The organism is Asanoa hainanensis (genome assembly GCF_900188485.1).
In the GTDB taxonomy this organism is placed as follows: Bacteria; Actinomycetota; Actinomycetes; order Mycobacteriales; family Micromonosporaceae; genus Asanoa; species Asanoa hainanensis.
The window spans coordinates 261,966-317,991 of sequence record NZ_FZPH01000010.1; the positions used below are offsets into that span (position 1 = coordinate 261,966).

The window sequence follows — 56,026 nt, forward strand, 5'->3', positions numbered from 1 at the left end:
GGCGTTCGGCAGCCCGCTGGGCCTGAGCGGCACGGTCACCTCGGGCATCGTCTCGGCCCTCGACCGCGACGCCCAGGACCTGAACCTGTCGGGCCTGATCCAGACGGACGCGCCGATCAACTCCGGCAACTCGGGCGGGCCGCTGGTCGACGCCGCGGGTCAGGTGATCGCGATCAACGTCGCCAACGCCTCGACCAGCCAGGGCGGCGGCTCGATCGGCATCGGCTTCGCCATCCCGATCAACTCGGCGCGGGCCATCTTGAGCTGACGCCCTTGCTCTGCAGCCATATACGCATCACCCGTCGGTGGGGGTGATGCGTATATGGGTGCAGAGCAAACGCGCGTAGCGCGATGCTCCCGGTGCCTGGACAATCGGGCGTGTGACCCGCGTTCTGGCGCCGCTGGTTCGGGGTTCTACCTTTCTGCGCGGCGTGTACCTGTTGCTCGGTGGCGTGATCGCGCTGCCGTACGTGCTGCTGACCGTGGTCTTCGTCAGCATGCTGACCAGCGACGACGTGCCGAAGTCGGCCACCTGGCTGCTGGTCCTGGTCGCGGCCGTGATCGCCGTGACGCCGGCCTTCCTGCCTGGCACCCGGGCCGTCGAGATCGCCGCCGCGCGCGGGCTGCTCGGGGTGCACCTGCCCGATCCGACCGGCCCCGCCGACCGGGAGACCGCCCTGCGCGGCGCGCTCTGGTTCGGCCTGCACCTCGCGTTCGGAGCTCTGGTCGGCTTGGCCCTGTTCAGCGCCCTGCCGATGGCGCTGGTCTTCGTGTTCCAGTGGTTCGCGGGCGGCAGCATCAGCCGCACGGGCCTGCCGTTCCCCAGCTGGCACCCGGCGGGCCTCACCGCGGCCGGGATCGTGCTGCTCGTGCTGCTCGGCTACGCGGTCGCCGGGCTCGGTGCGCTGGCCGCACAGATCGCACCGACCCTGCTCGGGCCGTCGCCGGCCGAACGGATCGCCGCGCTGGAGGCCCGGGCCGGCCAGCTTGTCGAGCGCACCCGGCTGGCCCGCGAACTGCACGACTCGGTCGGCCATGCGCTCACCGTCACCACGCTGCAGGCCGCCGCCGCTCAGCGGGCGCTGCACGACCCGGAGTTCGTACGCCGGGCGTTGACCGTGATCGAGGAGACCGGGCGGGCCGCGATGGACGACCTGGACCACGTGCTGGGCCTGCTGCGGGCGGCCGAGCGCGTCGACCGACCCGCGCCACAGCGGACCCTGGCCGACGTCGACCGGGTCGTCGCCGACGTGAGCGGCGGCGGTCTGCGGGTGGCGCTGACCCGCGAGGGTCCTCTCTCGACGGTGCCGGCGGCGCTGTCGCGCGAGGGCTACCGGATCGTCCAGGAGGCGTTGACCAACGCGGTGCGCCACGCCGGCCCCGTGCCGGTTACCGTGCACATCGCGGTCGCGGACCGGTCGCTGCGGATCGAGGTGGCCAACCCGGTCACCCGCGACGGGCCCGACGACCCGTCCGGGCGCGGCCTCGCCGGCATGCGCGAGCGGGTCGACGTGCTGGGCGGGCGGATGACGGCCGGCCGGGCCGACGGGCGGTTCACGGTCGCGGTGCGGCTGCCGACGGGAGGGTCATGACGGTCCGCGTGCTGATCGTCGACGACGACGCGCTGGTGCGGGTGGGCCTGCGCGCGATCGTCGACGCCGAACCCGACCTCGATGTGGTCGCCGAGGCCGGCGACGGCGCCGAGGTGCCGCCGCTGGTCGCCCGGCACCGGCCCGACGTCGTGCTGATGGACGTCCGGATGCCCGACGTCGACGGCATCCAGGCGACCCGGCACCTGATGAGCACCGCCGCCACGCCGCCGCGGGTGATCGTCGTGACCACCTTCGAGAACGACGACTACGTGTACGACGCGCTCCGCGCGGGTGCCAGCGGCTTCCTCCTCAAGCGGGCCCGGCCGGCCGAGGTGGTCGACGCGATCCGGCTGGTCGCGCGCGGCGACTCGCTGCTGTTCCCGGCGGCCATCCGCCGGCTCGTCGCGGCCCGGGGTGGCCAGACCGACCGGCGGGTGGGTCGACTGACCACGCGCGAGGCCGAGGTGCTGCGGCTGATGGCGGCGGGACTGTCCAATGCGGAGATCGCGGCCCGGCTGGTGGTCGGCGGCGAGACGGTCAAGACGCACGTCGGCAACGTGCTGACCAAGCTCGGCGCCCGCGACCGCGTCCAGGCGGTCATCACCGCGTACGAGTCCGGCTTCGTCACTCCGACCGGCTGAGCCGTCCCCCTCGCGGGGGAGCGGGTTCACGCCGCGCGGGGAGTTCCCTTGGGCGTCCCGACGGGAGCCTGGGTGGCATGACGAACTCACGATCCCTGGCCGGTTATCTGGCCGCTGCCTGGGCGCTGAGCTATGGGGTGGTCGCGGCGGTCTGGGCGCTGACCGGCGACGGCTACCCGTTCGGCGCCAACAACCCGGACGACCAACTGCACCCGCTGCGCGCGGTGCCGGTCGACATCGGAGCCGCCGTGTACGCCGTGGTGCTGCTCGGCGTCGGCGTGCTCGCCCTGGCCTCGGCGGGCCGCCACCCGATCCGACCCCGGCCCATCCTGCTGGGCGCGGGCTGGGCGGCGGTAGCCGCGCTGGTGGTTCTGGTGCCCAGCGCCCACATCCTGGCCGTAGCCGGCTACACCCCGATGCTGCTGATCGGCGCACCGTTCGGCTGGCCGTCGGACATCGACTACGGCGTGATCTTCAACTGGACCACCGCGAACGAGGTGTGGGCCATCGTCGGTGGGCTGCTGCTGGCCCGGGCCCTGCTGACCTGGCGCGGCCCCGTCCGGTCCGGCCCGGTCCGCTGGGGCACGTGGGTCACCTATGTCGCGGCGGCGATCCCGGCCCTGTACGCGGTGACCCGACTGGGCCTGGCCGTCGGCGTCGCGCTCGGGCTCATCGACGACAGCTTCGACGACCCCGACATGGCGCTCGCGGCCACGGGCCTGGGCGGGTTCGCGCTGGTCGGCACCTGGCTGACCATCGGCCTGGTGCACCCGTGGGGCGAACGCTTCCCGCGCTGGATGATCGGCCTGTCCGGCCGCCGCGTCCCGATCAAGCTGGCCACGATCCCGGCCACCGCGGTAGCCATCGCGGTAGCAGGCGCGAGCGCGAGCTTCCTCAGCGACCCAGACCTGATCGGCGACATGGCCTCGGGCGAGATCGCGATGTGGCCGATGGCTTTCTGGCCACTGTGGAGCGTGACGCTGCTGCTCGCGGCCTACGCCTACCACCGCCGCCGCACCGCACCGACCGGTCAGGCAGTGACCGGGTCGGCGGTTGGGATCGAGGCGCGGACCGCCTCGTCGACGGGGGTGGCCGAGAGTCCGAAGGTTGCCTCGGCCAGCGTGGTGTCGAGCACGAAAGGGCGTTCCCACTGATAGCTCATCTCCACGAACTCCCGGGTGCGGCGGTCGAAGAGCCCAGCGGCTCGGATCGCCGCCTTCGGGTAGCTGCGGAGCCGCGGTAGGGGGTAGCCGCCCACCTGGGCGACCTTCGTGACCACCTCGCGCAGGGTCATCGGGGCGGGTGAGGGCACGTGCCACGCCTGGCCCCAGGCCCGGGGGTCGCGGGCCAGCGCGATCAGCGCGGCGCCCATGTCGCCCGTGTAGGTGAACGTGTGCGGGTTGTCGAGCGGGCCCGGCAGCCAGATCGTCTTGTTGGCGCGCAGGCCCGGCATGGCCATCTCGATGACCGAGTAGCGCGGGCTCAGGTAGTCGGACCCCCGCACCTCGGTGACACCGCTGATGCGGCCCGACCGGTAGGCGGCGACCGCGTCCTCCCACATCTTGACCCGCACCCGGCCCTTGACGGTCGGTGCCGCCAGGGGCAGGTCCTCGGTCATCGGGCGGTCCACCGGGCCGTAGACGTAGAGGTTGCCCGTGATCGCCAGCGGTGCGCCGCTGGCCTCGGCCGCGGCCAGCATCGCCTCGGCCATCGGGGGCCAGTCGGTCGGCCACGTGTGGTACGGCGGGTTCGCGCAGTTGTAGATCGCCACCGCGTCCTTGCTGAGCTTGGTCAGAGCGGTGCCCGCGTCTGCGGCGACCCGCTCGATGTTGGGGTGGACCGGGCCGCTGCCGCTGCGGGTGACCAGGCGTACCTGCTCACCGGCCTCGGCGAGCTGGCGGGCGGTGGTGCTGCCAACTGCTCCGGCGCCGACGATGACATGCATGGTCTTCCTCCATCGAGTGGATTGCGAGAGCACTGCTCTCTCTTGAGAGCAATAGTCCACGGAGCGGTGCCCTCTGTCAAGAGCAGTGCTCTCTTATGAGACACTTGTTCTCGTGAAGGCCACCTCCATGCGGGCCCGGCTGCGGGCCGAGATGATCGACGAGATCAAGGCGATCGCCCGGCGACAGCTGGCCACCGAGGGTGCGAACCTGTCGCTCCGGGCCGTCGCCCGCGACCTGGGCATCGTCTCGTCGGCGATCTACCGCTACTTCCCGAGCCGCGACGACCTGCTGACGGCGCTGATCCTCGACGCGTACACCGCTCTCGGTGACGCGGTCGCGGCCGCCGAGGGCGCGGTCGAGCGGGGCGACTTCGGTGGCCGGTTTCTCGCCATCTGCCACGCCGTGCGGGACTGGGCCCTGGCCAACCCGCACGAGTACGCGCTGATCTACGGCAGCCCGGTCCCCGGCTACGCGGCCCCGGCCGACACGGTGGCGGTGGCGACGCGAGCGGTGACCATCCTCGGCGGGGTGATCGAGGACGCGGCCCGGATCGGCCTGCTGCGCTACGACGACGTGCTGCCACCCGAAGTCGCGGGCGAGGTCGCGCGCATCGGCGAGATCATCGCGCCGAGCGTGCCGATCGGGGCGCTCAGCCGCACCCTCGGCACCTGGTTGCAACTCTTCGGCTTCGTCAGCTTCGAGATCTTCGGCCAGCTCAACAACGCGGTCGAGCTACCCGGCCCGCTCTTCGAGCACCAGATGCGCGCCCAAGCGCGCTACATCGGACTACCGCTGCTCTGAGTCCTTGAGCGTTTCGCGGTGCTGCAGGTAGCGCTGGAGCAAACCGGTGAGTTCGCTCTGGATGAACTCGTAGAAGTCGCCCATCGCTGCGATCCGGTCGCCGGCCGGCGTCGATCGGCCGCCGGCGGCCGTGACGCCGCCCTCGGCCAGCTTGGCTACCTGTTCGAACAGGGTGCCTTTGACGATCGAGCCCATGTACCAGGCGTCGTCCGGAAGCTTGTAGCGGTCGCGGCGGGAGCCGGGTACCGCCGCGCGCTCGAGCAGGCCGAGATGCTGCAGATAGCGCACCGACTGCGAGACCGCCGCCGGGCTGATCTCCAAGCCGTCGCTGAGCTCCTTGGCCGTCAGTGAGCCGGCGTCGGAGGCCATGAGCTGCATGAGTACGCGGGCCGCCATCCGCGGGAAGCCCCAGTCGGCGTAGAGCCGTGCCATGTCCTCGACGTACTGCCGCAGGGCTGCTTCGTCGCGTTCCCCACCCATGTCGCGCACCTCCTCCGTACCCGTGATCTATCTTGACGCGCTCTTGACGCGAATCAAACTTCACAACTTTGTGAAGCAAGTGTAGCTTCCAAATTATGGAGAACGTCATTTCGGTCAACGGGCTCGTCAAGAGCTTCGGCCGGACCCGCGCCCTCGACGGTCTTGACCTGGAGGTGCGCCGCGGAGAGGTGCACGGCTTCCTCGGCCCCAACGGTGCGGGCAAGTCGACCGCGATCCGTGTGCTGCTCGGCCTGCTCAAGGCCGATGGTGGCACCACCACCCTGTTCGGGGGAGACCCCTGGCGCGACGCGGTGTCGCTGCACCGCCGCCTCGCCTACGTGCCCGGCGACGTGACGCTGTGGCCCAACCTGACCGGCGGCGAGGTCATCGACCTGCTCGGTCGCCTCCGCGGCGGGCTCGACACCAAGCGCCGCGACGAGCTCGTCGAGCGGTTCGAGCTGGACCCGCGCAAGAAGGGCCGCACCTATTCCAAGGGCAACCGGCAGAAGGTGGCGCTGATCGCCGCCCTGGCCTCCGACGCGGAGCTGCTCGTGCTCGACGAGCCGACCTCCGGGCTCGATCCGCTGATGGAGTCCGTGTTCCAGAGCTGCATCAACGACGAGCGCGGCGCCGGGCGCACGGTCCTGCTGTCGAGCCACATCCTCGCCGAGGCCGAGGCGCTGTGCGACCGGGTGAGCATCATCCGGGCCGGCCGCACCGTCGAGTCCGGCACCCTGGCCCAGCTCCGCCACCTGACCCGCACCTCGATCCACGCCGAGCTGGCCGGCGAGCCCAACGGGATCGGTGCGCTCCCCGGCGTGCACGACCTGGTCGTCGAGGGCGAGCGCGTCCGCTTCCAGGTCGACAACGCCGAGCTCGACACCGTGCTGCGCGCGCTCTCCACAGTCGGGGTGCGCGGCCTGACCAGCCAGCCGCCGACGCTGGAGGAGCTCTTCCTGCGGCACTACCAGAAGGAGGAGGGCCCGGCGTGACCGGCACCTGGCACCTCTTCCGCCTGGCCCTGCGCCGCGACCGCATCGTTCTCCCACTGTGGACGATCCTGCTCGGGCTGTTCCCTGGTCTGGTAGCCAGCAGCTTCGCCAGCCTCTATCCCGACCCGGCCGAGCTCGCGAAGTTCGCCGCGTCCATGTCCAACCCGTCACTGACCGCCGTGTACGGACCGATCTGGGCACCGAACCTCGGCGGCATGACCGCCTGGCGGTCCAGCATCATCCTGCTGATCGTCGCGCTGGCCACCGCGTTCACCGTCATCCGGCACACCCGAGCCGAAGAGGAACAGGGCCGCCGCGAGCTGCTCGGCTCCACGGTGGTAGGTCGCCAGGCCGGCCTGGCCGCGGCCCTCCTAATCGCGCTGCTGGCGAGCACGATCGTCGGTGGCCTGACCGCGCTCGGCACCGCCGCGGCCGGCGCCGGCGGCACGGGTTCGGTCGCGCTCGGCCTCCAGTACTTCCTGGCCTGCCTGCTCTTCGGCGCGATCGCGGCGGTGGTCGCCCAACTCACCCAGGGTGCGCGCACCGCACGCTGGATCTCGGGCGCGGTGCTGATCGGCTCGTTCCTGCTGCGGATGCTCGGCGACGCCGGCGGCGACCTGAACTCGCCCCTGTCCTGGATCTCGCCGATCGGCTTCCTCCAGCGGATCCGGCCGTTCGCCGCCGAACGCTGGTGGGTGGCCGGGGTCGTGGTGCTGGTCGTGGCGCTGCTGGCCGCTGTCGCGTACCGGCTGAACGCCGTGCGCGACCTCGACGCGGGTCTCATCGCGTCGCGGCCCGGGCCCGCCCGGGCGTCGCGCGCCCTGCTCTCCCCACTCGGCCTCGCCTGGCGGCTGCAGCGTTCGACGTTGTTCGGCTGGCTGATCGGGTACGCGGTGCTCGGCGTGTTCCTGGGCTCGGCGACCGACGCGGCCGTCGACGCCGTCAAGGACAGCCCCGACCTGGGCGACGTGATCGGCCGGCTCGGCGGCGGCGCCTCGATCGCCGACATGGTGATCGCCGCCGGTCTCGCGATCATGGGGATCGGCGCGGCCGGCCAAGGCGTACAGGCGGCCCTGCGGGCTCGGAGCGAGGAGAGCGCGCTGCGCGCCGAACCGGTCCTGGCCGCGGCGGTCGGGCGTACGCGCTGGGTCGGTGGGCATCTGCTGTTCGCGTTCTTCGGCCCGGCGCTCGGCCTGCTCGTGGCCGGGTTGTTCCTCGGGATCGGCTACGGCAGCGCATCGGGGGAGGGCGGCGGCGCGATCGGCCGGGTGACCGGCGCGGCCGCCGTCCAGGTGCCGGCCGTCTGGTTCACCGTGGCGATCGTGGTGCTGTTGTTCGGCCTGCTGCCCCGGCTGACCTCGCTGGGCTGGGCGGTCCTGGCGTTCTTCCTGCTGCTGGGCCAGCTCGGCGCGATCCTCCAGCTCAGCCAGTGGGCGCTGGACCTGTCGCCGTTCAGCCACCTGCCGGCACTGCCGGGCGGCGACCTGACCGTGACGCCGCTGGTCTGGCTGGTCGCCCTGGCGGCGGCGCTGACGGCGGCGGGCCTGGCCGGCTTCCGCCGGCGCGACCTGGCCAGCGGCGGATAGCCGCCAGAGGCGGATGCGAGGCTCGTCGGACGTCCGGCGAGCCCCGCGCCGCCCCGGCTGCCGCCGGACCGACGACGCTGGTGGGCCCGCGCGGACGAGCTGACCGGAGCCCCGGTGCCGGCCTGACGGTCAACCGCCCGGATCGTCGATCGGGACCACCCCGAGCAGGCCGGTCAGGGTGAGCAGGTGGCACAGCCGCTCGTCGGCACCCTCGACGCTGACCTCGCAGCCGTGCCGGCGGGCGGTCAGGCAGATCCGGGCCAGCGCCTCGACCGTCAGCATGTCGGGGTCCGCGACCGCGGCGACGCAGACCACCACCCGCACCGGGCGGCCGAGCGCGGCCAACCGCTCGCACAGCCCGAGGATCTCGCCGCGCCGGATGGTCGGGCCGAGCGTCAGTAGGTAGCGACCTGTCGACGGCTGCATACGCACCTCCGCCCGGGACGGCGCCGTCACCCATCGACATCATCGCGGTTGCGCACGGTGCAGTGTGCGGCGGGTGGCCAGCAGCGCCGCGCCGAGCGCGAGGGCGGCGCACACCGCGACCACGACCCCGATCTCCGGCCACGGCACGATCAGCTGCACGTCGAGGCCGGTCTGGCCCGCCAGCGCGGACCGGATGCCGAGCAGCGCGGGTAAGGCCACGAGCGCGCCGACCGCCGTGCCGAACACCACCACGAGCGCGGTCTCCGTGCCCACCATCCGCAGGATCTGCCGGTCGGTCGCGCCGGACAGCCGCAGCACCCGGAAGTCGCGGCGCCGGTCGCCGGTCGCCATCACCAGCGTGTTGGCCACCGCGATGCTCGTGTAGCCGACCGACATTCCGACCATCACCAGCACGAAGATCCACACGAGGCCGTCCTCGTCGTCGTTCGACGAGTAGGTCAGGGGGTCCTGCGCCAGCACGCCGAGGCCGGCGCTGACGGCGGACGGGGGTGCGCCGCGCACGTACGCCGTCTGGGTCAGCGCCGACGGGTCGTGTTGCCGGACCAGGTCGCGCGGCAGCAGCAGCGGTGTGGGCAGTGCCTCCGGCGGGACCGAGGCGGCGACCCGCAGCGGCACGACCTCGCCGTCCGCGAAGGTGAGCCGCAACGTGTCCCCGGCCCGCCAGCGTGGGTCGGCGACCACCACCGTGCCGGCGGCCAGCGCGGCGGCGTCGCCAGGCACCGGCACGGCGCCCGGCACCACGCCGAGCGCGTCGCGCGGTGCCTTTCCGTCCACGAACACCTGAGTGGACAGTCTGGACAGGACAGTCCCGGGTAGGCCGGCCACTACCGCGTCCGAGAGCCCCGGCGTGCCGTCGGCGGTGACCACCACGTCGACGCCCAACGCCCGCGCGTCCTCGCCGCCGAACGCCGGCGACATCGTCTTGACCATGCCGAGGATCAGCACGGCGAAGCCGACCGTCAACAACACGGGGCCGGCGGTCGCGGCTGTACGGCGCACCGCCGCTCCCGCGCTCTCCCGTACCACCTCGCCGGTGGCCGACCGGCGCAGCGGCAGCGTCAGGGCCCGCAACGCCGGCGGGATGACCACCGGCGCGAGAAGGGTGATCGCCACGATCAACGCCAGCGCCGAGAAGATCGCCGTCGTCAGCGAAGCGCCGTCCTCCACCATCGGCGTGAGCACGGCCAGCCCGAGCCCGACGACGCCGAACAGGCCACCGAACACCCAGCGCGGCATCGTCATCGTGCGGCGGTCGACGGCGGCTTCGCGCAGCGCTTCCAGCGGCCGCACCCGAGCCGCCCGGCGGGCCGCGGCCCACGCGCCCGTCACGGCCACCACGATCCCGGTCACCACCGCGGGGCCGACGGCGAGCAGGGACGGGCTCGGCGCGAAACCGGCCGGCTCCAGCTCGGCCCGCACCAGCAGGTCACCCAACCAGGGCGCCGCCAACGCGCCCAGCGCGGCGCCGACCGCTGACGAGACCACGCCGACCACCAGCGCCTCGCCGAGCAGCAGCCGGCGGGTCTGCCGGGGCGTCGCGCCGATCGCCCGCAACAGGGCGAGCTCGCGGCGCCGTTGATAGGCGTTGAGCGCGGCGGTCGACGCCATCACGAACACGGTCGCGAACGCCGCGAGCACCACCATCACCGTGATCAGTTGCGTGCCCAACCACCGGGTGCGGCTGACCGCCTCCGGCTCCAGGGCCGTGCGCGCGTCGCCGGCCACCACCGTGCCGGCACCCCCGATCCTCGCGCGCGCGGCGGCGGCCACGGTCTCGGCGGACGCGTCGGGTTCCAGGACCAGACCGATCGCGCGTACGCCGGGTGCCAGCGCGACCGCCGACGCGTCCGACACGTAGATCCCGGGGCCGTCGACCGTCCCGGAAACCCGCATCGACGCGGGGCCGGTCGCGGTCAGCACGGTGGCCGAGTCCCCAGGCGCGAGCCCGTAACCCGCGTCCAGCACCACCTCGTCGGGTGCGCTCGGCGCGGCGCCGGACACCAACCGGTACGGCGCCAACGCCGCCGTCGACCAACCGTGCCCGAGCGGGTCACCGGCTGCCGGGTCACCGATAGGTCGGCCCTCGCGGACGATTTGGGCGTAGAACGACCGGTCCGGCACCGCGGCCGCGACGCCGGGCAGGGTGCGCAGCGATCCGGCCAGCTCCTCGGCGCGGGTGGCGGACCACGGCACGTACTCCACGTAGGACTCGGCGTCCTCGCCTCCGGCCGGGGACTGGACCACCACCGCGGCCCCGGCCAGCCGGTCCGGCACGGCCGGCTGGGCGGAGACGAAAACCACCAGCGACGCGGTGAGCACGCCGACTCCGAGAGTCAGCGCGAGGAACGAACCCACGAAACCCGTCCACCGCTCCCGGACGGTCGACCACGAGAGCATCACGCCTCCAGCCGAGCCATGCGAGCCGCGACCTCGGCGGCGAACCCGGCGTCACCAGGCGTGCCGGGCGCGGTCAGCTCGTCGACCAGGTGACCGTCGGCGAGGAACAGCACGCGATCCGCGTACGCGGAGGCCAGCGGGTCGTGGGTGACCATGACGACCGTCTGGCCGTGCCCGTGCACGGCCTCCCGGAGCAGCGCGAGCACCTGCCGCGACGAGCGGAGGTCCAGCGCGCCGGTCGGCTCGTCCGCGAACACCACTGCCGGCCGGGTGACCAGCGCGCGGGCGATCGCCACCCGCTGCTGCTGCCCGCCGGACAGCTCACTCGGCCGGTGCCCGCCCCGGTCGGCCAGCCCGACGTCCGCGAGCGCGGTCGCGATGTCCTCCGGCGCCGGCCGCCGGCCCGCCAGTCGAAGCGGCAACGCGACGTTCTGCGCCGCCGTCAGCGCGGAGACCAGGTTGAACTCCTGGAAGACGAAGCCGATCAGCTCCCGGCGCAGCGCGGTCAGGCGGTGCTCGGAGAGCCCGCCGAGGTCGGTGCCGCCGACCGAGACCGTGCCCTCCGTCGGCCGGTCCAGCCCGGCGGCGCAGTGCAGCAGCGTCGACTTGCCGGAGCCGGACGGGCCCATCACCGCCGTGAAGCTCCCGTCGCGGAAGCCGACCGAAACGCCGTCGAGGGCGGTCACCGCCGCTCCGCCGGTGCCGTACGTGCGCCGTACCGACCGCAGCGTGACCGCCTCGGCCTGCCGTGCACCTGTCGTGATCGTCATGCCTGCCAGCCAACCGGCGACCGGCGTCCGGCACACGGGCGTGAAGGCGACAACCGGGGGTATACCTGGGACTACCGTCGATCAGGGCACCGCCGGGTACGGTCGGCTGGTGACTGCGCGGACCGCTTTCCAGGCCGTGAGCGAACGCCCGCTGGGCTTCCTCGCGTCGTCCTGGCCGTGGCGGTCGGTGGCGTACCTGATCTCGGGGGTGTTGCTCGGCGCCGTGACCGCCGGGGTGCTGATCGGCCTCCTGCTGGCCGGCGCCCTGCTGGCCCTGGCCTTGGTCGGCCTGGTGGCGTTCCTCGCGGTGGCGCTCTCCGGCATCGCCGTCGGCCGGTTCGAGCGCTGGCGGCTGCGCCTGGTCGACCCGGACCCGTTGCCCGACCCGCACCGCAGACCGGATCGCAAGGGCCGGATCGCCTGGGTACGCACGCGGCTGCGCGAGCCGGCGACGTGGCGGGAGCTCGGCTACACGGTGGTCTCGCTGGGCGCGCTGTGGTGGATCGACGCGCTGATGCTGGGCATCGTGCTCGGCATCCCGGTGTCGTTGATCGCCACGCCGTTCTTCCAGGAGTCCAACATCGTCCCTGGGTTTCTCTTCGTGGTGGCCGGGCTCGCCCTCTTGCCGTTCGCGGCTTATCCGGTGACGGTCTGGGCGGCGGCACGAGCGGCGTTGGCCCGGGCCGTCCTCGCGCCGCGCGACGCCGAGCTAGGCGCGCAACTGGTCGAGGTGGCCCGGTCGCGGGCCCGGCTGGTCGACGCGTTCGACGTCGAGCGGCGCCGGATCGAGCGGGACCTGCACGACGGCGCGCAACAGCGGCTGGTCGCGCTGAGCATGGCGATCGGCCTCGCGCGCCTGGACGTGGCCGACGACTCCCCGGCGGCCAAACACCTCACGGCGGCGCAGGACGAGGCCGAGCGAGCCCACCACGAGCTGCGCGAGCTGATCCGCGGCGTACACCCGCAGGTGTTGACCGATCGTGGCCTGCCCGCGTCGGTCACAGACCTGGCCGACCGGTCGCCGGTCCCGGTGGCCGTCGATGTCGAGCTGCCGCGACGGTTGCCGACGCCGGTCGAGGTGACGGCGCACTTCGTGGTCAGCGAGGCCCTGACGAACGTGGCGCGGCACAGCCGGGCTCTGTCGGCATCGGTGCACGCCCGGCTGCACGTCGACACCCTGGTCCTGGAGGTACGCGACGACGGTCGAGGTGGCGCCGACCTGGCGCTGGGGACGGGGTTGGCCGGCCTGGCCGACCGGGTAGCGGTGGCCGGCGGCCGGATGCTGCTGTCGAGCCCGGCGGGTGGGCCGACGCTGATCAGGGTGGAGCTGCCGTGCTCCGGATAGTCGTCGCGGAAGACGCGGTGCTGCTGCGCGAGGGCCTGATCGGCATCGTGGAACGCTTCGGCCACAAGGTGATCGCCGCGGTAGGCGACGCGTCGGCCCTGACTACGGCGGTCGCATACGAACGGCCCGACGTGGTGCTGACCGACGTGCGGATGCCGCCGGGCTTCACGGACGAGGGCCTGCGGGCCGCGGTCGAGCTGCGGGTCGCCTACCCGGGCCTGCCGGTGCTGGTGCTGAGCCAGTACGTGCAACCGACGTACGCGGCAGAGTTGCTGGACAGCGGCGGCGGGCGCGGGGTGGGCTACCTGCTGAAGCACCGGGTGGGCCGGGTAGAGGAGTTCATGGACGCCCTGGTCCGGGTCGCCGCGGGGGGTGCCGCGGTCGACCCGGAGGTGGTCGCGCAGCTGCTGGGCCGGCGCCGAGACCCGTTGACGCGGCTCACCCCTCGGGAGCGCGAGGTGCTCGGGCTGATGGCGGAGGGCCGCTCGAACGCGGCGATCGCACGGGCGCTGGTGGTGTCAGAGGCAGCGGTCGCCAAACACATCGCGAACATCCTGGTCAAACTCGACCTACCCCCAGCCCCCGACGACCACCGCCGAGTCCGCGCGGTCCTGGCCTTCCTCGGCGGCTGAGTATCAGTGCGATCGCGGTTACGGCCGTGACGGCGCCCCGGGGATCGGGTCGATGCCCTTGCGGACCGTCTCCAGCAACGCCATTCCCTGTGCTGCCAGCGATGCGACCACGCTGTTCAGGCCCTCTGCTCCGTTGAGGACCGTCAGGTTGGCTCCCTGCAGGCCCTGGGCCGCCGCTCGGAGCAGGTCCGGTAGCTGTTGGATGACGAGTTGGTCCAGGGCGATCCGGTCCTGGGCCGCGGCCGCTTCGGCGGACAGTTTGGTCGCGTCGGCATGGGCGTGGGCCAGCGTGGTGATCCGCTCGGCCTCCGCCTGCGCCGGTCGCACGACTTCCGCGATCAGTTCGGCCTGGCGCAGTTCCGCGTACTTCTGGGCGACCAGGGCGCGTTCGACCAGCACGCTCTGTTGGGCCTGCGCGGCGGCCAGCGGGCCCGCCTGGGCCGCCGTCTGTTGCGCCTGGTCGATCTCGGCCTGGTAGTGCGCCTGGGCGATCGCGGTCTGGCGGGCGTACTCGGCCTGGTTGCGGACGCTTTCCTGTTGCGCCATCGCGCTTGCCTGGTCCGCGATCGCCTGTGCCACCTTGGCTTCCTGGTTGACGCGGGCCTGGTGCGGGGCGGCGAGTGCCCTGATGTAGCCCGCGCCCTTGTCGTCGATGCTGCTGATCTGCAGGGAGTCGATGTCCAGGCCGATGCGGGCCATCTCGGTCTTGCTCGCGTCGACGATCGCGTCGGCCAGGGTCTGCTGCTCGCGGATGATGGCCTCGACGGTCATGCTGCCGATGATGCTGCGCAGGTGGCCGCTGAAGATCCGGCCGACCAGGATCGGCATCTGCGACTGGTCGCCCTGGAACCGGCGGGCGGCGGCCGCGATCGACTCGTGGTCGTCGCCCACCTTGAAGGCGATGACCGCGCGTACGCCCAGGGTCAGGCCCTGTTGGGTGAAGCAGTCCTCCTCGACCTCGGCCTCCTGCATCGCCAGGCTGAGCCGCGAGGCCTTGGACAGGATCGGCACGACGAAGGCGCCGTGCCCGGTGACGATCTTGAACGGCAGCGCATCCGCTCCGCGCTGCTTGCGTCCGCTGATCAGCAGCGCCTCGTTGGGTGCGGGAACGCGATAACCGAACATCGCTGTGCCTTTCTAACCAGTGGTCCAGGGTTCGACGTCGACCTGCCGCGCACCGCGGTAGTTGATGACGAGCACCTGCGCGCCGATAGGTATCGGCACGGCGGCGTAGGCGAGGTAGTGGTGACGTGCGCCCTAGGCCACGACCCGGATTTCGCCGGCCCGGTCACCCCCACGGACGGCGGAGACCACCACGCCGACCTTGCCGACCAGTGCCTGACCACGCACCGCAGCTCCCTGCCGTCATCCGGGACGCCTGTGATCCACATTGTCCACCCGCTGGTAAGCGCCACCGATTTCTTGACGAAATCCATACGCTCACCGGCGCCGTGCCGTTGACCACAGCGAGGCCCACTGTTCGGCGGTCAGGTCGCGGGGCAGGGCGGTCGGTGGCACCCGGTGGGTGCGCAGCCATTCGCGGGCGACCGGGGTCGGCACCCCGGCCGCACGGGTCAGGATCTCGCGCAACCCATAGCCCCGGCCGGTGAAGACCGTGTGCACGAATCTCTGGTACGCGTCGCGGTCGGTGACCAACGGGGTCGGCCGGCGGTGCACGACGAGCAGCCCGCCGTCGACCGTCGGCACCGGGCGGAAGGCGCGTTTCGACACTCGTGAGTGGACAGTGAAGTCGAACCACGGCCAGACGCGGGCCGTCAGCAGGCTCGCACCGCCGATTCCGGCCCGGCGGCGGGCGACCTCCCACTGCACCAGCAACACGGCGGTACGCCAGCGCGGCGCCGCCAGGAGCCAGCGCAGCGTGGCCGTGGTGATGTGGAACGGCACGTTGCCGACCACCGCGCCGACCTCGCCGCGCAGCCGGTGGAACAGGATGTCCTCGTTGAGGACCGTCACGTGCGACGGGAGATGCTCGGCGAGGCGCTTGGCCCGGCGGGGGTCGATCTCGACCGCGGTGATCGGCCGGCCCAGCGAGCTCAAGGGCTGGGTCAGCGCCCCGTCGCCCGGCCCGATCTCCAAGATCGGGCCATCGGTGGCCGCGACGAGACGGGAGATGCCGGCGATGACCACCGGGTCGACGAGAAAGTTCTGGCCGAACTCATGGCGGCCAGGAAAGCGAGACATGTGCGTGCTCCGCGACTGAGGATTCGGAGCCGGGCAGCACGAGGGGCCGCACCGGCAGCGGACCGGACGCGGCGGAGCTGAAAGAAGGAAGGTCGGATCAGCTCGCCGCTAGGCGAGGCGGATCCGGATCGACAAAGCTCCCGTACGCCGAAACGTACCAGCGCGGGCAAATGGTTTTACAACACGCGGCGGAGCCACTCTTCGACGCCCGCGATGTGCACGGTCGCCCAGGCGCGGGCCAGGTCGGGCTCGCGGCCGGCGATCGCCTCGACGATCGCCTGGTGTTGCTCGCGGGTGCGGGCGGCAGCGCCTTCCTGGGTCAGGCCGCGCCAGATCCGGGCCCGCATCGTCGGCCCGGACAGCCCGTCGACCAGCGAGGCGAGCACCGCGTTGTCGGTGCCGACCGCGATCTGCCGGTGGAACTCGATGTCGTTGGCGACCAGCGCCTCGATCGTGGGCTCGTCGCCGAGGTCCTCGAGGATCAGCCGGAGCTTGTCGATGTCCTCGTCGAGCATCCGCTCGGCGGCCAGCGCCGCGGCGGCCGGCTCCAGGACCCGGCGCACCTCGAGGAACTGGAGCACCGTGTCGTCCTGGTGGAAGTCGACCACGAAGCTGAGCGCGTCGAGCAGCAGGTGCGGCGACAGGCTCGTCACGTACGTGCCGTCACCCTGCCGCACGTCCAACACGCGGATCATGGAGAGCGCCCGGACCGCCTCGCGGAGCGAGTTGCGGGACAGACCCAGCCGCTCGGCGAGGTCGGCCTCCTTGGGCAGCCGGTCACCGGGACCCAGCTCCCCGGACACGATCATGCCCTTGATCTTGTCGATCGCTTCGTCGGTCAGCGCCATTCCGTCACCCTCCGCAATGAAATCTACGCGGGCAGCCGGTAGACGCGCGTCGCCGTGTCGCCCAGGATGGCTGCCCGTTCGGGCGCGGGCAGGTCGCCGAGCGCGTCGAGCAGCGCCGACCGGACGGCGCCGTAGCCGCCGGCCAGCAGGCACACGGGCCAGTCCGAGCCAAGCATCAAACGCGAAGGACCGAAGAGCCGCAAAGCTTCCGACACGTACGGGCGAAGGTCTGCGACCGTCCAGTGTTGCCAGTCGGCCTCGGTGACCAGTCCGGACACCTTGGCGGTGACGTTCGGGCAGGCCGCCAGCGAGGCCAGGTCCGCACTCCACCGGGCGAAGCCGCCCTCCTTGATCGGCGGCTTGCCGAGGTGGTCCAGGACGAACGACACCGACGGCAGGGCGGCAGCCACCCGTGCGGCCGACGGCAGTTGGTCGGCCCGCACGACGAGGTCGAAGACCAGCCCGGCGGCCCCGATCACGGCCAGGCCGGCGCGTACGTCGGGGCGGTCCAGGTAGTCCCGCTCCTCGCCCTGCACCTGGGCGCGGATGCCGACCAGCAGCTCGCCGCCGGGCAGCGCGCGATACACGGCGAGCGTCTCGGCCAGGTCCGGTGCGGCCGGGTCGGCCCAGGCGACCACACCGGCGATCGCCGGCGTCGCCGCGGCGTGGCCGAGCAACAGAACCGCCTCGACCGGGTCGCACCTCCCGCCCTCGACCAGCACCGAGCGCTCCACCCCGGCGGCGGACAGCTCCGTGACGAGGTCGGCGGGCGTGAACGTGCGGTTGATCGGCTCCAACCCGGGCTCGTCGAGCCAGCTGTAACCCGCAGCGGCTGCCCACAGGTGGTGGTGCGCATCGACGATCACGGCAGCACCCGGGGGTCGAGCAGCCCGGCCTCGACCAGCGCGGGCCACAGCTCGGCCGGCGGCGGGGTGTCGAAGAGCGCGGCGTTGCGCCGCACCTGGTCCGGCGAGTCCGCGCCGACGATCACGGAGCGGATTGTCGGGTGGCTGCCGGCAAACGCGAGCGCGGCGGCCGGCAGCGAGGTGCCGTGCGCCGCGCACACGTCGGCGATGGCCGCCGCACGCGCGAGCACGTCAGAAGGTGCCGGGCCGTACTCGTAGGGCAGGCCGGCGTGCGGCCGCTCGACGGCGAGCAGCCCGCTGTTGAAGATGCCGGCGTTGAGCACGGCCGTGCCGGCAGCGGCGCACGCGGGCAGGATCGCGTCGAGTGCCGGCTGTTCCAGCAGTGTGTAGCGGCCCGCCACGATGATCTCGTCGGGTTCGCACTCGGCGACGAACCGGGCGAGGAAAGCGGCGTCCTTCGAACCGGTGCCGATGGCGCCGACGACTCCCTGGTCGCGCAGCTCGGCCAAGGCCGGGAAAGCCGAGCCGATCGCCTGGTCCGCGTGGTCTTCCGGGTCGTGCAGCAGCACGAGGTCGACCCGGTCGAGCCCGAGCCGGTCGAGGCTCTCGTCGAGGCAGCGGCGCACGCCGTCGCGGCTGAAGTCCCAGACCCGGCGGTGGGTGGCCGGCACAGCGAAGCCGCCGTCGTCCATCCGGTCACCGCCGCCGGGCACCGGCTCGAGCATCCGGCCGACCTTGGTGCTGACCGTGTACGACGCGCGCGCCCGGCCCGCCAGAGCAGCTCCGAGCCGGCGCTCGGAGAGCCCGAGACCGTAGTGCGGAGCCGTGTCGTAGTAGCGGATCCCGGCGTCCCAGGCCGCGTCGACCGTCGCGGCGGCGCGCTCGTCGTCGATCGCGTGGTAGAGGTTGCCCAGCGACGCGCAGCCGAGCGCGAGCGTCGGGTTCACGAGACCGGCCGCAGGCGCAGGCCGTGCATCCCACCGTCGACGTCGAGCACCGACCCGGTGGTGGCGCTGGCCAGCGGGCTGGCCAGATAACCGATCGCGGCGGCCACCTCGTCGGCGGAGACCAGCCGGCCGCTGGGCTGGCGGGCCTGCAGCGCCGCGAGCTCGGCGTCCGGGTCGTCGGCCGCCGCGAGCAGCCGGCGCACCCACGGCGTGTCGGCGGTGCCCGGGGCGACGCAGTTGACCCGGATGCCCTCGCGGAGGTGGTCGGCGGCCATCGCCAGGGTCAGCGACAGCACGGCGCCCTTGCTCGCGCTGTAGAGCGCGCGGTTGGGCAGGCCGGCGGTCGCGGCGATCGAGCAGGTGTTGACGATCGCGGCGTGCGCCGAGTTGCGCAGGTGCGGCAGGGCCGCCCGGCTCATCCGGACCATGCCGAGCACGTTGACGTCGAGCACCCGGTGCCACTCGTCGTCGGCGTTGTCGGCGACCGTACCGGCCGCGCCGATGCCCGCGTTGTTGACCAGAATGTCGATGCCACCGAGCTGCTCGGCCGCGGCCGCGACGCCGGCGCGCACGGCGGCGTCGTCGGACACATCGGCGACCACGCCGAGCATCCCCGGATCGATGCCGTCGACCTTCAGGTCGAAGCAGGCCACCTTGGCGCCCCGGCCGGCCAGGTACCGTGCGGTCGCCAGGCCGATCCCCGAGCCACCACCGGTCACCACGGCCGCGAGGCCGTCGAACTCACCCATCACTGCCTCCCGCTCCAGATCGGGCCATCAGGGTACGCGTAGTCCGAGAGCGTCTCGGGACGCATGGTGGCGCTGAAGCCCGGCAGGACCGGTGCCACGTAACGCCCGTCGCGTACGACGGCCGGGTCGACGAAGTGTTCGTGCAGGTGGTCGGCGAACTCGATGACCCGGTTGTCCATCGTCCCCGACACCGCGACGTAGTCGAACATCGAGAAGTGCCGCACCAGCTCGCACAGGCCGACGCCACCGGCGTGCGGGCAGACCGGCACGCCGAACTTGGCCGCCAGCAACAGGATCGCGATGTTCTCGTTGACGCCGGCCACCCGGGTGGCGTCGAGCTGCAGGTACGACAGCGCGTCCAGTTGCAGCAGCTGCTTGAAGACGATCCGGTTCTGCACGTGCTCGCCGGTCGCCACCGGAATCGGCGCGATGCCCTTCGCGATGGCCGCGTGGCCGACGACGTCGTCCGGGCTGGTCGGCTCCTCCACCCACCAGGGGTTGAACTCCGCGAGCGCCGACACCCACTCGATCGCCTCGCTGACGTCCCACCGCTGGTTCGCGTCGACGGCGATCGGGAAGTCGGGGCCGCACACCTCGCGGGCGATCCGCAGCCGGCGGATGTCGTCGGCCAGGTCCGCGCCGACCTTCAGCTTGATCTGCCCGAAGCCGGCGTCGAGCGCCTCCTGGCACAGGCGGCGCAGCTTGGCGTCGTCGTAGCCGAGCCAGCCGGGCGTCGTCGTGTAGGCCGGGTAGCCGGTGGCGAGCAGCGTCTCGATCCGTTCCGCCCGACCCTTCTCGGCGGCGCGCAGGATCTCCAGCGCCTCGTCCCGGGTCAGCGCGTCGGTCAGGTAGCGGAAGTCGACGAGGTCGACCAGCTCCTCAGGGGACAGCTGCGCGAGCAGCTGCCAGAGCGGCAGGCCGGCCCGCTTGGCCTTGAGGTCCCACAGCGCGTTGACCACGGCCGAGATGGCCATGTGCATGACGCCCTTCTCCGGACCCAGCCAGCGCAGCTGCGAGTCGTGCACCAGCTCGCGCCAGAACCCGCCCAGGTCGGCGAGCACCGCGTCGACGTCGCGCCCGACGAGGTACGGGCGCAGCGCCGCGATGGCCGCGGTCTGCACGTCGTTGCCCCGCCCGATGGTGAACGCGAATCCGTGGCCCTCGGGTGCGTCCGAGTTGTCGCTACGCAGCACCACGTACGCGGCCGAGTAGTCCGGGTCGGGGTTCATCGCGTCCGAGCCGTCGAGCTCGAGCGAGGTCGGAAAGCGGACGTCGTAGGTGTCCAGCGAGACAAAGTGGGGCATCGAGCCATCCCATACATCGGAGGTGTGTGGAGGATAACCACCGATGTTGCGATCACGGGAGGGCCTTGAGCTGTGATTCATCCTATGTCAGGGTGGCTGGCAGGTTGTCGAGGCGGCCGAGGCCCGGCAGCGTGACCCGGCGGGAGCCGGCCTCCCAGCCGGGGAAGTCCGCGCGGATCGCGAACAGCCCGCCGAGAATCGCCTCCAGCTCGGCGGCACCCGGGTTCGCGGCACCGGCCAGCAGCGCCAGCGCCCGGTCCGGGCGACCCAGGCGGCACAACGCGTACGCGACGGCGCCGGGTGGTTCGGCCTGTAGGTGCCGATCGGCGAACTCGACGAGCTCGCCGCGCTGGAGCAGGTCGAGGAACTCCGGCATCTCGCCCGCGACGGCCCGGAACGCGGCGGCCGAGTCATCGGGTGTCTCGACCGTTCGCCAGCGCCCGCCGCCGGCGTAGCGGGCCAGCACGCCCCGCGCTTCCTCAGCCGCGGCCACCTCGATCGAGGCCGCCTCGTCGCGCTCACCGAGCCGGCGCAGCAGGGCCGCCAGCGATCGGGCCCGACCGACGCGCGCGGCGTCGAGGGCGACGGTCCCGCCGTCGGGCAGCCCGCGCAGCCGGTCGAGCACGGTCGCACCGCCGGCCTTCTCGGCCAGCAGGTCCAGGTCGCCGGTGAGCACCACGTACGCCTCGACGGCGCGGAAGTCGGCTTGGTCGGTCACCAGTCGTAGGCGGGTGCCGACCGGGTCGAGCAGTGCCGCCGCGCGGGGGCCGGGTGTCGCATCGAGGACCCGCCAGGCGGCCCGGTAGTAGGTCAGCGCGAGCGCCTCCGGGGCGCCGGCGAGCGTCGGCAGGTGACCGGACCACTCGGCGTTGCCGGGCGTGAACGCGGCCGGCCAGCGGTCGTCCCCCTGGTCCGCGACGCGATCGATCGATGGCACGCCCTCCGGCACGTGGCGACCATAGTTATCGATACATCCGATGTCAACGGCCGGTCCGTCCGCTGGGAGCGTCGTTTATCCCCTGCGGCGAAGTGATACATCCGACAACTGCGCCGTCTACGACACCCCGTAGTATTACTACCGGCCGTAGTAAATGGGGGTTCGCAATGGACGCGCTCGACGTCGCCCGGTGGCAGTTCGGAGTCACCACCGTCTACCACTTCCTCTTCGTGCCGCTGACCATCGGGCTCGGTCCGCTGGTCGCCACTCTCCAGACGCTCTGGCATCGCACCGGCAACCCGCGCTACCTGCGACTGACCCACTTCTACGGCAAGCTGTTCCTGATCAACTTCGCGATGGGCGTCGTCACCGGCATCGTCCAGGAGTTCCAGTTCGGCATGAACTGGAGCGACTACTCGCGGTTCGTCGGCGACGTGTTCGGCGCGCCGCTGGCCATGGAGGCCCTGCTCGCGTTCTTCCTCGAGTCGACGTTCCTCGGCCTGTGGATCTTCGGCTGGGAGAAGCTGCCGAAGCGGATCCACCTCGCGACCATCTGGACCGCGGCGCTGGGCAGCGTGCTGTCCATGTTCTTCATCCTGGCGGCCAACTCGTGGATGCAGAACCCGGTCGGCTTCAAGATGAACCCCGAGACCGGTCGACCCGAGCTCACCGACATCTGGGCCGTGCTGACCAACAAGGTCGCGCTGATCACGTTCCCGCACACGCTGTTCGCCGCGTTCGTCGTCGCGGGCTCGCTGCTGGTCGCGGTCTCGCTCTGGCACGTCGTGCGACGTCCCGGTGTCGACTCGTCCGAGCATCGGTTCGCGCTCAAGCTCGGCGCCTGGGTCACCATGGTCGCGAGCGCCGGGTTGGTCTTCACGGGCGACATCCAGGGCAAGATCATGACCGAGGTACAGCCGATGAAGATGGCGGCGGCCGAGGCGCTCTACCAGTCCGAACAGCCGGCGTCGTTCTCGGTGCTGACCATCGGCACCCTGGACGGCAGTCGCGAGGTGTTCACCATCAAGCTGCCGTACCTGCTCTCGTTCCTGGCCACCGGCAACCCCAAGGGCGCCGTCGAGGGCATCAACGACCTGCAGGCGAGGTACGCGGCCGAGTACGGACCCGGCAGCTACTCGCCGATCGTACCGGTCACCTACTGGAGCTTCCGCGTGATGATCACGCTCGGGCTCGCGGCGGCCGCCATCGCGCTGTTGGTGCTCTGGTCGCAGCGGCGCGGGCGTACCCCGTCGAACCGCTGGTTGTTGCGCGCCGGCCTGATCCTGCCGCTGTTGCCGCTCGGCGCGAGCACCGCGGGCTGGATCTTCACCGAGATGGGCCGGCAGCCGTGGATCGTCTTCGGTGAGCTGCTGACCCGCAACGGGGTGTCCCGCAGCGTGTCGCTGACCGAGGTGCTGACGTCGTTCCTCGCGTTCACGCTGATCTACGCGATCCTCGCGATCATCGAAGGCAAACTGCTCTTCCGGTACGCGAAAGCCGGGCTGCCACCACCGAAGCCCGTGCGTGACGAGACTTCCGACGAGGCTTCCGACGAAGCCGACGACGTTCCCGCGCTCGCCTACTAGCCGAGGAGACCACAGTGGACCTGTCGACCTTCTGGTTCCTCGCCATCGCCTTCCTGTTCGTCGGCTACTTCGTGCTGGAGGGTTTCGACTTCGGTGTCGGCGTGCTGATGCGCACGTTCGCCCGCGACGACGCCGAACGGCGGCAGCTGCTCGGCACCATCGGCCCCGTCTGGGACGGCAACGAGGTCTGGCTCATCACCGGCGCCGGGGCGATGTTCGCGGCCTTCCCGCACTGGTACGCCAGCGTGTTCTCCGGTTTTTACCTGCCGATGCTGGTGATCCTGCTGTCCCTGATCGTGCGCGGGGTGGCGTTCGAGTTCCGTGGCAAGCGCGACGACGCCGCCTGGCGGGCACGCTGGGACTGGGCGATCCTTTGTGGATCCCTGCTGCCCGCGCTGCTCTGGGGCCTGATCTTCGCCAACATCGTGCGCGGGGTGCCGCTGGCCGCCGACCACGACTACACCGGCGGCCTGGTCGACCTGCTGAACCCGTTCGCCCTGCTCGGCGCTGCCACGTTCGGTGCGGTGTTCGTGTGGCACGGCGCGGTGTTCGTGGCCCTCAAGACGACCGGCGAGGTGCGCGACCGGGCCAACCGGCTGGCGTCCCGGTTCGGGCCGGTCGCGGTCGCGCTGCTGGTCGGCTTCCTGGCCTGGCTGGTGGTCGACCGTGGCCAGGTCGCCCTCTGGCTCGGTGGCGCGGCGGCACTCGCGGCCGTCTTCGCGCTCGCCACCAACCGGGTGCGCCGCGAGGGCTGGGCGTTCGCCGGCACGGCGGCCGCGATCGGGCTGACCGTGGTCGCGCTGTTCGCCGCGCTGCACCCGGCCGTGCTGCCGTCGACCGGCGACCCGGCCGGCACGCTGACGATCGCCAACGCGGCTGCCAGCCCGTACTCCCTGAAGGTCATGACCTGGGTCGCGGCGCTGTTCCTCCCGCTGGTGCTGCTCTACCAGGGCTGGACCTACTGGGTGTTCCGCAAGCGGGTAACAGCGCACTGAGGTCCTCAGCCGCCGGGATGCTGTCGCATCCCAGCGCCTTCCGGTCATCACACGATAGTGCCGCCGCCATCCACGACGATCGTGGCGCCGGTGATGTAGCCGGCGCCGCGGGAGGCCAGGAACACCACGGTGGCGGCGAACTCCATCGGGTCGCCGGCGCGGCCGGCCGGCACCTGGGCGATCCGCTGCTCGTAGTAGCCGTCCGGGTACTGGTCCGTCATCTCCGACGGGAAGAAGCCCGGCGCGATCGCGTTGACCCGGATCCCCTTGCGGCCGGTCCACTGCGCGGCCAGGTCGCGGGTCAGGCCGAGCAGGCCGGCCTTGGCGCTCGAGTACGCGGCCTGCGGCATCCCCGCCGAGACGATGCCGAGCACGCTGGAGATGTTGATGATCGAGCCGCCGTCGGTCATGTGCTTGCCGGCCGCCTGGGCCATCCAGTACGCGCCCATCAGGTTGATGTCGAGCACCTGGCGGTACTCCTCGGGGGTCTCCCGGCTGGCCGGGACCGCGGTGCCGACGCCGGCGTTGTTGACCAGGATGTCGAGCCGGCCGAAGCGCTCGACGGCGGCCGCGGCCAGGGCCCGGCAGGCGGCGGGGTCCGACACGTCGGTGGGCACCGCGTGCGCCTTGCCGCCGGCCTGCCCCACCAGGGCGACCGTCTGGGCGAGCCGGTCTTCGCGGCGGCCGGCGACCACCACATCGGCACCCGCCTCCGCGAGCGCCACCGAGGTGGCCAGGCCGAGGCCGGACGAGGCGCCGGTGACGATCGCGACCTTGCCGTCGAGCCGGAAGTGGTCGAGGACACCCATGTGTCGTTCCCTTCGTCAGCGGGGAGTCGGCAGCACGGTGAAATCGGTGGCGCCTTGGAGGGGCTCGTCGGTCACCGTGGTGTCGTAGACCACCGCGTTGGGCGGCCCGTTGCGAGTCCATTTCACCATGCGGTCCACCGCATCCGGTGACCCCTCGAAGGCGGCTTCCACGCTGCCGTCGGGCAGGTTGCGGACCCAGCCGGTGACTCCGGCCGCGAGCGCCTGTCGGCGGCAGGTGTCCCGGAAGAACACGCCCTGCACCCGGCCGGTCACGATCACTCTCTTTCTGATCACGGCTAATTGTCGGACCCGGGGGATAGCTTTGGCGGCGATGGACGCGCAGGGGTGGGACAACAGATACGCCGAGACCGACCTGGTCTGGAGCGCCTCGCCGAATCGGTTCGTGGCTGACGAGCTGACCGGCCTGGCGCCGGGCACCGCTGTCGATCTGGCGGCCGGCGAGGGGCGCAACGCGCTGTGGCTGGCCAGCCTGGGCTGGCGGGTGACCGCCGTCGACTTCTCGGCCGTGGCCCTCGACAAGGGCCGGCAGTTGGCAGACGCACGCGGGCTTTCGGTTTCCTGGGTGCACGCCGACCTGACCGACTATGTGCCGCCGGTCGTCGACCTGGTGCTGATCGCCTACCTGCAGGTTCCGCCGGCCCTGTTCGAGCCGGTGCTGCGCCGGGCCGCCGCGGCGGTCGCTCCCGGCGGCACGTTCTTGGCGGTCGGGCACGACGCGACCAACTTGACCTCAGGCACGGGAGGTCCGCAGGATCCCGCGCGGCTGTGGACCCCTGCGGGCGTGGTGGCCAGCCTGGGCGACCTGGTGGTCCGGCGTGCCGATTCCGTGCGTCGGCCGGTCGACGGTGCGCGCGACGCCATCGACACGCTCGTTCGCGCCGAGCGTGCGCGGTGACCGCGACCCCGGCCTCGATCAAGCGGATCTACTACCTGCTGACCGTCGGCAACACGCTCGCCGCGTCGCTGATCTGGGGCATCAACACGATCTTCCTGCTCGACGCGGGCCTTAACAACCTCGAGGCGTTCGCCGCCAACGCGTTCTTCACGGCGGGCATGGTGCTCTTCGAGGTGCCCACAGGCATCGTGGCCGACCTACGCGGCCGGCGTGCGTCGTTCCTGCTGGGCACCCTCACGCTGGCGGTGACCACGGCGCTCTACGTGCTGCTCTGGCACCTGCATGCCCCGTTCTGGCAGTGGGCGGTGGTCTCGGCCCTGCTCGGCCTGGGCTTCACGTTCTTCTCGGGCGCCACGGAGGCCTGGCTGGTCGACGCGCTGACCGCCACGGGCTTCGACGGCCAACTCGACGCGGTCTTCGGCCGGGCCCAGATGGCCTCCGGAGCGGCGATGCTGGCCGGCTCGGTCGGCGGCGGCTACCTGGCCCAGCTCACCAACCTCGGCGTCCCGTTCGTGGCCCGGGCCGGGGTCCTGATGGTGATGTTCGTGGTCGCGGCGGTGGTGATGCGCGACATCGGCTTCACCCCCGACCGCGGCGGCCGCCCGATAGCCGAGATCCGCCGCATCGTCCGCGACTCGGTCGACTACGGCTGGCGAGTCCCGACGGTCCGCTACCTGATGCTAGCGGCCCCGTTCGTCGGCGGCGTGGGCGTCTATGTCTTCTACGCACTGCAGCCCTACCTGCTGGAGCTGTACGGGGACCCGACCGCCTACGGCGTGGCGGGCCTGGTCGCCGCCCTGCTCTCCGCGGCCCAGATCACCGGCGGTTTCCTGACGGGCCGCATCCGCGGCCTCTTCCGGCGCCGCAGCTCGGCCCTGCTGGCCGCCGCGGTCCTGAGCGTGGTGGTCGTCGTGCTGATCGGCCTGATCAGAAGCTTCTGGGTGGTGCTGACCCTGATCATGGTGTGGGGCCTGCTGTGGGCGGCGGCCACCCCGATCCGCCAGGCGTTCATCAACAGCCTGATCCCGTCGCGCCAACGCGCGACCATCCTGTCCTTCGACTCCCTGATGAACTCCACCGGCGGCGTGGTCGCCCAGCCCATCCTGGGCCGCTCCGCCGACATCTGGAGCTACCCGACGTCGTACGTCATCAGCGGTGTCATCTCGGCCTTCGCCTGGCCCTTCCTGGCCCTGGCCCGGAAGCAGCAAGCACCGACCGACACGGCCGTGACGACGACCGACGAACGGCCGTCCGACGATCTCGCCGTGGCGGGGCAGTCAACGTAGGCTATGTCGATGACCGAGCCCGTCGTGCTGGCCGCCGCGGGCGCGGCCGTGATTCTCGATCTCGCCGGCCCCGGGCTGCCGCGGGTGGTGCACTGGGGCGCCGACCCCGGGCCGCTCGACGAGTCTTCGCTGCGTGCGCTGGTGTTCGCCGCGGGCGGTGCGGTCGCCTCGGCCGTCGACGGTCCGACGCAACCCGTCGGGAGCCTGCCGTTCCTGCCGACGCAGTGGGACGGCTATGCGGGCCGCCCGGGCGTCTCGGGCGACCGGTCCGGGCGGTGGCCCTATCTGCGGCTTGAGCTCGACGGCCCGGTGTCGGTTGTCGACGGCCTGGTGGTCGCCGAAGCGGTCGACGAGACCGCCGGTGTGCGGATGCGTTGCGAGCTCCGGCTCGACGCGCACGGTGTCGTGCACCTGCGGCACACGCTGACGAACGTCGGCAGAGACGTCTGGACGGTCGCCGCGCTCCGCACCGTGCTGCCCGTTCCGGAGCAGGCCACCGAGGTCCTCGACTTCACCGGGCGGTGGGGTCTGGAGCGGGTGCCGCAGCGCCGACCGTTGGGCAACGGCACGCACGCCCGCGAGAGCCGCCGCGGCCGCACGGGCCACGACGCGACGCCGCTGTTGGTCGCGGGCACGCCGGGCCTCACGGAGGCGTGGGCGGTCCACATCGGATGGAGCGGCGGACACGAGGAGTACGCGGAGCGCATCTCCGGCACCGCAGCGGTCCTGGGCGGCGGCGAGCTGCTGGAGCCGGGCGAGGTGCGCCTGGCACCCGGGGAGTCCTACACAACGCCGACGGCCTATTTCGCCTGGTCGGGCTCGGGGCTCGACGGGTTGAGCGACCGGCTGCACCGGATGATCCGGTCTCGCCCGAGCCACCCTTCCGGCCCGCGCCCGCTGACCCTCAACGTCTGGGAAGCGGTCTACTTCGACCACGACCTGGACCGCCTGACCGGTCTGGCCGACCTCGCGGCCCGGGTGGGTGTCGAGCGTTTCGTCCTGGACGACGGCTGGTTCCCGGGCCGCCGCGACGACACGGCCGGCCTGGGCGACTGGACGGTGGACCCGGTGGTCTGGCCCTCCGGCCTACACCCGCTGGTCGACCACGTGCGGTCGCTGGGGATGCGGTTCGGCCTCTGGTTCGAGCCGGAGATGGTCAACCCGGACTCGGCGCTGGCCCGCGACCATCCGGACTGGATCCTGTCGACCCCGGGCCGGCTACCCCGCCCGTCGCGGCACCAGCACGTGCTCGACGTGGCCCGGCCCGAGGTAGCCGACTACCTGTTCGACCGGATCTCGGCGCTGGTCACGGAATACCGGCTCGACTACCTGAAGTGGGACCACAACCGAGACCTGCTCGAAGCGGCCCGCGACGGGGTTGCGGGAGTGCACCGCCAGACCGCGGCTGTTTATGCGCTGCTGGACCGCCTCCGCGCACAGCACCCTGCGCTGGAGATCGAGTCGTGCGCGTCGGGCGGCGGCCGGGTCGACCTGGGCATCCTGGCCCGCACGGACCGGGTCTGGGCCTCGGACTCGAACGACGCCCTGGACAGGCAACAGATCCAACGCTGGACGGGCCTACTGCTGCCACCGGAGCTGATCGGCAGCCACGTAGGCCCGAGCCCGGCCCACACAACAGGCCGCAGCGCAGGCCTACCCTTCCGCTGCGCAACGGCCCTGTTCGGCCACGCGGGCATCGAGTGGGACATCAGCACCTGCACGGAGGCCGAACTCGAGTTGCTGGCTGAATGGGCGGCACTCTACAAGCGCTTGCGCGGCGTCCTCCACAGCGGCGTGGCGGTGCACGGAGACGTCGCCGGCGTGGTCACGGACGAGACTGCGGTCTACGTGCACGCCCAACTCGACAACCCCACCGAGTTGCGGCAACGCCGGTTGCGCCTGCCGGGCCTGCACCCGGACCGCCGCTACCGGGTGACGCGGTGCTGGGGTGAGGACGCCGAATTGCCAGGGGATGGCCTGATCGCGACGGGCCGCGCCCTGGCCACGGTCGGCTTCCAGGTGCCCCGCCTAAGACCAGAACAGGCCATCGTCTTCGAGGCACGCGCGGAAGAGTGACGGCAGCGCTGTCGGGAGCGTCGCGATCGGCTTGGAGCGATCAACGACGTGACAGCTGGACGTAATCTTGGCTCATGCAGCGACACATGGTCCGGGCTTACTCCGAGTTGTTCATGGCCAGCCTGCTGCTGTCGCTCGCCCCCACCAAGATCGCTCGGGACCACGACGTGTTCGAGGAGCCGCGTCCAAACGATCCCGCGAAGACGATTACCCGTGCGGCACCCAACACAGGCCCACTTGTCGAACCGACCTTTCGCGCGATCAATGGGTTCCTCCGGTTGACGCACATCAGCGGATCTGTAACTGAACACTATGTAGGCCATCAGCCTGACTTCATTGCGCAGGAGCTCGTGAAAGCAAAGAAGGCGGGACAGGTGTTGTACAGCTACTGGGACAAGCCAGGCCATGCCGACGCACAACAGATAACAATTGCGCCAGCCCTGGTGCGCACCGTTCAGGTCCGTCACCTAGAGGCTAATTTGGACTCCCTGTATGAGGATCAATCAAGCTACGCTTTGTGACTCCTCTTGAAGCGGTGGTCTGCCCGGCAGTAAGCCAGTTCGCTTGCTGGGACGCGATGCCCACAGCAAATCAGCCGCCGAGGAAGGCCAGGACCGCGCGGACTCGCTGGCGGTCTTCGGGCTGGGGTAGGTGACGCGCTGGTGGGTGAGGGCGCCGGCCTGGTCAGAGGAGTAGGGCCTGGCTAGGCGTGGCTGGGTTTCTTGCACGTATCGCACCTAGCGTGACGTTCGTCGAGCAGCCCAGCCGCCAGCAGCGTCTCCCAGGTCAGGACTCGCGCCGCATCAGTCGCGGAGCGCGAGGCGAACGTGTAATCCGTCGGCCCTGACTTCTCGGCGGCCCGCACGACGACGACGTGACCCTGGTCTCCACCGCCGTGACTGCTGGCTACGTGGACGCCACTCGGCACGTCCAGGTCCAAAGGCTTCCCGTTGTCCCGCTGGGCATTTCCGTTGCCGACAACGTAGACGTCGAAGTGCTCGAACCGATCCCGGAGGGTCTTGAGCGTTGGCTGCGCAGCCACGAATGTCCGCACGGCCTCGCTGTCGCGTCCGCACACTTTTTCGGCGCCACGAACGACGTTGCGAATGGCATCGACCAACACGAGGGAAAGGCAATCTCGGGCACCGACGGATGCCACGGGGGCGTCATCGTCCCAGGTTGACTCCAACTGCCGGCAGGTGTGCACGGCAGCAGCCGCCCACATGTGGGTCCACCGCGCGACCTCGGCTGCTCGAGCCATGTCTTCCTCCCCGCCGGGCGCGACGGCAAGCGACCCGGCACGGAGCACTTTAACGATCTTGGTCACCCCGAACTGCCCGGCGCCAGCCGCGGAGGAAGGCCAGGCCCGCGCGGACGCGCAGTCGGCTGACCGCTTGGCGGTTCAGCAGCCGAGTGACTACTTGGTGGTCAAGCCGCAGACGTCCGCGACGAGCGACGACGTTGCCGGGCGGGGCGCACCGGATTGTGTGTGGTCAGGTAGCCGCACTGGACTGTGCGGTGACCGTGAGGTTGAGGTGGACCGAGATCGTGTGTCAGCTATAGAAATCCTCGGCATAGTCGTCGAGCCTGACGACGATGGTCCTGCCACCGGCTACCCGGCCGTTGGCGTAGATGAACTCCGCACCCGAGAGTTGGGTCCCGTCACCATGACGTCTCACCGCCGCCAACAGGCCGTGCGCGCCGCCTCGCTTGAGAAACGCTCCCCGGACGGCGCCCTGCGAGGTGGGGCATCGCAACTCCCCGTTGATCAACAGTCGGGGCATGCTCGCACGCCCCACCGGCGCGATCCATCGGCCAGACGGGGACGGCCTACAGCAGTTCGGCTCCCGACACGTACGCCATCGCTTGGATGAACTTCGGATCTGACAGGCGTTGTTCGACGAGTTCCGGTGTTACGTCGAGCAGGTGTTGGTGGATCCAGTACAGGTTTCCGAACGGGTCTCGGAAGCGGCTTACCCGGTCGCCGAAGAAGAGTTCCGTCGGTCTCGTCACCAGCGTCGCCCCGCGGTTCAGCGCTCGGCGGAGCACCGACTCGTCGTCCGCTACGTAGAACCGTAGGAAGCCTGGCGTGGCCGGCCAGTGGGGGCGGCTGTCGAAGAGCATCACCACCGAGTCTCCGATGCGGATCTCCGCGTGGGCGATGACGCCGTCCGTCTCCAGGCGGCCGATTTCTTCGCCCTCGAAGACCTCTAGGAGGAAATCGATGAGATTTCCAGCCTCGCGGTTGATGAGCCAAGGGGTGATTGTGTGATAACCCTCAGGTACGACATTTGTCATGCGTTCCACGCTAGAAGCAAACTAGGTCAGCCACGGTCCTAGTTCATAGGGCATGATGAGTGCCGTGACGGACACGCCAGGTCGACTACTCCGCCTGTTGTCCCTGCTCCAGATGCCGCGCGAGTGGCCCGGGAGCGAGCTCGCCGCACGCCTCGGCGTCAGTCAGCGCACCGTGCGCCGCGACATCGAGCGGCTGCGCGAGCTTGGCTACCCGGTCGAGGCCACTATGGGGGCCGGCGGTGGTTACCGGCTCGCCGCCGGCGCCGCCATGCCACCCCTGCTGCTCGACGACGACGAGGCCGTGGCGATCGCCGTCGGGCTGCGGACCACCGCGCGCCAGCCCGTTGCCGGCATCGCCGACGCGTCCGTGCGGGCGCTGGCCAAGCTTCAGCAGGTGTTGCCCACCCGGTTGCGGCAACGCGTCGGCGTGTTGACCGCCGCGACCGCGCCCGCCGACACCGCGTTGGTCGACCCCGAGCAGCTCACCGCGCTGGCGGCCGCGGCGGCCAGCAACGAGCGGGTCAACTTCGACTACCGCGACCAGGACGGCATTCCCACCCAGCGGCTCGTCGAGCCGCACCGGCTGGTGATGACCGGGCGCCGCTGGTACCTGGTCGGCTACGACAACGAGCGCCACGACTGGCGTACGTTTCGCGCCGATCGGATCGACAACACCAAGTCCACGGGGGTGCGCGTGCCGCCGCGCGAGCTTCCGGTCGACGACGCTGCCGCGTTCGTGACGAGCCAGCTTCACGACCTCGCGCCCGTGTACGCGGCATCGGCGATCATCCAGCTTTCGGCGGAGCAGGCGGCCAGCCGGCTCGGCGACGCCGCCGGCACCCTGGAGCCGCTGGACGCGCACTCCTGTCGATGGATCAGCCCGGACGACACGGTCGACTGGCTGGCCTTCCGGCTGACCTCGCTCGGCTGCGACTTCACCGTGCACGAGCCCGTCGAGCTGGTCGACCACCTGCGGCGGGTCGGCGCGCGGATCGCCCGGGCGACGGCCGGTTAGAATTTTCGATCATGACGGCGTGGGACGTGGCGATCATCGGCGGCGGCCCGGCCGGCCTCTCGGCCGCGTACGAGGCGGCCCGGGCCGGCGCCCGCACGCTGGTCGTCGAGAAGGCGGTGCACCCGCGTTACAAGACCTGCGGCGGTGGCCTGATCGGCACCAGCATCGGCCAGGTGGAGGGGCGCATCGCGATCCCGGCCGCGGACCGCACCGAGACGATGGCGGTCACCCTCGACGGGCGGCGGGAGTTCGTCCGCACCTCGGTCGACGGGCCGGTGCTCGCGATGGTGCGGCGCGCGGAGTTCGACGACCAGTTGCGGGCCGCAGCGGCCGACGCGGGCGCCGAGGTGCGGCAGGGCGTCGGAGTGCGGGGCATCGACCAGGACTCCGCTGGCGTACGCCTGCGCCTGGCCGACGGTTCCGAGGTGTCCGCGCGGACCGTGGTCGGTGCCGACGGATCCTCCGGGGTCACCGCGCGGCACGTCGGCGTCGACTACAGCCAGGTGGACCTCGGCCTCGAGGTCGAGGTGCCGATCCCGACGGACCTCCGTCCACAGTGGCGCGGCCGGGTGCTGCTCGACTGGGGTCCGATTCCCGGCTCGTACGGCTGGGTCTTCCCGAAGGACGACACGCTGACGGTCGGCGTCATCGCCGCGCGCGGCAGTGGCGACCGGACCAAGATCTACCTGAAGGCGCTCGTCGACCGGTTCGGGCTCGGTGGGATCACCCCGATCGAGGACTCCGGGCATCTGACCCGGGTACGCGCGCCCGACTCACCTCTGCGGAAAGGCCGGGTGATCGTCGCGGGTGACGCCGCCGGGTTGCTCGAACCGTGGACCCGCGAGGGAATCAGCTTTGCGACACGGTCGGGCGCGATCGCCGGCCGGCACGCCGGCAGCGGCGACCTGGACGCCTACGAAGCCGCGATCGAAGCGGCGCTTGGTGCCGAAATGCGGGCCGGACGGCGGTTGATGGCGACTTTTACCAAGCGCCCCTGGGCGTTCCATGCGGTCTTGGCGAGCCCGGCTGGTTGGCGTATGTTCCGGCGGTGGTGTCGTGGCGAGACCACCTTCGATGCACTCATCGAAAAGCTACCCGTGAAAGTCGCCCTGGCCCTGCTGAGTTGACGGGCCGCCGCATCCGGAGGTGACCGTGGAGCCCGACTGGTCGGCGTTGCGCAACCACATTCGGGGCGAGGTGGTGCTGCCCGCGGATGCCGGTTACGAGGCGGTCCGCCGGCCCGCGATCGCCCGCTTCCACCACGTGCGACCGCAGGCCGTGGTGCAGTGCGCGGCCGACGCCGACGTGGCGGTCGCGCTCGCCTTCGCCCGCTCGGCCGGGTTGCCGTTCGCGGTGCGCGGTGGCGGGCACGCCTTCGAGGGCGGCTCGTCGACCGAGGGCATGGTGCTCGACCTGAGCCGGATCGACGGAGTGTCCCTCGTGGAGGGCGCGAGCAACGGCAACGGAGACCGCCCCGACCGGCTCGTGCGGGTCGGCGCCGGCGCTCGGCTCGGTCCGATCTACGACACGCTTGCCCCGGCCGGGGTGACCATCCCCGCCGGTTGCGGGCCGGCGGTCGGCGTCGCCGGCCTCACCCTCGGCGGCGGGCTCGGAGTGCTCGGCCGCGCCCACGGGCTGACCAGTGACGCGCTGCGCGCGGCCCGGGTGGTGCTCGGTGACGGCCGCATCGTCGACTGCGACGACGAGCTCGAGCCCGAGCTGTTCTGGGCGCTGCGCGGCGGCGGCAACGGCACGATCGGCGTAGTCACCTCGCTGGTGTTCGCGTCGGTCCCGGCGCCGGCGATGACCTCGTTCCACTTCACCTGGGAGCCGGAGCACCTGCCGGCCGTGCTGGCCGCGTGGCAGCTGTGGGCGCCGGCCGCGCCCGACACGATGGCCGCCAGCCTGGTGGTGTCCACCCCGGCCGACCCGGCTCTGATGCCGGTCACCAGCTTCTTCGGCGCGGCGCACGGCACCGAGGAGGCCGACGTCGCGCTGCTCGAGGAGTTCGTCGACCGGGTCGGCGAGCCGGCCGCGACGCAGACCCACCAGCGCGCGCCGCACCGGGAGACGAAGCGGGTGCTGGCCGATCTCGACGTGCACGGGGTGCCGCGTCGGGCGGACGCGCACGCGTACAGCCGATCGGAGTTCTTCGCCCGTCCGCTCGACGGCGAGACCCTCGAGGCGCTCGTCGCGCTGCTGACCACCGACCGGCGGCCGGGGGAGGAGCGCGAGCTGGACTTCACGCCGTGGGCCGGCGCCTACAACCGGGTCGCGCCCAGCGCCACGGCGTTCCCGCACCGCTCCGAGCGGTTCCTGCTCAAGCAGAGTGCGGCGGTGGCGGCCGAGGCCGAGGCGGACGACCGGGTGGCGGCCCGGGACTGGCTCGACCGGTCGTGGCAGCTGACCCACCCGGCCGGCACCGGCGGCGTCTACGCGAACTTCCCGGACCCGTTGCTCGACAACCCGGCGCGCGCCTACTTCGGGGGCAACGCCGACCGGCTGCGCGACGCCGTCCGGGCGTACGACCCGGACGGCGTCTTCGGCTTCCTGGCGGGCACCGGCGCGACCGCCTAGGCGGGAGCACCCAGGTCGGTCAGGGCCTTGTCGGCTCCGCGGTGCAGGGTGACCGGGTCCGTCTGGCGGGCCGTTTCGAGGCTGATCTCCTTGGCCGCCGCGTTGGCCTGTTCGAGTTGCGGCTTGCGGTCGAAGAGGGCCTTGGTCAGCACGCAGGCGACGTTGGCGTCCAGGTCGTCCTTCACCAGCAGCAGGTTCGGCACCACGATGGTCTTCGCGTCGGCCGCCAGGGCGTAGGTGGCCGCCGGGATCGCGCCCGCCTCGTACGCCGGACTGACCTCGTTCATCTTCGGCAGCAGCGGGGTGATGTCGACGAACGCCACCTGGTCGCCGCTGGTGGTGAACAGGTCGGTGATGCCCGGCGTCGGCAGCCCGCCCGACCAGAACATCGCGTCGATCGAGCCGTCCTTCATGCCGTCGACGGTCTTCTGGAGGTCGAGCCGCTGTGCCTTGACGTCCTTGGCCGGGTCGAGGCCGGCCGACTGGAGCAGCCGGTTGGCGATGACCTCGGTGCCGGACTTCGGCGAGCCGGTGGAGACCGCCTTGCCACGCATGTCGGCGACGCTGGTGATGCCGGCGTCCTTGCGCGCGACGACCTGGGTGTAGTTGGTGTAGATCCGCGACAGCGCCTGGATCGGCTGCGGCGCGGTGAAGCTGCCCTTGCCCTGCACGGCGTCGGCGGCGGTGTCGGCCAACGAGAAAGCCACCTGGTACGTGCCGCCCACGAGCTGCTGGATGTTCTGCACGGACGCGCCGGTCTCGGCCGCGGTGCCCTTCACCTTCTGGTTGGTCGCGGCGGCGAGTTGCTCCGCGTACGCGTTGCCGAGCGCGAAATAGACGCCGGTCGAGTTGCCGGTCGCGATCCCGATCCGGGTGTCCGTGGTGACCTCGCAGCTCACGTCGCCGCCGGTGTCGGTGCCGGCGACGTCCTGCCGCCCACCACAGCCGGCCAACGCGACACCGAGGCCGAGGGCGAGGGTGGCGGACCATACGCATCTCATGTGGACTCCTTTTCGAGAGGGGCCGGCTCGGCCGGTGATTCGTCGGTGGAAGCAGAGCCTGTGTCGGCCCGTCGCTGCCAGGCGACCAGCGCGACGGTGCCGAGCAGTAGGGCGGCCGCGACGCTGATCGAGATCGGGTGCAGGTAGAGCAGCAGCAGGCCGGCGAGCCCGGCCAGCACCCGCGGGACCGTGGTGGCCCGGCCGACGCCGAGCAGCCAGCCGCCGGAGGCGACGGCCAGGGCCGCGACGGCGACGCAGGCGGCCACCGTGGTCCACACGATGCCCAGCCAGGGTCCCCGGGCCAGCAGGTATTCACCCGGCCCGGTCAGCACGAACGCGATCGGCACCAGGAACGCCGGCAGGGCGTACTTCAGTGCCTGCCACATCGTGGGCACCGTGCGCCCGCCGGTGATCGCGGCCGCGCCCACCGCCGCCAGTGCGGTCGGCGGGGTGACCTCGGAGAGCACCGAGTAGTAGAAGACGAACATCGCCGCGGCCGGGGCCGGCACGTCGAGGGCCAGCAGCGCCGGGCCGATGATGACCCAGCCGATGATGAACGAGGCCGTCACCGGCACCGCGAGGCCGAGCAGCGCGAGCGCCACCGCCGCGAGCACCACGGTCAGGGCCAGCACCACGGTGCGGTTGTCGGCCAGCGCCTCGGCCGCGCGCACGAGCAGCGAGGCGAGCTGGGCGCCCAGGCCGGTCTTCGTGGTGATCGCGGTGATGATGCCGGCCGCCGCGCAGACCGCCGCCACCGGCAGCACGCCGCGTACGCCGTTGGCCAGGGCCTCGAACAGCCGGCGCGGTGTGAGTGCGTTCGGGCGGTCCAGGAACGACAGCAGGAACGCGAGCGCGGTCGCGTAGACCACCGCCTTCGTCGCGGACAGGCCGACGGCGAGCAGCACGACGATGACGACGAGCGAGGAGAAGTGGTAGCCGAAGCGGGCCAGCAGCCGCCACGCCGACGGCACCTCCAGGTCGACCGGGCGCACCCGGAACCGGCGGGCGTCGATCTCGACCGCGAGCAGGATGCCGAGGTAGTAGAGGACCGTCGGAATCATCGCCCAGCCCAGCACGACCAGGTACGAGACCTCGAGATATTCGGCCACGATGAAGGCGGCCGCGCCCAGGGTCGGCGGTGACAGGATCGCGCCGACGCCGGCCGCCGCGAGCATGCCGCCCGCCTGTTCCGCCGGGTAGCCCGCGCGGCGCAGGATCGGCCAGGTGACCGCGCCGACGCTGACCGCGGTCGCGGTGCCCGAGCCGGACACGGTGCCGAGCAGGAAACCGGACGCCACCGCGGTGCGGCCGGCGGCGCTGCGGGACCGCCGGAACGCGGCGACCGAGAGGTTGACGAAGAACCGGCCCGCTCCGGACAGGTCGAGCACGGCGCCGTAGATGGTGAACAGCACGACGTAGGACGCGGCCACGTCGAGCGGGGTGCCGTAGAAGCCGCTGCCGGAGTTGTAGAGCGCGTCGACGATCTGGTCGAAGTCGAGCCCCGCGTGCGCGATCGACCAGCTCTGCGGCAGCAGCCCGCCGTAGTAGCCGTACGCCAGGAACATGAGGCAGACGACCGGCAGCACCCAGCCCGTGGTGCGCCGGCACGCCTCCACCACGAGCACGAGCAGCACCGCGCCCATCGCGACGTCGGTGGGTTCGAGCAGGCCCTGCCGGTCGAGGAACGCGTTGTAGCCGCCGAGCACGGGATACAGGCACACGCCGAGGGTCAGCGCGGCGAGCACCCAGTCGAGGACCGTCGGCCGGTCGTGCAGCCGGTCGCGCCAACCGCTGCGGTACGCGAGGAAGACCAGCGGCAGCGTGCCGGCCAGGAAGATGATCAGGTAGTACTGGCTGCCCTGCGGCAACGGGCGGAAGACCTGGACCAGCACGAGCACGGCGACCGCGAACGCGACGACCGCGACGGCCAAGCCGATCCGGCCGGTCAGGACCCGGGCGGGCCGTTCCTCGTCGTCGAAGGCAAATATCGCCATAGTGGACGCTGGTTTGATCGGCGGTTGTGCATCCGACATGTCCGGACCCTACTACGACATCGAACTATGTACATATTCCGATGCACGTCCGAGGGGCGCGGTCGGGGGCGCATGATGTGAGGATGATCCGCTTTATTCTGAACGTCCTCTGGCTGATCTTCGGTAGCGGAATCGTGCTGGCCCTGGTCTACGGACTGGCGGCTCTGATCTGTTTCGCGCTGATTGTAACGATTCCGTTCGGTATCGCCGCGCTGCGCCTGGCCAACTACTCACTCTGGCCCTTCGGTCGCACTCTGGTCACCAGGCCGACGTCAGGTGTCGCGAGCGACATCGGCAACGTGATCTGGGCGATCGTGGCCGGCTGGTGGCTGGCCCTGACGCACGTCGTCCAGGGCGTCGCGCAGTGCCTGACGATCATCGGCATCCCGTTCGGCATCGCCAACTTCAAGCTGGTGCCGGCCGCGTTCTGGCCGCTCGGCCGCCAGATCGTCGAGATCCCGGACTCGCAGCCCCAGTGGCACACGCCGCGGGTGTCGCCTGCCTGAGCGGAAACTGAGAGGCGCTACGACTTGACGGCTTCTCGAATGTAGGAGTTACTCTCATTTGAGAGAAACTTCTACGTTCGGGGGTGGTCGGGTTGCCGACGTCTCGTTCCAGCCGATGGCTAGCGCTCGCGGCGCTGGCCGTCGCGATGCTCACCATCGGTCTCGACACCACGGTGCTCACCGTCGCGGTGCCGACCCTCGCGGTCGACCTCGACGCGTCGAACGCCCAACTTCAGTGGTTCGCCTCGGCCTACACGCTGGTCCTCGCCGCGGTGCTGCTGCCGGCGGGCTCGCTCGGCGACCGCTTCGGCCGCAAGCGCTTCCTGCTCGGCGCGCTGGTGCTGTTCGGAGCCGCGTCGGTGCTCTGCGCCTATGCGGGCAGCGCCGAGACGCTGATCGCCGCCCGCGCCGCCCTCGGCCTCGGCGCCGCGATCATGATGCCGCTGTCGATGGCCGTGTTGCCGGTGCTGTTCCCGGACAGCCGCGAGCGCGGCCGGGCCCTGACCATCTGGGTCACTTCGACCGCGATCGGCCTGCCCCTCGGCCCGATCCTCGGCGGCTGGCTGCTCGACCACTTCTGGTGGGGATCGATCTTTCTGATCAACGTGCCGCTGGTGCTGGTCGGCCTGATCGCCGTGGCGCTGTTCGTGCCCGAGTCCCGGGGCAACGACTCCCGCCCGATCGACCTGCCCGGCATCCTGCTCTCCTCCGCCGGACTGCTCGGGCTCACCTACGGCTTCATCCGGATCGGCCAGGACGGTTGGTCCGACCTCGGTGACTGGGGGCTGGTCGCCGACGGGTTCGCCCTGCTGGGCCTGTTCGTCGCCCGCCAACGCCGCGCGGCGTACCCCTTGATCGATCTGGCTCTGTTCCGCAGCCGCGGCTTCACCCTCGGGTCGGGCCTGGCCACGGTGATCAACTTCGCGATGTTCGGGCTGCTCTTCCTGGTGCCGCAGTTCCTCCAGGCGGTCGGCGGCAACGACGCGTTCGGCACGGGGGTGCGGATGTTGCCGTTGATCGGCGGCCTGCTGGTCGGCACCCGGGTCGGTGGTCGGTTGGGCCGCACGCTCGGCGCGGGCTCCCTGATCGGCACGGGGTTCGTGCTGCTCACGGTGGCGCTGGGATTGGGCGCGATGACCACCACCAGCACCGGGTACGGGTGGACGGCCACCTGGATCGCGCTGCTCGGCATGGGGATGGGGCTGGCGATGCCGGCGACCATGGGTGCCGCGATGGACGCGCTCTCGGTCGAGCGGGCGGGCTCCGGCTCGGCGGTGATCCAGGCGCTGCGCCAGGCCGGCGGCACGATCGGCGTCGCGGTGCTCGGCACGGTGCTCAGCGCCGGCTACCAGTCGGGACTCGGGAGTGCGGCGGTCAAGCCGGTCTCCGACAGCGTCGCGGCCGGGGTCGCCGTCGCCTCAGCAAGGAGCGACTCGGCGTTGCTGGACACCGTACGCACGGCGTTCGTCAGCGGGATGAACCAGACGCTGTGGGTCTGTGTCGGGTTCTGCGCGCTGGCCGCCGCGATCGCGTTCTGGCTGCTGCCGCGCCGGCCCGCCGCACCGGCCCAGCCCGAGCGGCTGCCGGTGCCCGGCCCGGCTCCGGTGACAGAATCAGTGCATGCCGGCTGAACAAGAGGTGGGGCTCGGGCTCCGCGAGCGCAAGAAGCTGCGGACCCGGGCCACCATCCGCGAACAGGCGATGCGGCTGTTCGCCGAGAAGGGCTACGGCGAGACGACCGTCGAGCAGATCGCGGAGGCCGCCGAGATCTCGCCGAGCACGTTCTTCCGGTACTTCCCGTCGAAGGAACAGCTCGTCCTGGTCGACGACCTTGACCCGATCATGATCCGGTCGTTCCAGGAGCAGCCGGCCGACCTGCCCGTGCTGACCGCGTTGCGCCGGTCGATGGAGCGGGCCTTCACCGACATGAGCCCCGAGCAGTTCGACCGGGAGCAGGCGCGGCAGAAGCTGATTCGCTCGGTGCCGGAGCTCCGCGCCGCCCAGCTCGACGAGCTGCAACGGACGATCAAGATGCTCGCGGACGGCGTCGCCGAGCGGTTGGGCCGTCCGGCGGGCGACATCGAGAGCCGGGCGTTCGCGGGCGCGGTGGTCGGCACGATCCTGGGCGTCCTGGACGACGAGCACGTCTTCTCGCTGGACCGGATGGGCCGCGCCCTCGACCTCTTCGAGGCCGGCTTCCCGTTCGACAAGAGCTAGACGGTCAGGACGATTCGGCCGGGTACGTTGCCGGTGGCCTGGCGGTGCCAGGCGTCGGCGATCTGCACCAGCGGCACGGCCTCGTACGCGACCGTGAGCCGACCCGCGGCGACGTGGGCCGCGAGGTCGCTGACCGTGCGGGCCTGCTGCGCCGGCGTCAGCTCGCTGTTGGTGTAGCCGAGCACCCGCAGCGACCGGCTGCGGATGGTCGCCGAGTGCAACGGCGCGACCTCGTCGGCGGCGCTGCCCAGGTTGACCAGGCGGCCGCCGACACCGAGTACCCGCAGGGCCGCCGCGGCCGCCACGCCGAAGATCGGGTCGAGCACCAGGTCGACCGGGCCGTCGGCGGCGTCGCCCAGGCGGCGGGTCAGCGTGGCGACGTCGTCGTCCTGGTGCACGGCCACGACCCCGTCGGCGCCGGCCCGGTGTGCACGCTCTTGCGCGGCGGTGGACCGGGCGGCGGCGAGCACCCGGCGGGCACCGTGCAGCTTGGCGATCTGGATCGCCGCCTGGCCGACCACGCCGCCGGCGCCGAGCACCAGCACCTGCTCGCCGGCGGCCAGCTCGCCACGGCCGGTCAACGCGTGCCATGCCGCCACCGCCGATAGCCCCAGCGCGGCGACCAGGTAGTGGTCGACGCCCTCCGGCAGCACCGCCATGTCGGTGTGCGGCACCACCGCGTGCTCGGCCATGCTGCCGTCGCCCGGCTTCATGCCCGCGTCGGTGGGGAACCAGACGGGCGTGCCGTCGGCGAGCCGGCCGACACCCTGGACGCCGGGCACGTACGGGCTGGCCGGCACGCCGAAGTACGAGGTGCCGGACGCGCACAGCAGGTCGAGCGGCGTGATCGGCGCCGCGGTGACCGCGACCCGGACCTGCCCCTCGCCGGCCAGCGGCACGGCCCGCTCGACCACCCGCGGCGGCCGGCCGGGAGGGTCGACCACGGCGGCCCGCTGGACGCTCATGTCGCGATGTCGGGGTAGGGCAGGTTGAAATGGGCGAGCCGGGCCGCGTACTCCTTCTGGAAGGCCAACGGCTCGGCGTAGTCGCGCTCGAACAGCGCGATGAACAGCGTCAGCGTCAGGAACGGGTGGGCACCGAGCTCGAACAGCTTCACGTAGTCGTGTGTGGACAGTGCCGACCGCTCGACGTCGTCGAAGCGCTGCCAGGTGCTGTTCTCCCCGCTGTGGCTGTTGAGCAGCGAGTTGGCGAGCTCCGCCTCCCACCAGGTCACCGTGCCGGCGGGGTCCGACCGGTAACGCTCGACCAGTTCGGGGTCGCGGTCGACGGTGAACAGGAACTTGTCCAAGAGGTAGCGACTCATGCCGGCGCTCCGTTCGGGTACCAGGTGAAGTAGGCCTCCATCGTGTGGAACAGGTCCAGCGAGTCGACGTAGTCGGCCTTCCGGCCGGCGCCGGCGGCGCCCATCATCAGCATGAAGTCCATGAAGCCGTGCGTGGCGTTGCCCGGCGCGTGCAGGCTGTCCAGCGTCACCTCGGCCAGGGCACCGTCCAGGTCACCGTTGGCGATCCACTCGATCGCCCGCCGGTCGAACTCGGGGTCGGGGCCGTGTGGGCCGAACTGGCGCGGGCCGCCGAGCTCCAGCGACAGGTGGCCGGTGCCGATGATGGCCACCCGCAGCTCGTTGGGCCACGACTCGACCAGCTCGCGGATCGTCTGTCCGAGCTGGACGAAGCGCTTCGGCTGCGGCAGCGGCGGGGCGAAGATGTTCGTGTAGATCGGCACGATCGGCAGGTCGGCCTCCGGCCGCAGCGTGATGATCGGGCAGGTGATGCTGTGGTCGATCCGCAGCTCGTTGCTGAACGCCAGGTCGAAGCCCGCGTCGAGGCCGGCGCGCAGAATGTGCCCGGACAGGTCCTCCTGCCCGCGCAGCAGCATCTTCGGCAGCCCGAACTCGCGTTCCTCGTTGTGCCAGTTCGCGTCGTAGAACGGCGCCTTGCCGACCAGGAACTGCGGCATGTTGTCGAGCCAGAGCTGGTGGAAGTGGTCGGAGCCGACCATCACCAGCACGTCCGGGTTGGCCCGGGTCAGCGTCTCCCGGAAGGCCAGGATCTTGCGCGTCCACTCGTCGGCGAACGGCGGCCGGTCGGCGCCGGTCGCGGTGCTCGCGCGGTAGTAGAACGGGTGATGGGTGGAGGCGATGACCGCGACGACGTTGGCCATGCCGCTCCTCTCAGTCTCTCGGTGTGTAGTGGGCGTGCCGGTCGACGGTGGTGTAGACGTCCATGCCGATCGGGTCGCGTTTCTCTTCTGCGAGGTGGCCGAGCAGGCCGGCGGCGCGGGCCAGCAACGCGAAGCCGCGCAGCAGGTCGACCGGCAGGCCGAGGTCGGCGAGCGCGGCACCGGCCACGCCCGCGCCGTTGAGCGGCAGGGTGCGTCCCAGGATCTCCGGGTGTACGCGTCCGATCGCCTGGAACAGCCGCAGGTGCGGGCCCTCCAGCCCTTCCTCGCGAGCGATGCCGATCAGCACGGACGTACGCGGGTCCTGATCCTTGTGCACCGGGTGGCCGAGACCCGGAACGAACCGCTTCTCGGCGCGCGCCTGCGCGACGGCGGCCCGGGCCAACTCGTCGAAGCCAGCGTCGGTGGTCGGGACCTCCCCGCCGGCAAGCGTAAGGGCCAGGAACCGTCCACAGTCCTCGGTCACGCCGAGGAACCGGGACCCGCCGCCGAGCAGCCCGGCCGCCAGGGCGCCCTGGATCGACTCGGGCGCGCTCAGGTAGGTCAGCCGCGCGGCGATCGCGGTCGGCGTGAAGCCGTGGTCGGCCAGCGCGACCAGCACCGTCTCGAACACCCGGGTCTCCGCGGGTGTCGGGCGGCGCTGGGCCACGAGCCAGAACGCCAGCTCGCCGAAGCCGACCTTGCCCATCAGGTCGGCGGCCAGGTCCTGCCCCAGCAGCGAGATGCGGGTGGCGTCGGACGTGCCGATCGCCGTGCCGAAACTCAGCTCCTCAGCCATGCGCGGATCTCCTCACCGTGTTCGTCGAGCCCCGGCGGCGGCAGCTCGTAGCGTGGAGGCGTCGCGGAGAACGTGATCGGGTTCCGCACGCTGGGCACGGCCGCCGCACCCTCGCCGACCTCGACCACCGGCGCGAGGCCCAGCTCGGCCGCATAGTCGACGCCGCGGTCCAGGGTGTTGATCGGCGCGCACGGGACCCCGGCGGCGATCAGGTCGCGGAACCACTCGTCCTTGGTGCGGGCGCGCAGCCGCTCGACCAGCAGCGGGCGCAGTGCCTCGCGGTTGGCGGTGCGGTCCTGGTTGCGCGCGAACCGCGGGTCGTCGGTGAGCTCCGGGACGCCGAGCACCTGGCACAGCTTGCGGAACTGCCCGTCGTTGCCGGCGATCACGATCAGGTCGCCGTCGGCGGTGGGCAGCGGCTCGTACGGGAACAGGCTCGGGTGCGCGTTGCCCATCCGGAACGGCACGGTGTCACCGGCGACCACGGCGCTGCTGTGGTTGACCAGGCCCGACAGCGCCGACGAGAGCAGGTTGACCTCGATGTGCTGGCCGCGCCCGGACTCGCCCCGATGGTGCAGCGCGGCGAGGATGCCGATGTTGGCGTGCAGCCCGGCCATCACGTCGAAGACCGAGATGCCGGCCCGGTACGGCGGACCGTCGGGATCACCGGTGAGGCTCATCAGGCCGGAGATCGCCTGCACCATCAGGTCGTACCCGGGGATCGACGCGCCCGCCCCCAAGCCGAAGCCGCTGATCGACGCGTAGACGATGCCGGCGTTGCCCGCGGCCACCGTGTCGTAGTCGAGCCCGAACCGGGCGAGCCCGCCCGGCTTGAAGTTCTCGATCAGCACGTCGGCCCGCCGGGCCAGCTCGCGGGCCGCGGTCAGGTCGGCGGGGTCTCGCAGGTCCAGGGCGATCGACCGCTTGTTGCGGTTGATGCCGAGGTAGTACGTCGCGATGCCGTCGCGCACCGGTGGCATCCAGGTGCGGGTGTCGTCGCCGCCGGGGCCTTCGACCTTGACCACGTCGGCACCCAGGTCGGCGAGCAGCATGGTCGCGTAGGGACCGGCGAGGATCCGGGAGAAGTCGGCCACCAGGATCCCCTTGAGCGGCCCGTTGTTCTCCGCCACTCGCCAGCTCCCCTCAATCTGTCCGCTGTGCGGACGACTGTCCGCTCGGTTTCATCTTGGTCATGAGTTGACCCTTCGCGCAACAACCGGCACCTTGACGATTCACTGTGAACGGGCTCACAATCGCGTCGTTCAACCGGCCGCTAGGCGGACTACTGTCCGATTGGAGTGACGGCAAATGAGCGTGCTGTTTCGCAACGGCCTCGTACTGACCATGGACAACAGCCATACGGTGCTGCGCGACGCGGATGTGCTGGTGGTCGACGACAAGATCGCCGAGATAGGCCACGGCCTGACCGCGCCCGAGGGCACTGAGGAGATCGACGCCAGCGGCGGGATCATCATGCCCGGCATGATCGACACCCATCGACACATGTGGCAGACCGCGATGCGTGGCTACGGTGCCGACTGGACGCTGACCCAGTACTTCGTCTGGTACTACCTCGAGTCGGGCAAGCTGTTCCGCCCGCAGGACATCTACGCCGGCAACCTGCTCGGTGCGCTCGAGGCCATCGACGCGGGCGTGACCACCACCGTCGACTGGTCGCACGGCCTGCAGACCGTCGACCACGCCGACGCGGCCGTCGACGCGCTGGAGGCGGTCCCGGGACGGTTCGTGCTCGCCTACGGCAACATCCAGCAGGGGCCGTGGCAGTGGTCGGCCGCGCCCGAGTTCCGCGACTTCGTCAACCGCCGGCTGCACGGCAAGGGCGACATGCTCGGGTTCCAGTTGGCCTTCGACGTGCCCGGCGACCCGGCGTTCCCGGAGAAGGCGGCCTTCGAGGTGGCCCGCGACCTCGGCGTGGCGGTGACCACGCACGCCGGCGTGTGGGGCGCGACCAACGACGACGGCATCCGGATGATGTACGAGAACGGCTTCATGACGCCGCAGACCGTCTACGTGCACGCGGCGACGCTGACCGCCGACTCGTACAACCGGATCGCGGCGACCGGCGGCTCGGTGTCGGTCGCGACGGAGAGCGAGCAGAGCGCTGGCCAGGGCTACCCGCCCACCTGGCAGCTTCGCCACCACGACATCCCGGTCTCGCTGTCGAACGACACCAGCGTCTGGTGGAGCGGCGACCTGTTCTCCGCGATGCGCACCACGCTCGGCGCCGACCGGTCCCGCGAGCACATGGCGGCGCACGCCAACTCCGAGACGGTCACCCACTGCCACCTGCGGGCCGAGCAGGTCGTCGAGTACGCCACGATGGGCGGCGCCCGCGCGCTGGGGCTCGACTCGGTGGTCGGCAGCCTGGAGGCCGGTAAGAAGGCCGACGTCGTGCTGATCAAGAACGACAACTCGCCGGTGATGTTCCCGATCCTCAACGCGTACGGGCACATCGCGTTCCAGGCGCAGCGGGCCGACGTCGACACGGTCGTGGTCAACGGTCGGGTCGTCAAGCGGGCCGGCCGGCTGGTCGACGTCGATCTGGCGTCGGCGCGCAGCAAGATCACCGAGACGATCGACTACCTCGTCGGCGAGATGGGCGACGAGGCCTGGCAGAAGGGCATGTACCCGGACATCCCCGAGTCGAAGTCCGTCGACAACCCCTACCAGTACTCCGACTACGACGCCGGCTCGGCGCAATGGAAGCATTGAGGAATGGCGCGCGAGTCCGGACCTGACTTCATCGAAGCGCTGGCCCGTGGGCTCGACGTGCTCCGCTCGTTCCCGGCCGGCCAGCCCGTGCGCACGCTGAGCGATCTCGCCGGCGTGACCGGGCTGGCCCGGCCGACGGTGCGGCGGATCCTGCTCACGCTCGAAGAGCTGGGCTACGTGCGGGCCGCGGAGCGCGGCTACGCGCTGACCCCGCGGGTGCTCGAGCTCGGCATGGCGTACGTCAACTCCCTGAGTATGTGGGACGTCGCCCGGCCGCACATGGAACGCCTCGTGGCCCAGACCAACGAGTCCACCTCGATGGCCCAGCTCGACGGCGGTGACATCGTCTACGTGGCCCGGGTGGCAGTGCCGAAGATCGTGACCCTGGCGGTCAACATCGGCACCCGCTTCCCGGCGCCACCGACCTCGATGGGCCAGGTGCTGCTCGCCGCCCTGTCACCCGACGAGCTGACCGCGACGCTGGCCGAGCCGAGCCGGTCCGGCATCACGCCGCGCTGGCAGCCGACCCGCGCCGAGCTCGACCGCACGCTCCGCGAGGTGCGGGCCAAGGGTTGGGCGCTGGCCGACCAGGACCTGGCGCTGGGCATCCGCTCGGTGGCGACCAGCGTCCGCGACGGCGACGGCAAGGTGGTCGCGGCGATCAACGTAACGGTGCACGCCGCCGAGACCTCGGTGGAGCGGCTGACCGAGGAGCACCTGCCCCGCCTGCTCCGCTGCGCGGCCGACATCAGCCACGACTGGGCCCTGAAGGGCGCGGTCCCCTTGGTGGTGACCGCGCCCTAGCCGGGTTATGGCGTGTACGCCAGCAGCTGGCGCTTGGCGTTGGCGCTCGACTCGACGCTCCGGGCGACCACCCGGTCGTTGTCGTCCAGCCGCAGCAGCTCGGATCCCCGGTCGGTCTTGACCCGGGCCAGCATCCCGCCGTCGGCCGTGAACACCGCGCTGAGCAGCTCGCCCTTGAACGGGAGTTCGACGACCTTCCGGGCGGAGACGTCGATGATCGTGTCGCACCACAGGCTCCGGCCGACATCCCCGCTCGGCCCTTCGGCGGGAGCCGTGTTGACGCAGACGCGGTCGCCGTTGGCCGAGATGCCGATCAGGTCCACGTACTGGCGACCGCCGATGACGTCGCGATCCAGCGTCACCCGGTGGCCGCCTCCGTAGAGGTCGCGCACGGTGATCCTGCGCGTGTCGCCGTTCTCGTAAGCGACCCGCTTGCCGTTCGCGGACCATCGGTAGTGGCAACCCTCGGGCTCGCCCAGGTCGTCACCGGCGCCGCCGCTCAGATAGATGACGCCCATGCTCGCCCCCGCAGGAGCGTTCGAGGTGACCAGCAATCGCTTCGAGTCCCCGGACCAGACCGGCGTGGCACAAAGCGGCTCCGCGTTGGGCACCGCGAGCCGACGGTTCCCGCCGTCCAGGTCGGACAGCATGAGATCGCCGCCGGGATCGCCGGAGGACGGATCCAGGTCGACCCACATCACCCGCTTGCCGTCCGGGGACACGGTGACGTTGGCGCTGTAGCCACCGGGGTATCGGTGGCCGTTGAGGTAGATCTTGCCCTCCACATCGGTGTAGAACACCTTGCCGCGGACCCCCGGCAGGGTCGGGCTTCCCGTCGGCGAGGTGCTGGTCGTGGTGGGCATGGGTGGCGTCGGCGACGGCGGCGTCGACGTCGACGGACCTGGGGTCTCGAGCACTGTCGGCCCGATCGGCGGCGGGGTCGGGGTGTTGTGGTTCGCGGCCACGAAGCCGACCGTGGGACCGCCCACGAACAGCACCGCGCAGGCCGCGATGGACGCCGCGCCGATCCGGCGCCGGCGGCGGACCCAGTGCCGGGCCGCGGCGGTCCCGGGAGGGGTGACGTACGGCGCCACCTCGTTGCGGAACTCGCCGAACATCTGGTGCAGGCGGTCGTCGTCGAAGTCAGCCACGGTCCGCCTCCTCTTCGCTCAGTTGGGTGGCGAGCGCGGCGCGACCTCGGTGCAGCCACGACTTCACCGTGTTCTCGGAAACGCCCTCCTGCCGGGCGATATCGGCGATCGGCAGGTCGGCGAGGTAGTGCAGGATGACCGCCTTGCGCTGGTTCGGCGTCAGCGTGGCCAGCGCACGGGCCAGGGCGACCCGGTCCGGGCTCGGCTCAGCGACGTGTTGCGGCCGCTGCTGGCGGAGGAACAGGGCCGCTGTCCGCGTCCGCCGCCACCGGTTCGTGGCCAGGTTCCAGGCGACCCGGCGCACCCAGGCCGACGGGTCGTCGTAGGTCGCGAGCCGCTTCCACTGGACCAGCGCCCGGCAGAACGCTTCCTGCACGACGTCCTGCGCCCCGCCGAGATCACGGGTGTACGCGTACAGCTGGATGGTCAGTGACTGGAAGTGGGCCGAATAGAGCTCGTCGAAGTTGTGGTGCACTGGCGGCCCGATCCCGGGCACCAGCTCGAGGTCGCCCCCGTCCCGCAAGGAAACCACCGTCCCCGCATCCATCCCCGATCGCGGCCATCCCTCGTGGCTGGCCGATCGGCGACTACACGCATCGTCGCCCACCTCGGTTGCGGGGCGGGACCTAGGGATTCCAGCGGTTGCCGAGCCACATGCGGTTGGCCCAGTCGGCGTACGGGAGGAAGTCTCCGACGAAAAGCTTGTGGAAGTAGGCGAAGCAGAGCACGACCAGCACCAGGTAACCGCCGGCGGCGACCGAGCCCACCAGCCGGCGGTCGGGGTCGACGGGGTCCGCCGGGCCGATCATGGCGCCGAGCACGTAGACCACCGCCAGCACCAGGAACGGCAGGATCGGCGCGGTGTAGAAGTTGAACATGACCCGGTGCGCGTCGGCCGCGTAGTAGAACCAGGGCAGCCATCCGGCCGCGACCATCAGCAGGATCGCGCCGGGTCGCCAGTCCCGGCGGGCGACGCCGAGCCAGGCGATCGCCGCCAGTGCGGGCAGGAACGACCACCACAGCAACGGGGTGCCGAGCAGGATGATCTCCGAGACCGGGGCCTGACCCCAGGGCGCGCCCGGGTACGCCAGATGGACGGTCACCGGCTTGCCCAGCAGCAGCCACTGCCACGGCCAGGACTGGCTCGGATGCTTGTCCTGCAGCGTGGAGTGGAAGCCGAACGCCTCCTGGTGGTAGTGGATCAGGTTCTGCAGCGCGCCGATGACCGGCAGCTCGGTCTGGCCGTTGTCGGCCCGCCAGTGCCGGAAGTAGCCGTCGTCGGTGAGCAGCCAGCCGGACCAGGACGCCAGGTAGACGCCGACGATGACGAAGCCGCACAGGACCAGCCAGCCGGTCTCCTGGCGCAAGGTCTCCTGCCAGGGGCGGCTCACGCCGGCCGAGCGCCGCGCGCCGGCCTCCCACCAGAGCACCAGCAGCGCGAACACGGGCAGGAAGAACAGCGCGCTCCACTTGGTGGCCACCGCGCAGCCGAACAGGAACGCGGCGAACAGGCGCCACCAGCGCGCGCCGGTCGGTGCCGCGACGCCGGCGGCGAGCGCGTCCAGCCAGGCCCGGCGGCGCTGGTCGCGGTCGATCAGCAGGGCGCCGAACGCCGCGAGGACGAACAACAGCAGGAAGATGTCGAGCATCGCGACCCGGGACAGCACCAGGTGGAAGCCGTCCAGTGCGAGCAGCAGGCCCGCCGCGCAGCCGAGCACGGTCGAGCCGAACATCCGCCGGGCGATCCGCACCATCAGCAGCACGGACACGGTGCCGGCCAGGGCGGCCGAGAACCGCCAGCCGAACTCGGGCGCCGCGTCGAGGAGGTGGCCGGTCAGCCGCTGGTCACCGTCGACGTCGTAGTAGCCGAACGCCCACTCGCCGAGCGCGATCAGCCACTTGCCGAGGGGCGGGTGCACGACGTACGCGGGCACGTTGTCGCGGTAGTTCCACTCGACGCCCTTGGTGAGCAGGCCCCAGCCGTCTTTGGCGTAGTAGGTCTCGTCGAAGAGCTTGCCCTGCGGGTGGGCCAGGCCGGAGAACCGCAGGACGGCCGCGACCAGCACCACGAAGCCGGTCGCGTACCAGGAGGAGACGCTGCCGCGCGGCTCGAAGCGCGCAAGGCGGCGTCGGGTGATTTCGGCAGCCGCGCGCACCGCGCGATCATACGGGCTATTGCCTTGCCGTCCAGCCGCCCTCGGGTGGCTTTCGGACGACCTTGGTCAAGTCTTTCCAGATCGATCGGCCGCCGGTCGAGGCGGCCATCAGTCGATCGATCCAGGCGCGGGCCGCCCACTCCTCGTGGAAGGCCGGCCACGTGACGTCGCGGTCTTTGTCGCCGGCCCGGGCGCGGACCAGCCAGCCGGCGTCGGGGTCGCGATGGAGCCAGATGTCGCGCCGGGTGCGGTTGTCGCGGTCACCGTTCCACCATCGTCCGACCAGTTCCACGATCGACAGGCTATCGAACACCTGTTCTATTGGCAATCATGCACCCTCGGTGGCGAGCCGGCCGGCCCGGGTCGTGCGCCGGAGGAAGTCGGCGACCAGCGCCAGCTCTCGTTCGTCGTAGCCGGCGCAGATGTCGTCGACCCCGCGGCCGAGGCCGGCGTACAGCCGGACCAGCTCGGCGCTGCGGCCGCGGACCGCATGCACGCCCACCGCCCGGCGGTCCGTCGTGTCCCGTTCGCGGGTGACCCAGCCGCCGCGTTCGAGCCGGTCGAGCACGCCGGTCATCGTCGCCGGGTGCAGCCCCGCCCGGCGGGCGAGCATGGTCGGGCTCATCGGGCCCTCGCGGCTGACCAGCTCGAAGCAGTCGAGGTCGATGTCCCGGAGCTCGACGTGGGCGGCGACCTGGTGGTTGAGCAGGGACAGCTGCACCCTGAGCTCGCGGAGGGCGGCCATGATCGGGTGCGCGTGCGGCCGCCGGTGCGGGCGCGCGCCGGGGTCGTCGACCGTGCTCATCTGGCCAGCCTACGGAGAGTCACTGCCAGACGTTGGGTCGGCCGGCCTGGCCAGCAGGCGCAGCGGCTGCGGTTCCGGCAGTGGAGGTGCGTCCGGGTTCGGGCGGGTGCGGGCGAGCAGGCCGGCGAGCCCGGCCCGGGTGGCCACGACGATCAGCCGGTCGGTGCGGACCAGGCGGCGGCGCTGGGGCACCGTCCACAGTGTCTGACCGATGCGGCCCGTCCGGACCGCCACCAGGCGCACCTCGTTGGGCCGGTCGACCTCGGGGCACAGCCGGCCCTCCAGGTCCGAGCCGGCGCCGACGGGAAGCTCGGCCACCAGCAGCACCCGCCGGCCCACCGGGATCGCGTCGATCACCTCGCGGCCGAACAGCGCCGCCGCGAACGCGGGCGCGGCCAGGTAGGAGACGCTCCGGGACAGGTCGATGTCGAAGGTGCGCTTGACCCGGCGGGCGAACGCCTCGTCGTAGAGGCGCAGCACCACCCGCAGCCGACCGCCGTGCAGCGCCCGGCCGAGCAGCGCGGTCTCCAGGTTGGAGACGTCGTCGGTGGAGAGCACGAGCAGGGCCCGGGCGGTGGCCACGGACGCGGCCCGCAGCGCCTCGGCGCTGTTGCCGTTCGCGATGATCACCGGGACACCGAGCTCGCGGGCGACCGCGACGCCCCGGGCGTCGGCGGACCGGTCGACACAGACCACGTCCACGCCGAAGCCGTGCAGCTCGCGCAGCACCCGGGTGCCGACGTTGCCGAGCCCGACGATGACCACGTGGCCCGCGACCGGACGCGTCAGCGCGCCCGAGGCCAGCGCGAGCCGGGCGGTGACCACCGCCTCGACGACGAGCACGGTGACGAACGGGACCAGCGCGACCCCGGCCAGGGCGAGGGTCACGAGGACGACGTGCTCGACCCCTCCGCCGGTGACCTCGCCCTCGATGCCGCCCAGCGCGGTGACCACGGCCAGGTAGCCGGCCTCCCAGAGGTTGAGGTCGCGCAGGTGGGCCAGCAGCGCGGTGCTGGCGAAGAGCAGCGCGGCCACCCCGGCCAGCGCGTAGCGCAGCCGGCGCCGGCCGAGCACCAGCCGGGTCACCCGCAGCGGCAACCGCGCGGGCCGGGGCGCCGGCCGCGGCGGCTCGCCGTAGCGGCGGACCAGCAGCAGGTCGGCGGCTTCCGCGTCGGCCGGCAGGGTCTCCGGCTCGGCGCGGCCGTCGAGCACGGCCAGGCCGCAGACCACGTCGTCCGGGTCGGGCTGCTCGGAGCGGTGCGCGGTGACCAGGAACTCGTCGGTCAGCCGGACGTAGGTCGGCACGTCGTCACCGAGCGCCGCCGCCACGAACGCGGGCGCCGCGATCTCCGAGCCGGAGAGGACGTCGCAGTCGCCGAGCATCGCGGTCACGCCCTGGGCGAGGATCGGGTTGAACACCCGCACCACGATCCGGGCGGTCGGGTTGAGCTCGCGGACCATCATGGCGGCGTCCACGTTGGCCACGTCGTCGCGCTCGACCAGGGCGACCGCGGTCGCTTCGGTGACGCCGGCCCGCACCAGCACGTCCGGGGTGAGCCGGGCGGCGGCCACCAGCACCGGGCGCAGGTCCGGATCGCCGGTCTCCGGCTCTAGGTCGGCGATGTCGGGCGCCTGGTCGGCGTCGACGGACCGGACGATGACCGTGACCGGCACGGCGTACGTGTTGATCAGTTCGCTGGCCAACCGGCGTGCCAGCGTGTTGTCGCCCCACACGAGGAACACGCCCGGATGGTCTGTCACTCCGGTGGACGCGGCTCCAGCCGGCGGATGAACGCTGGTGGAACGTGTTCGGTCAGCCACACCCCGTTGGCGCTGCACTGGAACCGGTGTCCTGCGGCCGCCATCGCCGCCGCGTCGACCGCGAGCAGCGCCACCTCCCCGGGGCGCCGGGCGCCGACGATGCGGGCCGTGGGCACGTCGGCCGACAGGTGCACGGCGTGCCGGGCGCGCTTGACCAGCCCGTCGCGCAGGATCGCCGGCACCGCGGTGGCGGAGGTGCCGTGGAAGAGCAGCTCCGGCGGTCGCTCGTCGGACAGGCCCAGGTCGACCGCCACCGAGTGGCCCTGGCTGGCCCGGATCCGGTCGCGGCCGTCGGGGCCGGTGGACAGCGCGAACCGGCGCTTGTCGTTGCCGGCCACCACCGCGTCGAGGTCAGCGCGGGTGAGCGGGTTGCCGTGCGCGGCGAAGGCGGCGAGCAGCACGTCGACGTCGACCCAACCCTGCGCGTCGAGCGTCAACCCGAGACTGCCGGGGCGATGCCGCAACACCGCCGAGAGGCGCTTGCTGACGCGCACGTGCCGAGCATCCACGCCACCATTGTCGCCTCCGCACATGGTCACCGGCGGTCCCGGCCGAACGGATGATCATTTACGGGCGCAAGGCACGTAGCGTGTCCGGCTGTGGCATACGGGGACATCGATCCGACCAACGCCGGCGACCCGGCGAACGTTCCGCCGGCCGAGCAGCCGCCGCTAACAACGCCGCCGGCGGACGCGGCCGTGCCGGGCGAGCCTCCGCTCGCGGTGCCCCCGCCGTTGCCTCCTTTCACGTTGCCGCCACTAGCGGCGCCGCCGGCCGCGGTCACTCCGTTCGCGGCGCCACCGATCGCCGAGCCGCCCCCAGCGCCGACGGAACCAGTGCCTGCCGCGCCAGCGACCGACGTGCCGGCGCCCGACATGTCCGACACGCCGGCGGCCGACGCGCCTGCCGCGCCCGCGGTCGACCTCCCTGCGGTCGAGACGCCGGAGATGCGGCCGGTCACCGAGGACGTGGCCCCGATTGACGTGGTGCCCGCGCCGAAGCGCAAGCGCGGCCTGCTGGTCGGGCTCGTGGTCACCCTGGTGCTGGTCCTGCTCGCCGTGCCCGCGTTCCTCGTGCTCGGTTCCGGCGGCGGGGACGAGCCCGCGACCGCGGCGGCACCCTCCCCGTCCGCCACGCCGGCCGCGTCACCGACCGGTCCGCCCGCGTCGCCCAAGCCCGGCGACCCGCCGTACGTCGCGTTCGGCTGGGCGAAGGCCTCGATCTACCAGTCGCTGACCGACATGAGCACGGCGTACGAGGCCAACAACCTGGCCGGCTTCCTGAAGCCGGTCGCCGACAAGAAGCTGCGTGCTGAGCTCGAGCGGCGGTTCAAGTCACTGCGGGCGATGAAGGTGACCAACCTGCAGCTGACCGCCGACAGTGGACCGTTCGACGACAAGAAGGTCGGCGGCTGGTCCGAGTGGGGCGTCACGGTCGCGATCAACCACTGCTTCGTGGTGGCCACGTGCGAGCCCGACAGGATGCTGGTCGACACCGCCTGGCGGGACTCGCCGTCCGGCTACCGGCTGGTGAAGTGGTCCGGCGTCAAGGACCTGCGGGGGCCGCAGCCCTGGGAGGTCAGCAACCTGACGGCGGCGGTCGGCTCACGGGCCATCGTGGCGGCGCCCAAGGCGCTGGCCAGCCGGGCGCGCTCCTTCCTGCCGGCCGCCGAGCGGGCCGCGAAGATCGCCGACAAGTACGTGCTGGGCCGCAAGCCCGACCGCTACGTCATCTACCTGGCGGGCCCGAGCGACTGGAAGAAGTGGTTCGGCGGCTCCGAGGACTGGGCGATCGGCTTCGCCATCCCGGCCAGCGAGGAGCGCTCCGACATCGTGCTGCGAGCCGAGGAGATCTCCGGCGGGTACGCCGAGTCGGTGATGAAGCACGAGATGGGCCACGTGGCGACGCTGGCGGGACGCGACTACCGCGACTACAACGGCGAGAACTGGTGGCTGACCGAGGGCATCGCCGAGTACATCGAGTGGGACGGCCGCTCGGTCGGCTCGTACGACCGCAAGCTGTCGTCCCGGAAGTTCCTGCGCGAGAAGAGCTACAAGGGAGACCTGGAGAAGCTCGTCCCCGACGACGACGCGCCGGACTGGCAGATCGACGCCGCGTACGGCCTGGCCTACTACGCCACGCGGTGCGTCGCCGACCAGTACGGCCACAAGAAGCTGATGAAGTTCGCCGACCAGGTGCTCCGCAACGGCCGCCCGTCCGAGGCGGAAAGCCCGGTCATCCTCGGCGCGGACTGGAAGACCGTCAGCAAGCGCTGCCTCGCGTACACGAAGCAAAAGGTCGGCGCGTAGGGCCTGTCTCGTGGATCATGCCGGCACCCCGGCGGGCCCAGACGACGACCGACCGCACGCGGAGCCGGGCCGGATACAACACCGGTATCCGACCCACCTCCGCGCACGCCCGGACGCCGCCTGGACCTCGCCGGGGCACCACCCTGATCCACGAGACAGGCCCTAGTAGGGCTTTGTCACCCTTCGAGTGGCTGATGGTGACGGGTTCGGGTTGATGTTGGTGTCGTCGAGGAATGGACACTGCGCAGGTACGACGGCTCGGCGATGATCTGGCGGAGTATGTCGGGGATGTGTTCGCGTCGCTGAGATACGCGGGTTGGCAGGACCGGGCCGGGCATTATCTGCGTGGCCTGATGCTCGATGGTCGGCGTAAGTCGATCCAGCCGATGGCGGCCCGGTTGCGCGGGCCACACGAGCAGGCGTTGAACCATTTCGTCACGAACAGCCCGTGGGACGTGACGCCGGTGCGC

56 protein-coding genes (1 of these 56 running past the window's edge) are annotated in these 56,026 nt (G+C 71.5%); 24 read left to right on the top strand and 32 right to left on the bottom strand.

Annotated features, from left to right (window positions below):
• The 3 genes from CHC05_RS24300 to CHC05_RS24310 form a co-directional block, all read left to right on the top strand.
• Positions 1–268 carry the 3' end of a S1C family serine protease gene (locus CHC05_RS24300; RefSeq protein WP_089252671.1) on the top strand. It extends 605 nt beyond the left edge of the window, so the window shows 268 of its 873 coding nt (coding positions 606–873); its start codon lies beyond the left edge, outside the window; its stop codon occupies positions 266–268.
• A gap of 112 nt (positions 269–380) precedes the next feature.
• Positions 381–1,592 (top strand): sensor histidine kinase, encoded by a 1,212-nt coding sequence (locus CHC05_RS24305; protein WP_089252673.1) that lies wholly within the window; start codon positions 381–383, stop codon positions 1,590–1,592.
• On the top strand, positions 1,589–2,233 hold the full coding sequence (locus CHC05_RS24310; RefSeq protein ID WP_089252675.1) for a response regulator: 645 nt from the start codon (positions 1,589–1,591) through the stop codon (positions 2,231–2,233). Before CHC05_RS24305 ends, CHC05_RS24310 begins: the two co-directional genes overlap by 4 nt.
• A gap of 1,030 nt (positions 2,234–3,263) precedes the next feature.
• On the opposite strand, the gene CHC05_RS24315 is transcribed toward CHC05_RS24310, so the two are convergent.
• Positions 3,264–4,178, bottom strand: coding sequence for a 2-dehydropantoate 2-reductase N-terminal domain-containing protein (locus CHC05_RS24315; protein ID WP_089252677.1), 915 nt, complete (start codon positions 4,176–4,178; stop codon positions 3,264–3,266).
• A 112-nt stretch (positions 4,179–4,290) separates the two neighbouring features.
• Here CHC05_RS24315 and CHC05_RS24320 point away from each other — a divergent pair, with 112 nt between their 5' ends.
• Complete coding sequence (locus CHC05_RS24320) at positions 4,291–4,980, top strand: TetR/AcrR family transcriptional regulator (RefSeq protein WP_089252679.1); 690 nt, start codon at positions 4,291–4,293, stop codon at positions 4,978–4,980.
• Here the strand turns inward: CHC05_RS24320 and CHC05_RS24325 are convergent.
• Positions 4,966–5,460 carry a GbsR/MarR family transcriptional regulator gene (locus CHC05_RS24325; protein WP_089252681.1) on the bottom strand — a complete coding sequence of 165 codons (495 nt, stop codon included), beginning with the start codon at positions 5,458–5,460 and terminating at the stop codon, positions 4,966–4,968. The two genes, CHC05_RS24320 and CHC05_RS24325, sit on opposite strands and share 15 nt — an antisense overlap.
• A 95-nt stretch (positions 5,461–5,555) precedes the next feature.
• Here CHC05_RS24325 and CHC05_RS24330 point away from each other — a divergent pair, with 95 nt between their 5' ends.
• Together CHC05_RS24330 and CHC05_RS24335 are read left to right on the top strand one after the other, a co-directional pair.
• Complete coding sequence (locus CHC05_RS24330; RefSeq protein WP_089252683.1) at positions 5,556–6,452, top strand: ABC transporter ATP-binding protein; 897 nt, start codon at positions 5,556–5,558, stop codon at positions 6,450–6,452.
• Positions 6,449–8,038 carry an ABC transporter permease gene (locus CHC05_RS24335; RefSeq protein WP_089252685.1) on the top strand — a complete coding sequence of 530 codons (1,590 nt, stop codon included), beginning with the start codon at positions 6,449–6,451 and terminating at the stop codon, positions 8,036–8,038. Before CHC05_RS24330 ends, CHC05_RS24335 begins: the two co-directional genes overlap by 4 nt.
• 129 nt (positions 8,039–8,167) lie before the next feature.
• Here the strand turns inward: CHC05_RS24335 and CHC05_RS24340 are convergent, their stop codons facing one another.
• The 3 genes from CHC05_RS24340 to CHC05_RS24350 are packed head-to-tail and all read right to left on the bottom strand — an operon-like array spanning position 8,168 to position 11,652.
• On the bottom strand, positions 8,168–8,464 hold the full coding sequence (locus CHC05_RS24340; RefSeq protein WP_089252687.1) for an STAS domain-containing protein: 297 nt from the start codon (positions 8,462–8,464) through the stop codon (positions 8,168–8,170).
• A 39-nt stretch (positions 8,465–8,503) separates the two neighbouring features.
• Positions 8,504–10,882 carry an ABC transporter permease gene (locus CHC05_RS24345; protein ID WP_089252689.1) on the bottom strand — a complete coding sequence of 793 codons (2,379 nt, stop codon included), beginning with the start codon at positions 10,880–10,882 and terminating at the stop codon, positions 8,504–8,506.
• Entirely contained in the window at positions 10,882–11,652 is a 771-nt protein-coding gene (locus CHC05_RS24350; protein ID WP_089252829.1) for an ABC transporter ATP-binding protein, read from the bottom strand. Before CHC05_RS24350 ends, CHC05_RS24345 begins: the two co-directional genes overlap by 1 nt.
• Before the next feature lie 109 nt (positions 11,653–11,761).
• On the opposite strand from CHC05_RS24350, the gene CHC05_RS24355 reads away from it, so the two are divergent.
• Entirely contained in the window at positions 11,762–12,997 is a 1,236-nt protein-coding gene (locus CHC05_RS24355) for a sensor histidine kinase (protein WP_089252691.1), read from the top strand.
• Positions 12,985–13,629, top strand: coding sequence for a LuxR C-terminal-related transcriptional regulator (locus CHC05_RS24360; protein ID WP_089252693.1), 645 nt, complete (start codon positions 12,985–12,987; stop codon positions 13,627–13,629). The genes CHC05_RS24355 and CHC05_RS24360 overlap by 13 nt, the downstream gene beginning before the upstream one ends.
• Positions 13,630–13,647: 18 nt before the next feature.
• On the opposite strand, the gene CHC05_RS24365 is transcribed toward CHC05_RS24360, so the two are convergent.
• The 8 genes from CHC05_RS24365 to CHC05_RS24405 form a co-directional block, all read right to left on the bottom strand.
• On the bottom strand, positions 13,648–14,754 hold the full coding sequence (locus CHC05_RS24365; protein ID WP_089252695.1) for an SPFH domain-containing protein: 1,107 nt from the start codon (positions 14,752–14,754) through the stop codon (positions 13,648–13,650).
• Positions 14,755–15,069: 315 nt separating this feature from the next.
• Entirely contained in the window at positions 15,070–15,831 is a 762-nt protein-coding gene (gene erm / locus CHC05_RS24375; RefSeq protein ID WP_089252697.1) for a 23S ribosomal RNA methyltransferase Erm, read from the bottom strand.
• A gap of 176 nt (positions 15,832–16,007) precedes the next feature.
• A complete protein-coding gene (locus tag CHC05_RS24380; protein WP_089252699.1) occupies positions 16,008–16,679 on the bottom strand; it encodes a FadR/GntR family transcriptional regulator in 672 nt (223 codons plus the stop codon).
• Positions 16,680–16,702: 23 nt separating this feature from the next.
• Complete coding sequence (locus CHC05_RS24385) at positions 16,703–17,545, bottom strand: amidohydrolase family protein (RefSeq protein ID WP_089252701.1); 843 nt, start codon at positions 17,543–17,545, stop codon at positions 16,703–16,705.
• The gene (locus tag CHC05_RS24390) at positions 17,542–18,492 is read right to left on the bottom strand and encodes an aldo/keto reductase (RefSeq protein ID WP_089252703.1); all 951 of its coding nucleotides are present in this window, start codon (positions 18,490–18,492) and stop codon (positions 17,542–17,544) included. The genes CHC05_RS24385 and CHC05_RS24390 overlap by 4 nt, the downstream gene beginning before the upstream one ends.
• Positions 18,489–19,241, bottom strand: a complete 753-nt coding sequence (locus tag CHC05_RS24395) for an SDR family NAD(P)-dependent oxidoreductase (RefSeq protein ID WP_089252705.1) — start codon at positions 19,239–19,241, stop codon at positions 18,489–18,491. The genes CHC05_RS24390 and CHC05_RS24395 overlap by 4 nt, the downstream gene beginning before the upstream one ends.
• Positions 19,241–20,545, bottom strand: a complete 1,305-nt coding sequence (locus CHC05_RS24400) for an L-fuconate dehydratase (protein ID WP_089252707.1) — start codon at positions 20,543–20,545, stop codon at positions 19,241–19,243. Before CHC05_RS24400 ends, CHC05_RS24395 begins: the two co-directional genes overlap by 1 nt.
• 82 nt (positions 20,546–20,627) lie before the next feature.
• Positions 20,628–21,494: a hypothetical protein gene (locus CHC05_RS24405; protein ID WP_089252709.1), complete on the bottom strand. Its 867-nt coding sequence runs from the start codon at positions 21,492–21,494 to the stop codon at positions 20,628–20,630.
• A gap of 155 nt (positions 21,495–21,649) precedes the next feature.
• Between CHC05_RS24405 and CHC05_RS24410 the strand changes: the two genes are divergently transcribed.
• Both CHC05_RS24410 and cydB read left to right on the top strand, forming a co-directional pair.
• The gene (locus CHC05_RS24410) at positions 21,650–23,068 is read left to right on the top strand and encodes a cytochrome ubiquinol oxidase subunit I (protein ID WP_089252711.1); all 1,419 of its coding nucleotides are present in this window, start codon (positions 21,650–21,652) and stop codon (positions 23,066–23,068) included.
• Positions 23,069–23,082: 14 nt separating this feature from the next.
• Complete coding sequence (gene cydB, locus CHC05_RS24415) at positions 23,083–24,063, top strand: cytochrome d ubiquinol oxidase subunit II (RefSeq protein WP_089252713.1); 981 nt, start codon at positions 23,083–23,085, stop codon at positions 24,061–24,063.
• 47 nt (positions 24,064–24,110) lie between these two features.
• On the opposite strand, the gene CHC05_RS24420 is transcribed toward cydB, so the two are convergent.
• Both CHC05_RS24420 and CHC05_RS24425 read right to left on the bottom strand, forming a co-directional pair.
• Positions 24,111–24,872 carry an SDR family NAD(P)-dependent oxidoreductase gene (locus CHC05_RS24420; RefSeq protein ID WP_089252715.1) on the bottom strand — a complete coding sequence of 254 codons (762 nt, stop codon included), beginning with the start codon at positions 24,870–24,872 and terminating at the stop codon, positions 24,111–24,113.
• Positions 24,873–24,887: 15 nt separating this feature from the next.
• Positions 24,888–25,145, bottom strand: a complete 258-nt coding sequence (locus CHC05_RS24425) for an acylphosphatase (protein WP_245871186.1) — start codon at positions 25,143–25,145, stop codon at positions 24,888–24,890.
• Positions 25,146–25,203: 58 nt separating this feature from the next.
• Between CHC05_RS24425 and CHC05_RS24430 the strand changes: the two genes are divergently transcribed.
• The 4 genes from CHC05_RS24430 to CHC05_RS24445 all read left to right on the top strand — a co-directional run bounded on the left by CHC05_RS24430 (position 25,204) and on the right by CHC05_RS24445 (position 29,671).
• Positions 25,204–25,788 (top strand): class I SAM-dependent methyltransferase, encoded by a 585-nt coding sequence (locus CHC05_RS24430; RefSeq protein WP_089252717.1) that lies wholly within the window; start codon positions 25,204–25,206, stop codon positions 25,786–25,788.
• The gene (locus CHC05_RS24435) at positions 25,785–27,074 is read left to right on the top strand and encodes an MFS transporter (protein WP_089252719.1); all 1,290 of its coding nucleotides are present in this window, start codon (positions 25,785–25,787) and stop codon (positions 27,072–27,074) included. Before CHC05_RS24430 ends, CHC05_RS24435 begins: the two co-directional genes overlap by 4 nt.
• A gap of 9 nt (positions 27,075–27,083) precedes the next feature.
• Entirely contained in the window at positions 27,084–29,150 is a 2,067-nt protein-coding gene (locus CHC05_RS24440) for an alpha-galactosidase (protein WP_089252833.1), read from the top strand.
• Between the two features lie 113 nt (positions 29,151–29,263).
• Positions 29,264–29,671, top strand: a complete 408-nt coding sequence (locus CHC05_RS24445; protein ID WP_144022744.1) for a hypothetical protein — start codon at positions 29,264–29,266, stop codon at positions 29,669–29,671.
• Between the two features lie 182 nt (positions 29,672–29,853).
• Here the strand turns inward: CHC05_RS24445 and CHC05_RS24450 are convergent, their stop codons facing one another.
• The 3 genes from CHC05_RS24450 to CHC05_RS24460 all read right to left on the bottom strand — a co-directional run bounded on the left by CHC05_RS24450 (position 29,854) and on the right by CHC05_RS24460 (position 31,448).
• Positions 29,854–30,477: a hypothetical protein gene (locus CHC05_RS24450; protein ID WP_144022745.1), complete on the bottom strand. Its 624-nt coding sequence runs from the start codon at positions 30,475–30,477 to the stop codon at positions 29,854–29,856.
• 226 nt (positions 30,478–30,703) lie between these two features.
• Positions 30,704–30,934, bottom strand: a complete 231-nt coding sequence (locus CHC05_RS24455) for a hypothetical protein (protein WP_089252725.1) — start codon at positions 30,932–30,934, stop codon at positions 30,704–30,706.
• Positions 30,935–30,980: 46 nt separating this feature from the next.
• Positions 30,981–31,448, bottom strand: coding sequence for a VOC family protein (locus CHC05_RS24460; protein ID WP_089252835.1), 468 nt, complete (start codon positions 31,446–31,448; stop codon positions 30,981–30,983).
• Positions 31,449–31,512: 64 nt separating this feature from the next.
• Here CHC05_RS24460 and CHC05_RS24465 point away from each other — a divergent pair, with 64 nt between their 5' ends.
• From CHC05_RS24465 to CHC05_RS24475, 3 genes are read left to right on the top strand one after another with little or no spacing between them, the layout of a single operon-like run.
• Positions 31,513–32,463: a helix-turn-helix transcriptional regulator gene (locus CHC05_RS24465; RefSeq protein WP_089252837.1), complete on the top strand. Its 951-nt coding sequence runs from the start codon at positions 31,513–31,515 to the stop codon at positions 32,461–32,463.
• An 11-nt stretch (positions 32,464–32,474) separates the two neighbouring features.
• Positions 32,475–33,590 carry a geranylgeranyl reductase family protein gene (locus tag CHC05_RS24470; protein WP_089252727.1) on the top strand — a complete coding sequence of 372 codons (1,116 nt, stop codon included), beginning with the start codon at positions 32,475–32,477 and terminating at the stop codon, positions 33,588–33,590.
• A 19-nt stretch (positions 33,591–33,609) separates the two neighbouring features.
• Positions 33,610–35,040, top strand: coding sequence for an FAD-binding oxidoreductase (locus CHC05_RS24475; RefSeq protein WP_089252729.1), 1,431 nt, complete (start codon positions 33,610–33,612; stop codon positions 35,038–35,040).
• On the opposite strand, the gene CHC05_RS24480 is transcribed toward CHC05_RS24475, so the two are convergent.
• Positions 35,037–36,041, bottom strand: coding sequence for a TAXI family TRAP transporter solute-binding subunit (locus CHC05_RS24480; RefSeq protein ID WP_089252731.1), 1,005 nt, complete (start codon positions 36,039–36,041; stop codon positions 35,037–35,039). The two genes, CHC05_RS24475 and CHC05_RS24480, sit on opposite strands and share 4 nt — an antisense overlap.
• Complete coding sequence (locus tag CHC05_RS24485) at positions 36,038–38,074, bottom strand: TRAP transporter permease (protein WP_179266347.1); 2,037 nt, start codon at positions 38,072–38,074, stop codon at positions 36,038–36,040. Before CHC05_RS24485 ends, CHC05_RS24480 begins: the two co-directional genes overlap by 4 nt.
• Positions 38,075–38,157: 83 nt before the next feature.
• Here CHC05_RS24485 and CHC05_RS24490 point away from each other — a divergent pair, with 83 nt between their 5' ends.
• From CHC05_RS24490 to CHC05_RS24500, 3 genes are all read left to right on the top strand, one after another.
• Positions 38,158–38,580, top strand: coding sequence for a YccF domain-containing protein (locus CHC05_RS24490; RefSeq protein WP_089252735.1), 423 nt, complete (start codon positions 38,158–38,160; stop codon positions 38,578–38,580).
• A 92-nt stretch (positions 38,581–38,672) separates the two neighbouring features.
• On the top strand, positions 38,673–40,211 hold the full coding sequence (locus CHC05_RS24495; RefSeq protein WP_089252839.1) for an MFS transporter: 1,539 nt from the start codon (positions 38,673–38,675) through the stop codon (positions 40,209–40,211).
• On the top strand, positions 40,201–40,797 hold the full coding sequence (locus tag CHC05_RS24500) for an acyl-CoA-like ligand-binding transcription factor (RefSeq protein ID WP_089252737.1): 597 nt from the start codon (positions 40,201–40,203) through the stop codon (positions 40,795–40,797). The genes CHC05_RS24495 and CHC05_RS24500 overlap by 11 nt, the downstream gene beginning before the upstream one ends.
• Here the strand turns inward: CHC05_RS24500 and CHC05_RS24505 are convergent.
• Genes CHC05_RS24505 through CHC05_RS24525 form a run of 5 tightly spaced genes read right to left on the bottom strand, consistent with a single transcriptional unit; the run spans position 40,794 to position 44,907 of the window.
• Positions 40,794–41,762, bottom strand: a complete 969-nt coding sequence (locus tag CHC05_RS24505) for a quinone oxidoreductase family protein (protein ID WP_089252739.1) — start codon at positions 41,760–41,762, stop codon at positions 40,794–40,796. The two genes, CHC05_RS24500 and CHC05_RS24505, sit on opposite strands and share 4 nt — an antisense overlap.
• Positions 41,759–42,121 carry a hypothetical protein gene (locus CHC05_RS24510; protein WP_089252741.1) on the bottom strand — a complete coding sequence of 121 codons (363 nt, stop codon included), beginning with the start codon at positions 42,119–42,121 and terminating at the stop codon, positions 41,759–41,761. Before CHC05_RS24510 ends, CHC05_RS24505 begins: the two co-directional genes overlap by 4 nt.
• Positions 42,118–42,981 (bottom strand): DODA-type extradiol aromatic ring-opening family dioxygenase, encoded by an 864-nt coding sequence (locus CHC05_RS24515; protein WP_089252743.1) that lies wholly within the window; start codon positions 42,979–42,981, stop codon positions 42,118–42,120. Before CHC05_RS24515 ends, CHC05_RS24510 begins: the two co-directional genes overlap by 4 nt.
• A 10-nt stretch (positions 42,982–42,991) precedes the next feature.
• Positions 42,992–43,777 carry a citryl-CoA lyase gene (locus tag CHC05_RS24520; RefSeq protein ID WP_089252745.1) on the bottom strand — a complete coding sequence of 262 codons (786 nt, stop codon included), beginning with the start codon at positions 43,775–43,777 and terminating at the stop codon, positions 42,992–42,994.
• Complete coding sequence (locus tag CHC05_RS24525; protein WP_089252747.1) at positions 43,762–44,907, bottom strand: CaiB/BaiF CoA transferase family protein; 1,146 nt, start codon at positions 44,905–44,907, stop codon at positions 43,762–43,764. Before CHC05_RS24525 ends, CHC05_RS24520 begins: the two co-directional genes overlap by 16 nt.
• Positions 44,908–45,085: 178 nt before the next feature.
• On the opposite strand from CHC05_RS24525, the gene CHC05_RS24530 reads away from it, so the two are divergent.
• Both CHC05_RS24530 and CHC05_RS24535 read left to right on the top strand, forming a co-directional pair.
• Positions 45,086–46,510: an amidohydrolase family protein gene (locus tag CHC05_RS24530; RefSeq protein WP_089252749.1), complete on the top strand. Its 1,425-nt coding sequence runs from the start codon at positions 45,086–45,088 to the stop codon at positions 46,508–46,510.
• A gap of 3 nt (positions 46,511–46,513) precedes the next feature.
• On the top strand, positions 46,514–47,314 hold the full coding sequence (locus tag CHC05_RS24535; protein ID WP_089252751.1) for an IclR family transcriptional regulator domain-containing protein: 801 nt from the start codon (positions 46,514–46,516) through the stop codon (positions 47,312–47,314).
• A 5-nt stretch (positions 47,315–47,319) separates the two neighbouring features.
• On the opposite strand, the gene CHC05_RS24540 is transcribed toward CHC05_RS24535, so the two are convergent.
• The 7 genes from CHC05_RS24540 to CHC05_RS24570 all read right to left on the bottom strand — a co-directional run bounded on the left by CHC05_RS24540 (position 47,320) and on the right by CHC05_RS24570 (position 53,756).
• Positions 47,320–48,465: a TolB family protein gene (locus tag CHC05_RS24540; RefSeq protein WP_089252753.1), complete on the bottom strand. Its 1,146-nt coding sequence runs from the start codon at positions 48,463–48,465 to the stop codon at positions 47,320–47,322.
• The gene (locus CHC05_RS24545; protein ID WP_089252755.1) at positions 48,458–49,012 is read right to left on the bottom strand and encodes a SigE family RNA polymerase sigma factor; all 555 of its coding nucleotides are present in this window, start codon (positions 49,010–49,012) and stop codon (positions 48,458–48,460) included. Before CHC05_RS24545 ends, CHC05_RS24540 begins: the two co-directional genes overlap by 8 nt.
• Positions 49,013–49,091: 79 nt before the next feature.
• Complete coding sequence (locus CHC05_RS24550) at positions 49,092–50,621, bottom strand: dolichyl-phosphate-mannose--protein mannosyltransferase (protein WP_089252757.1); 1,530 nt, start codon at positions 50,619–50,621, stop codon at positions 49,092–49,094.
• A gap of 16 nt (positions 50,622–50,637) precedes the next feature.
• On the bottom strand, positions 50,638–50,913 hold the full coding sequence (locus CHC05_RS24555) for a hypothetical protein (protein WP_144022746.1): 276 nt from the start codon (positions 50,911–50,913) through the stop codon (positions 50,638–50,640).
• A 36-nt stretch (positions 50,914–50,949) separates the two neighbouring features.
• Positions 50,950–51,426, bottom strand: a complete 477-nt coding sequence (locus CHC05_RS24560; protein ID WP_089252761.1) for a MarR family transcriptional regulator — start codon at positions 51,424–51,426, stop codon at positions 50,950–50,952.
• A 9-nt stretch (positions 51,427–51,435) separates the two neighbouring features.
• A complete protein-coding gene (locus tag CHC05_RS24565) occupies positions 51,436–53,169 on the bottom strand; it encodes an NAD-binding protein (protein WP_179266348.1) in 1,734 nt (577 codons plus the stop codon).
• 14 nt (positions 53,170–53,183) lie between these two features.
• On the bottom strand, positions 53,184–53,756 hold the full coding sequence (locus CHC05_RS24570; protein ID WP_089252765.1) for an RNA 2'-phosphotransferase: 573 nt from the start codon (positions 53,754–53,756) through the stop codon (positions 53,184–53,186).
• A gap of 90 nt (positions 53,757–53,846) precedes the next feature.
• Here CHC05_RS24570 and CHC05_RS24575 point away from each other — a divergent pair, with 90 nt between their 5' ends.
• Together CHC05_RS24575 and CHC05_RS24580 are read left to right on the top strand one after the other, a co-directional pair.
• The gene (locus tag CHC05_RS24575; RefSeq protein ID WP_089252767.1) at positions 53,847–55,556 is read left to right on the top strand and encodes a hypothetical protein; all 1,710 of its coding nucleotides are present in this window, start codon (positions 53,847–53,849) and stop codon (positions 55,554–55,556) included.
• Positions 55,557–55,789: 233 nt separating this feature from the next.
• Positions 55,790–56,026 (top strand): transposase (locus CHC05_RS24580; protein WP_144022747.1); only part of this gene is annotated, 237 nt, incomplete at its 3' end.

Bases quoted from the DNA above. Each gene is read 5' to 3' on its own strand.
- CHC05_RS24310 (WP_089252675.1), top strand. From the start codon at position 1,589: ATGACGGTCCGCGTGCTGATCGTCGACGACGACGCGCTGGTGCGGGTG.
- CHC05_RS24315 (WP_089252677.1), bottom strand. From the start codon at position 4,178: ATGCATGTCATCGTCGGCGCCGGAGCAGTTGGCAGCACCACCGCCCGC.
- CHC05_RS24325 (WP_089252681.1), bottom strand. From the start codon at position 5,460: ATGGGTGGGGAACGCGACGAAGCAGCCCTGCGGCAGTACGTCGAGGAC.
- CHC05_RS24330 (WP_089252683.1), top strand. From the start codon at position 5,556: ATGGAGAACGTCATTTCGGTCAACGGGCTCGTCAAGAGCTTCGGCCGG.
- CHC05_RS24340 (WP_089252687.1), bottom strand. From the start codon at position 8,464: ATGCAGCCGTCGACAGGTCGCTACCTACTGACGCTCGGCCCGACCATC.
- CHC05_RS24345 (WP_089252689.1), bottom strand. From the start codon at position 10,882: ATGCTCTCGTGGTCGACCGTCCGGGAGCGGTGGACGGGTTTCGTGGGT.
- CHC05_RS24350 (WP_089252829.1), bottom strand. From the start codon at position 11,652: ATGACGATCACGACAGGTGCACGGCAGGCCGAGGCGGTCACGCTGCGG.
- CHC05_RS24365 (WP_089252695.1), bottom strand. From the start codon at position 14,754: ATGTTCGGTTATCGCGTTCCCGCACCCAACGAGGCGCTGCTGATCAGC.
- erm (WP_089252697.1), bottom strand. From the start codon at position 15,831: ATGTCTCGCTTTCCTGGCCGCCATGAGTTCGGCCAGAACTTTCTCGTC.
- CHC05_RS24380 (WP_089252699.1), bottom strand. From the start codon at position 16,679: ATGGCGCTGACCGACGAAGCGATCGACAAGATCAAGGGCATGATCGTG.
- CHC05_RS24395 (WP_089252705.1), bottom strand. From the start codon at position 19,241: ATGGGTGAGTTCGACGGCCTCGCGGCCGTGGTGACCGGTGGTGGCTCG.
- CHC05_RS24400 (WP_089252707.1), bottom strand. From the start codon at position 20,545: ATGCCCCACTTTGTCTCGCTGGACACCTACGACGTCCGCTTTCCGACC.
- CHC05_RS24410 (WP_089252711.1), top strand. From the start codon at position 21,650: ATGGACGCGCTCGACGTCGCCCGGTGGCAGTTCGGAGTCACCACCGTC.
- CHC05_RS24420 (WP_089252715.1), bottom strand. From the start codon at position 24,872: ATGGGTGTCCTCGACCACTTCCGGCTCGACGGCAAGGTCGCGATCGTC.
- CHC05_RS24430 (WP_089252717.1), top strand. From the start codon at position 25,204: ATGGACGCGCAGGGGTGGGACAACAGATACGCCGAGACCGACCTGGTC.
- CHC05_RS24440 (WP_089252833.1), top strand. From the start codon at position 27,084: ATGACCGAGCCCGTCGTGCTGGCCGCCGCGGGCGCGGCCGTGATTCTC.
- CHC05_RS24445 (WP_144022744.1), top strand. From the start codon at position 29,264: ATGGCCAGCCTGCTGCTGTCGCTCGCCCCCACCAAGATCGCTCGGGAC.
- CHC05_RS24455 (WP_089252725.1), bottom strand. From the start codon at position 30,934: ATGCCCCGACTGTTGATCAACGGGGAGTTGCGATGCCCCACCTCGCAG.
- CHC05_RS24460 (WP_089252835.1), bottom strand. From the start codon at position 31,448: ATGACAAATGTCGTACCTGAGGGTTATCACACAATCACCCCTTGGCTC.
- CHC05_RS24470 (WP_089252727.1), top strand. From the start codon at position 32,475: ATGACGGCGTGGGACGTGGCGATCATCGGCGGCGGCCCGGCCGGCCTC.
- CHC05_RS24480 (WP_089252731.1), bottom strand. From the start codon at position 36,041: ATGAGATGCGTATGGTCCGCCACCCTCGCCCTCGGCCTCGGTGTCGCG.
- CHC05_RS24485 (WP_179266347.1), bottom strand. From the start codon at position 38,074: ATGTCGGATGCACAACCGCCGATCAAACCAGCGTCCACTATGGCGATA.
- CHC05_RS24490 (WP_089252735.1), top strand. From the start codon at position 38,158: ATGATCCGCTTTATTCTGAACGTCCTCTGGCTGATCTTCGGTAGCGGA.
- CHC05_RS24500 (WP_089252737.1), top strand. From the start codon at position 40,201: ATGCCGGCTGAACAAGAGGTGGGGCTCGGGCTCCGCGAGCGCAAGAAG.
- CHC05_RS24505 (WP_089252739.1), bottom strand. From the start codon at position 41,762: ATGAGCGTCCAGCGGGCCGCCGTGGTCGACCCTCCCGGCCGGCCGCCG.
- CHC05_RS24510 (WP_089252741.1), bottom strand. From the start codon at position 42,121: ATGAGTCGCTACCTCTTGGACAAGTTCCTGTTCACCGTCGACCGCGAC.
- CHC05_RS24515 (WP_089252743.1), bottom strand. From the start codon at position 42,981: ATGGCCAACGTCGTCGCGGTCATCGCCTCCACCCATCACCCGTTCTAC.
- CHC05_RS24520 (WP_089252745.1), bottom strand. From the start codon at position 43,777: ATGGCTGAGGAGCTGAGTTTCGGCACGGCGATCGGCACGTCCGACGCC.
- CHC05_RS24530 (WP_089252749.1), top strand. From the start codon at position 45,086: ATGAGCGTGCTGTTTCGCAACGGCCTCGTACTGACCATGGACAACAGC.
- CHC05_RS24535 (WP_089252751.1), top strand. From the start codon at position 46,514: ATGGCGCGCGAGTCCGGACCTGACTTCATCGAAGCGCTGGCCCGTGGG.
- CHC05_RS24545 (WP_089252755.1), bottom strand. From the start codon at position 49,012: ATGGATGCGGGGACGGTGGTTTCCTTGCGGGACGGGGGCGACCTCGAG.
- CHC05_RS24560 (WP_089252761.1), bottom strand. From the start codon at position 51,426: ATGAGCACGGTCGACGACCCCGGCGCGCGCCCGCACCGGCGGCCGCAC.